This window comes from Cellulosimicrobium sp. EB106-03-01-XG111 (assembly GCF_058792115.1).
This window is the reverse complement of sequence record NZ_JBYTEQ010000003.1, coordinates 1-56,058: the sequence shown is the minus strand read 5'-3', so window position 1 is coordinate 56,058 and position 56,058 is coordinate 1. Positions and strand designations below refer to the sequence as shown.

Here is a 56,058-nt window from a genome sequence, read left to right as displayed (position 1 = left end):
AGCGCAGGTCGTCGTGCAGCGCGAACGGCTGCGGGCGGCGCCACCACACGGCGCGCAGCGTGGTGGTGTCCACCGCGCTCACGCCCTCGGCGCTCGTGTCGACCCAGTCGGCGCGCCACCCCGCGGCGTCCTGCGTCGAGGTGAGCGCCACGTCGCGGGGCGCGTGCCCCGTGTCGAGGAGCGCGTGGGGCGCGCCGAGCGCGTCCAGGTGGCGGACGACCTCCGTGGTGTGGAGGTCGTCCGCGTGCGACACGATGCCGATCATCGCGGTCTCCCGGTCCGGTCCGTGAGCGAGGTCGCCCGGGTCACTGCCCGGCCTGGAGCTCGGCGAGCGTGGCCTCGACGGCCTCGAGGGTCGCGCGCGCCTCGGCGACGGCCTCGACGAGCGCGCCGACGACGTCGACCGCCCCGCCCGGCCCCTCCTCGTCCACGAGCGACTCCGCGCCCTGGACGAAGGGTCGCGCCCCGGCGAGCGCGCCCGCCTGCACGAGCCGCCCGATCGCGGGGTTGACCACGGGGTCGACGAGGTCGCCGGGGTCGAAGATGCCCTCCTGGAGCGTGTCGCCCGGCCCGGTGCCGACGTCGCCCGCGAGCCCGGTGCCGACGGGGTTGTCCGCGGCGAAGCGGGTGTCGCCCTGGAAGACCGAGTCGAGGGCGCGCGGCGTGCCGCCCTGGTCCCGGAGGAACGAGGTCCCGATCTGGTCGGCGACCGTGTGCGAGTCGGCCTGCCGGATCGTCAGCACGTCGACGGCGCGGGCGGTGTCGGCGCCCAGGAGCGTGCCGACCTGGTCGGCGGCCTTGACGGTCGCGATGACGTCCTGCGCGAGGGACGTGAAGCCGTCGTCGGCGGTCGCGGTGCGCGCCCCGTGGGGCAGGGCCTGGAGCGTCGGCGAGACGGCGCGGATGCCCGCGATCGCCGTGCCGAAGTTCGACCCGGTCCCGGCCGCGTTGCAGCCGCCGTTCGTGTGCACGCCGACGAGCTCGCCCGCGGGCCCGAGGATCCCGGACCCGGAGTTGCCGCCGAGCGTGTCGATGTCGTCGTAGCGGACCTGGTTCGTCGTGACGACCGTCGCCGGGCCGGCCTCGACACGCTTGGGCATCCCGGCGGGGTGCCCGATGATCGCGAGCATGTCGCCCACCGCCGGGTTGGCCGCGGCGACGGCCGTGAACCCGTAGGTGTTCCCCGGGTTGCCGCCCACGCGCACGACGGCCATGTCGAGGCCGCCGAGCCGGTACTCGACGAGCGCGACGATCGGGAAGTTCTGCTCGGTGCGCAGGACACCGGACGGGTCCACCTGGAACAGCACGTTGATATGCATGCTCGTCGCGATCTGCTGCGGCGTGATGACCTGCATCGACCCGTTCTGCCGGGGCAGGACCCAGCCGTCCGCGCTCTGGTCGAACAGGTGGCCGCACGTGAGGACCAGGTCGGGCGCGATGAGGGTGCCGCTCCCCCAGCGCACGCCGTCGACGTTGCCGGGGTTGGTGAAGACGCCGCCGAGGCCCGCGTTCCACTGGACCTGCACGGCCTGCTTCTGGTGGGCGTCCACGTACGCGCGCGTGACGCCGAGCGTGCCGTCGTACTGCTCGACGGGCTGGGAGTCGTCGGTCGCGCCGCAGATGGACTCGAGCATCTCCGCGTACGTGGGCTCGTCGCCCGCGATGGACTCGAGCGTCAGCGGGATGCGTTCGGGCAGCGGCGGGTACAGCGCGTCGACGGTGTCGGGCGTCTGCGGCACCTCGCGCCGGCTCGGCTTCCGCGGTGCCGACTTCTTGCTTCCGGGCATGGGTTCCCCCTCGGTTCGGTCCCCCTGCACCTGGAGGGAGGAGCCCGCGTCCCGGCACGTACAGCCGACACGCCGGACGATCGAATGCGGGAAAGTGTGGCGCACGTCACGTCATGGTGGGACTCTGAGAACCGCCCGTCTCGACGCACCTCAGGGGGAACCGTGCACGCAGCGACCACGACGACGTCCCGGACCGGTGCGGCGAGAGCGGTGGCCTGGCTGTCCACCCTCGCCCTCCTCGTCGTCCTGCTCGTGCTCGGCTCTCCGCCCGCGCACGCGAAGCCGGACCCGGACGGGGTCGGCGCCGGGCCACGGGGCCCTTTCACGGAGATCTCGATCACCGGGTTCGGCGCGGGACAGGCTGTCGCGGGCTTCACCGCGCCCGCCGGGTTCGACCCGCTCGCCGGCTATCCCGCGGACGTACCCGCCGGGTCGACCGCCAACGACGCGGATTTCGCCGGGGCGATCCAGGTCACGGACGCCGTGTCCGGCCAGACGACGTTCACCTACTGCATCGACCTGCTCACCGACACGCGGACCGGGGTCAACTACGAGATCGGCACCTGGGACGAGGCGAACGTGCCCAACCTCGGGTACGTCGGCTACATCCTCCACAACTACTACCCCGTCACCGGTGAGCCCGCGGCCGCCCCCTCGGCGAACGCCCGCGCCGCCGCGGTCCAGGCCGCGATCTGGTTCTTCTCCGACGAGTACGTGCTCTCGACGACCGACCCCGTGCGGCAGTACACCGCGCAGATCGTCGCGGACGCCATCGCGAACGGGCCCTCGCCCGAGCCCACGCCCCCGCTGCTCGAGGTGACGCCCGAGAACCTCGCCGCACCGACGACGGGCGACATCGTCGGGCCCTTCACCGTCGAGGCCGACGGGCCCGCGACGATCCAGTCGTTCGGCGCCGAGGTGTTCACCGACCCCGAGGGCACGAACCTCCTCGCCGACGGGGACACGGTCGAGCCGGGAGCGACCCTCTGGGCGCGCCTCGCCGGGGACACCCCGCCCCACGGCTTCGTGCTCGACAGACAGGTCTCGGTCCTCGAGAGCACGGTCTACCTCTACGACGGCTCGAACGCGGACCGCACCGAGGCGCAGAAGCTCGTCCTCGCGCAGCCGGCCCAGCTGACACAGCGGGCCGGGGCGCTGCTCGAACCGTTCGCCGCGGGCAGCCTCGAGGTCACCAAGGTCGTGACCGGTGACGGCGCCGGGCTGCAGTCCGACGTGGTGCTCGACATCGTGTGCACCGCGCCGGAGGGTGGGGAGACGGTCGAGCGGACGGTCACGATCCCCGCCGGAGCCGCCGCGGGCGAGCACACGGAGGTCGTGAGCGGGCTGCCCGCCGAGTGGACCTGCGTGGTCACCGAGACCGACGACGGTGACAACGGCAGCGTCGTCGTCACGGGGACCGACATCGCCCCCGAGTCCGTCGTCATCAGCAACGGCGACACCGCCACGGTCACCGTGACGAACACGTACGACGTCGCCACGGGCGGCCTGCTCGTGCGCAAGGCCGTCGACGGTCCCGCCGCAGGCGCTCAGGGACCGATCACCCTCGCCCTGACGTGCGACGACCCGGACGGCGCGTTCGACCAGGAGGTCGAGCTCCCGGGCGGGCTGACGGGCGGGGACAACGTGGCCCTCGAGCTCGACGGCATCCCCGCCGGCACGACCTGCACGGTCACCGAGACCGTCGACGGCAGCACCGCGACCACGCTCCTCACCCAGACCGTCGTGACGCCCGAGAGCGTGACGGTCGCGGAGGACGAGACGGCGGAGCTCGTCGTGACGAACACCTACGACCAGGCACCCACCCCGACGCCGACCCCGACGCCCGGACCGACTGCCGGCCCGACGTCCGCCCCCGGGTCCGCGGGGCTCGCCACGACCGGTGCTGACACGGCGTCCGCCCTGGTGCTCGCGCTCCTGCTCGTGCTCGGCGGGCTCGCGACGGTCGCGCTGGTGCGCCGCCGCGCCTGAGCCTGACACCTCCCGGTGCGCGAGCACGGGACCGGCGACCGGATCGCCTCCGATCCGGTCGCCGGTCCCGTCCTCGCCGGTCGACGTCCCGGTCAGCGGGGCGCGGCGACGTCCAGCACCCAGGTCACGCCGAACCGGTCGGTGAGCATGCCGTACGCGGGCGCCCAGTCGGACGACGCGAGCGGCGCGACGACGGTCGAGCCGTCGACGAGCGCGTCCCAGTACCGGCGGACCTCCTCGACGTCGTCGCCGCGCACGGACACGAAGAACGGCGCCTCGCCCGGGCTCCAGGGTCGGTCGGCGGGGACGTCGTAGGCCATGACGCGGAACCCGCTCGGGGCGCTGACCTGGCCCCAGACGACGAGGTCGCCCGCCGCCGGGTCGGCAGCCTGGCCGAGGTCGCCGTACGTCGTGACGACGAGCTCTCCCCCGAACACCGACCGGTAGAGCTCGAGCGCGGCGCGGGCGTCGCCGCGGAAGTTGAGGTGCGGGGTGGTCTGGACGGACATGAGGTCTCCTCGGGAGGCTCGTGACCCGCGACGGTCGCCGCGGGCCGCGCGCCGGGCCGACGACCCGGGCGCACCCCACGACTCTCGCGCTCCATCAGGACGATTCGTGTCCGCATTCTGCGGGAGCATGGAGCCATGACCGAGACGTCGCGCCGCACCCTCCTGCTGCTCGCGCTGCTCCAGTCGCGCCCGGACCGGACCGGACCCGAGCTGGCCGCACGTCTCGGCGTCGACGCCCGCACGGTCCGGCGCGACGTCGACCGCCTGCGCGAGCTCGGCTACCAGGTCGTGGCGACGCGCGGGCGCGTGGGCGGCTACCGCCTCGACGCGGGCGCCGAGCTCCCGCCGCTCCTGTTCGACGACGAGCAGGTCGTCGCCCTGGCCGTCGCGCTGCGGACGGTCACCGCGAGCGGCGTCGGCGACGACCTCGCGGAGGCGTCCGTCCGGGCGCTGACGACGGTCCGGCAGGTGCTGCCCGCCCGGCTGCGGCACCGCGTCGACGCGGTCGACGTCACGACCGTCGCCCCGACACCTGGGCGCCCGGCCGTCCGGGTCGACCTCGACGTCCTGCTCGCCGTGAGCGCGGCGGCGCGCCGCCGGGAGGTGCTGCGCTTCGACTACGCGATCGTGGCGCTCGACGCGCCACCGGAGGCGAACCCCGACGCGAACCCGGACGCGAGCCCCGGCGCGACATCCGGGACGGCGCAGCCCGACGACCCGCGCACCGGCGTCCGGCCGCCGCGCCGCGCCGAGGTGCACCACGTCGTCGTGCACGACGGGCGCTGGTACGCCGTCGCGTGGGACCTCGACCGCGACGACTGGCGCACCTTCCGGCTCGACCGGATGACGCCGCGCACTCCGACCGGACCACGGTTCGTCGCGCGCGAGGTGCCCGGCGGCGACGTCGGCGCGTTCGTCGCGGCGCGCTTCACGGGCGCCGTCGCGGGCCCCGTGCCGCCCGCAGGCAGCACGGCGACAGGCGGCACGACGACAGGCAGCACGACGACAGGCCGCACGACGACAGGCAGCACGGCGACGGGTAGCACGGCGCACCGGGCCTCGGGCACGGCGGCGACGTCCAGCAACCCGGGGGCCCGGGAGACCCCGGCCACGCGGTGGCCGTGCGAGGGCTGGGCCGAGCTCGCCGCCCCGGCGCGCGCGGTCGCGCCGTTCGTCGAGGACGGCACGGTCGAGGCCGCGGGCGCCGAGCGCTGCCGGGTGACGCTCGGGTCGTGGTCGTGGGTGGCGCTCGCGGCCCGGGTCGCGGCCTTCGACGCCGACGTGCTCTCCGCGGGCCCGGGCGAGCTCGTCGCCGCGTGCGACGCCGTCGCCGGGCGCCTCGGCGCGGTCGCCGGGATCTGACGACGGTCAGTCGGGCACCGCGCCGCCCGTGAGGTTGACGATCGTCCCCGTCATCGCCGCGGCGCGGTCGGACGCGAGGAAGGCGGCAGCCTCGGCCACCTCCTGGACCGTCGGGAGGCGTCCCCGCAGCGTCCCCGCAGCCAGGGGGCCGTCGTCGAGCAGCTCCTGGACCGTCTGCCCAGCGGCGGCCGCGGCGGGCGCGAACAGCTCGCGCGTGTACGAGCCGTGCGCGGGCCCGTCGACGACGGCGTGGGGCCGCAGCCCGACGACCCGCACGCCGGCCGGCGCGAGCTCCGCCGCGAGGAGCCGGGTGAGCGCCTCCTTGCCCGCCGCGCTCACGCCGTGCCCGAGGATCCCCGGCACGACGAGCCGCGCGCCCGGCTCGGACAGGGTGAGGAGCACGCCGGGTCGGTCACGCGCGAGGTACGGGGCCACGGCCCGGCTCGTCAGGAACAGGCCGCGCAGGAACCCCTCGACCGGGCGCCAGAACTCTTCGTACGAGAGGTCCGCGAGCGCGGTGCCCTGGTCGTGCGGGACGCTCACCGCGTCGAGCACGACGTCGATCCCGCCCGCGGTCGATGCGACGGCCGCGGCATGGGCCTCGACCGCCCGCTCGTCGAGCACGTCGAGCCGCGCGGTCTCGGCGCGGCCGCCCGCCTCAGCGATGTCGCGCGCGACGACGTCGAGGTGGTCCTGCGTGCGGCCCGCGAGGAAGACGCGCGCCCCTTCCCGCGCGAAGGTCCGGGCCGCGGCCCCGCCGATCGCGCCTCCGCCGCCGTAGACCACGGCGACCCTGTCCTGCAGCAGTCCGGTCATGTCGCCCTCCCGGTGCGTCCCGTCGAACGGGTCTCGGTCGCGCCGGCGCGACCCGCGACCGGCGCTCGTCATGCAACCTCAGAGTTGCACGTTGCCGAGGCCAGTGCAACCCCCTGGTTGCATTTGTTTGACAGGGCGTGCGGACGGCCCCCGCCGTAGCGTGGAGCGACCCGCCCCCGGCAGATCGGACCCGCCATGACCGCACCGGCACGCCACGACGTGCTCGTCCTCGGCGGCGGCAACGCCGGGATCTCGCTCGCCGGGCGCCTGCGCCGCGACGGCTGCCCCGACGTGGCCGTCGTCGACCCGCGGACCACGCACCAGTACCGGCCGCTGCTCTCCTACGTCGCGTCGGGCATGGCGACCCTCGACGACCTCACGCGGCCGCAGGAGGACGTCGTGCCCGACGGCGTGCGCGTCTACCCCGACCGTGTCGTCGGCGTCGACCCGGAGCGCTCGCTCGTGCACCTCGCGGGCGGGCGCGCCCTCGGCTACGGGGACCTCGCGGTGTGCCCGGGGTCGGAGGTCGACTGGGACGCGGTGCCCGGCGCCGAGCAGGCGATGGGCACGCCGTACGCCGCGACGAGCTACCTGCCCGACCTCGCGGCGAAGACGTGGGAGCTCCTGTCGTCGCTCACGTCCGGCACGGTGGTGTTCGCGATCTCGGCGCGGCACGTGCCGTGCTTCCCCGTGGGGCTCAAGCCGCTGTTCGTCGCGGCCGACCACTGGCGCCGTGCCGGCGTCCTCGACGCGATCCGGGTGGAGCTCGCGGTCGAGTCGCCGCGCCTCGTGGACGACCCGCGCGCGGAGCCTGCGCTGCGCGCCGCCGCCCGGCGCTACGGCGTGCGCGTGCGCACCGCGACCTCGCTCGTGTCCGTCGACGCGACCCACCGCGCGGCCCGCCTCCGCGGGCCGCACGGGACCGACGAGGTCTCCTACGACGCGCTCTACGTCGCGCCGCCGCACCGCGCCCCGGCGTGGGTCGCCGCGAGCGGGCTCGCGACCTCGGAGAGCGACGGGTTCGTCGCGGTCGACCCCGAGACCCTCCAGCACGTCGCGCACCCGCGCGTCTGGGGGCTCGGCGACGCCGCGGCGGTCGACGCGATGCCGTCGGGCGGCGCCCTGCGCCGGCAGGTGCCCGTCGTGGCGCGCAACATCCAGGCCCGACGGCGCGGCACCCCGATGCAGCGCTACGACGGCTACTCGGTCGCGCCCGTCACGACGTCGCGCGACCGCCTGCTCCTCGCGGAGTTCGACCGGGACCGCCGGCCCGACCCCGGGTTCGGCGTCGTCGACCTCGCACGCCCGCGCCGCAGCCTGCTGCTGTTCGACCGCTACCTGCAGCCCACGATCTACTGGCGGCGGCTGCTCCAGGGCAAGGTGTCCTGACCCACGGCGCGCCGCAGCACGAAGAAGAACGGGCGGCCCATGCCGCGCGCCTCCATGCAGCCCACGACCGTGTCGTCGTCGACGGCGCGCAGCGCGTCCTCGACGGGGAGCGCGTCGTAGGTCATCGCCGCGGTCACCACGCCCCGGTGCACGACGGCGCGCACCCGAGCCCGCGGACCGCGCGTCCGGGTGAGCGGCAGCAGCGCCCGCACGACCCGGGCGACCGGCGGTCGGCGCAGCGCCGGGGCCGCCCGCAGCACGAGCGGGAGGGGCACGAGCGCGGGGTTGACGTCCACGAGGCCGCGACCCGCGCCGTCGAGCAGGAGGGGGTGCGCGTCGCCGCCGGGCTCGAACTGCTTGCCCGCCCAGCCCAGGGCCTCGAGCGCGCCGTCGAGCACGTGCCCCGTCGGCAGCCCGGAGCCCCACCAGAACCCTGGGAGCGTCTCGCCGTCGACCGGCGCGAGCGTGTCGAAGAACGCGAGCGCAGCGTCCGTCGTCGTGCCGTTCGCGAGGTCGTCGAGCGTGCCGGACGGCGAGCGCCCCGGCCGCACGGTGTCGGGATCGGTCATGCGTCGCTCCTCGGTCGTCCGGGCGGTGCCGTCGTCCCGATCCTCCCGCGCGGCGCGGGACGACGCCCGTCCCGCCGACACCGGCGCTGACACACTGGTGCTCGTGCAGCACAGCGACCACGAGACGTTCCAGGACCCCGCAGCGCAGGCGCTCGCCCGGAGCGTCGCGGCGCTCCGCCGCGCGGCCGAGCACGCGGACCGCTGGTGGTACCTCGCGAGCGGGCGCGAGCTCGACGGACGCGCCTACGCGTGGGCGTGCGTGCCGCTCGCGGGCGAGGTGGTCGCCGTCCGACAGGTCGTGGGGCTGGAGGACGGGTCCTGGCGCCGGTACGCGTACGACGAGGTCGTCGAGGACGACGCGGGGTTCCTCACCGACCAGCCGTTCGACGACGCCGACCTCGCCGGGACGGGCGACGTCCGCCCGCTCGACGCGGCGGAGTTCGCCGCCCTCTGGGCGCGCGCGGGGACCGCCGAGGCCTGAGCCCGCCCCGCACCCGCCGTCAGGACGACGACGCCGGCGCGCCGTCCACGGTCTCGTGCCGCTTCTGGCGCGCGAACCGGGCGGGGAGGTCGGGGCCGTCCCAGACCTGGATCGCGCGCCAGATCGACGCCGCGATGGGCACGGCGAGCACGGCGCCCGTGAGGCCCGCGAGCACGGTGCCCGCGGTGAGGGCGATGAGGATCACGAGCGGGTGCAGGCGCAGCGTGCGGCCCATGACGACGGGCTGGAGCAGGTCGCCCTCGAGCTGGTTCACCGCGATGACGATCGCGACCACGACGAGCGCCTCGACCGGCCCGACGGCGACGAGCGCGACGAGCGCGCACAGGACGCCCGCGAGCGTGGCCCCGACGAGCGGGATGAACGCGAGCAGGAACACGAGCACGGACAGCGGGAGGACGAGCGGCACCCCGACGATCGCGAGGCCGATGCCGATCGCGACGGCGTCGACCGCGGCGACGATCGCCGTCCCGCGCACGTAGCCGCCGAGCGTGCGGACCGTCGTCTCGCCGATGCGCTGCCCGCGCGCGTACCGCGCGCCCTCGAACGGGCGCAGCAGGAACTCCCAGATCGCCGGGCCGTCCTTGAGGAAGAAGAACAGCACGACGATCATCACGAAGAACCCGGCGACGAAGTCGACCGTCTGGGAGGCGCCCGCGAGCGCCCCGGCGCCGACCGCGTCGGACTGGAGCAGGCCGACGAGCGAGTCGCGCACCGACGCGATCTGCTCCTCGGTGATGTCGAACGGCAGGTTCTGCACGTACGTCTGGAGCTCGTCGAAACCCTCGACCGCCTGGTCGCGCAGCTCCGGCCACTGCTTGACGACGGCCGCCGCGACGAGCCACACCACGACGCCGAGCACGACGACGAGCGCGAGCAGCGCGACGACCGTCGCGAGGAAGGACGGCACGCCCTTGCGCCGCAGCAGGCCGACGAGCGGCGAGATCGCCGCGGCGAGCACGAGCGCGATGAGGACCGGGATGACGATGAGGGTCAGGCGCGTGACCGCGAACACCGCGACGGCGACGAGCGCGACCAGGGCGAGCACCTGCACCGAGCGCGTGCCCGCGCGCCCGAGGCCGTCCGACCAGAGCGCGGACGCTCCCGCCGGGCGCGCAGGCGCGGCGGCGTCGTCCCGGTCCGTAGCGGCGTTTGACTCCCCGGCAGGGGCGCGCTCCGCGGGGGGAGCATCCTCCGTGCGCACGTCCGCCCGCTTGCCCGACCGCCGTCTGCCCAGACCCATCCCGCTCCCTCTCTCGCCGCACGTGTGACGGCCAGGGTGCCACGATCGGGCGTCACCCGCCGGGTGCCGCGGCCCGGCAGCCCGTAGGGTGCGAGGCATGGCGTCCCGCATCAGCGAGCTGGTCCTCGACTGCGCCGACCCGGAGCTGCTCGCGCGGTTCTGGTGCGACGTCCTCGGCTACGTCGAGCTCGACCGCGAGGAGGACGGCTCGATCGAGATCGGCCCGCCGGGCGTCGGGTTCGGCGGCCCCCAGCCGACCCTGATCCTCAGCCCGAGCACCGACCCGCGCGCGGGCAAGCTCCCGCTGCACCTCGACGTCAACCCGACCGACCGCGACCAGGGCGCCGAGCTCGAACGACTCCTCGGCCTCGGCGCGCGGCCCGCGGACGTCGGCCAGACGGGCGACGAGCCGTGGCACGTCCTCGCCGATCCCGAGGGGAACGAGTTCTGCCTGCTCCGCCGCCGGCTCGACCCCTGAGCAGTCAGGCGTCCTGCGGGCCGGGCGACCGGACCGCGAGGTCCTGCGTGCCCACGACCCCGAGCAGCCGGATCCTGTCCGCCGCCTGCGTCCCCGGCGCTGCCGTGAGCACGAGGAGCACCTGGAGCTGGTCCTCCGTGACGAGCGCCTGGCAGTCGACCTCGATCTCCCCCACCACCGGGTGCACGAGCGTCTTGTGGTCCACGAACCGGCGCGCGACCTCCTGCCGGTCCCAGAGCGCCACGAACTCCGGGCTCGTGCGCGACAGGACGCGCACCAGCTCGCCCGCGCGCGACGACGCGCCCAGCACCGCGACGGCCGACCGCAGGCTCGCGACGAGCGCGCGACCCTGCCGGTCCCGGTCGTCGGCCGGGTAGATAGCCCGCGCCGTCGTCGGGTGGGCGAACCACCGGTAGATCTCGCTGCGGTCCCACCCTGTGTACGCGGACGCGTCGCCGTAGAGCGCGCGCGCCAGGTCGTTCTGCGCGAGCGTCTGCGCGAGCGGGTCGAGGATCAGGGCCGGGGTGTCGCCCAGGCGGTCGAGCACGCGCTGCAACGCCGGGGCCACGTGCCCGGGATCGGTCGCCCGGTCGGGGACCCCGTGCCCGGCGACCCGGTAGAGGTAGTCGCGCTCGTCGTCGGACAGGCGCAGCGCCCGCGCGATCGACGCGAGCATCTGGGTGCTCGGCTGCGGCCCGCGCTGCTGCTCCAGGCGCGTGTAGTAGTCCGTCGACATCAGCGCGAGCTGCGCCACCTCCTCGCGGCGCAGGCCCGGTGCCCGACGGCGCAGCCCGGCCGGGAGGCCCACGTCGCCCGGCTGCAGGGTCTCCCGGCGACGGCGGAGGAAGTCGGCGAGCGCGGCGCGGTCCATGCGCCCATCGTCCGGGGTGCGCGCCGCCCGTGCCAGGGATCGCCGGTCCCCCGTCCACCGAACTCTGCCGCGGCGCGCGCCGGGCGCCCAGGATCGAGGCATGGACATCACGAACAGCACCGTCTTCATCCCGGGCGCGACGAGCGGCATCGGGCTCGCGCTCGCCGTCGCGCTGCACGAGCAGGGCAGCACCGTCGTCGTCGGCGGGCGCCGCGCCGAGCTCCTGGAGCGGATCGCCGCCGAGCACCCCGGCCTCGACACCGTGCGCATCGACACGACCGACCCCGAGAGCATCGCCACCGCGGCGAAGGAGGTGCTCGACCGTCACCCCGACCTCGACACCCTCGTCACCATGGCCGGCATCATGCGCACCGAGGACTGGCACCACCCCGGGGGCTTCCTCGACACCGCCGAGGAGACGATCACGACCAACGTGCTCGGGCCGATCCGGCTCGTCGGCGCGTTCGTCGAGCACCTGCAGACCCGGCCGCGCGCGACGATCGTCACCGTGTCGTCCGGGCTGGCGTTCGCGCCGCTCGCGGCCACGCCGACGTACGACGCGTCGAAGGCCGCGATCCACATGCTCAGCGAGGCGCTGCGGCTCCAGCTCGCCGACACGAGCGTCGACGTCGTCGAGCTCGTCCCGCCGTCGGTGGCGACGGATCTCATGCCGGGTCAGCGCGAGAGCGCGATCGCCATGCCGCTCGACGAGTTCGTCACCGAGGTCGTCGACCTGCTGCGCACGCAGCCCGCGGCGCACGAGATCCTCGTCGAGCGCGTGAAGCTCCTCCGGTTCGGCGAGGCGCGCGGCGACTACGAGGACGTCGTGCGGACCCTCAACGCGTCCGACCCGCACGGTCGCTGAGCCGACCGGGCCGCCGGCCCGCCCGACGACGACCCGCGGGTCGCGCACGCAGGCCCGGCGGCAGCGTGGTCAGGCTGGTTCCGGCGCCGGTGCGAGGGTCGCGGCCAGGACCTGCCACGCGCCGTCCGCACGCACCCACAGGCGCGTGTAGACCAGCCGTGCGGACAGCGCGGTCTCGTCCTGGACCGCGTCCACGGCGGCGACCAGCCGGGTCGTCCCGCTCGGGCCGTCCTCCTGGACGACGAGCGACTCCTCCTCCAGCCGGGTGATCCGCAGCGCACCCGAGCGGTGGCTCGCGAGGTCGTCCTCCTTGGAGAAGACCGACCCGTCCGGTCCCGCCCCGACGCACCGCGGGTGCAGCAGGGCGTCGAGCGCGGCGACGTCGCCCGCACGCTGGGCGGCCTGGAGAGCGTGCTCGGCAGCAAGGAGGCTCATCGCGCGAGTCTATGCGCGCGGTCTCCCGGGCGGACGGCGGACGCGGCGCCGGCGACCGTCCGGAGCCGGCGACCGGTCAGAACAGCGGCCACGGGACGGCGGGCATGTCGCCCTCCGGCCCGGGGAACCGTGCCGTGCGCAGCAGCCGGTCGCAGCGCTCCGCGAGGGCGGTCACCTCGTCGGGCGCGAGGAGCCCGCGCAGAGCGCGGCCGAGGCCGCCGTCGGTGCCGAGTCCCGCGCGCACGCGCTCGACGCCCGCGAGCTCGTCGTCGGCGAGCGGCTCGCCGAGCCAGCCCCACAGCACCGTGCGGAGCTTGGGCTCGACGTGGAACGTCACGCCGTGGTCGACGCCGAGGCGCCGCCCGTCGGCCAGCGGCAGCACGTGCCCGCCCTTGCGGTCGGCGTTGTTCACGACGGCGTCGAGCACGGCCATGCGCCGCAGCGCCGGCGAGTCCTCGTGCACGACGCTGACCGGGCGGTCCTCCTCGTCGACGCCCTCCAGCACGGTCCGCACGCCCTCGCGCGGGACCTCGTCCGTCGGCACGACGTCGACGGGCGACTGCGTCGCGTCGACGTCCTGCCAGAGCTGCACCATGCCCGGACCGAGCGGCCCGTCGCGCAGCCACGTGCGCGGCACGACCCCCCAGCCGAACGCCTCCGACACGAGGTACGCGGCGACCTCGCGACCCGCGAGCGTGCCGTCCGGGAAGTCCCACAGCGGCTTCTCCCCCGCCACCGGCTTGTACACGACCGAGAGGTCGCCCAGCCGGGCGAGGAACGTCGCGTTCGACGCGGCGCGGATGCGCCCGACGACGGCGAGCGGTGCCTCGGTCAGGGCGGCGTCGGGCGGGGTGCCGGCAGGGTCGAGACCGGACGGCGCGACGGCGTCGTCGTGCGGGGTCGTCACGCCTCGTCGGGCAGCGCGCACTCGTGCCCGTCGGGGTCGACCGGCCGGCCGCACAGCGGGCACAGGGGGCGCCCCGCGCTCACGACGGCGCGGGTGCGCTGCGCGAACGCGCGCGCCGTCCCCACGGGCATCTTGACGAGGAGCGACTCCGCGGGCTCCGGCTCGTCCGCCTCGGGGTCGAGGTCGTCGTCGTCCACGAGCGGGAACGCCTCGACGATGACCTGCGCCGTGCGAGGGTCCCACGCGAGGCGCATCGCGCCCGTGCGGAACTCCTCCTCGACCGGGAGGTCCAGGGGGTCGTCGTCGACGAGCTCGGCCGGGACGTCGGCGGGGACGCTGTACCGGTTGTCGGGCTCCTCCATGAGCTCGTCCAGCAGGCGCTGGATCGTGTCCGCCAGGACGGCGGACTGCTCCTTCTCGAGCGCGACGCTCGTCGTCCGGGTGCCTTCGCGCGCCTGCAGGTAGAACGTGCGGGAGCCGGGCGACCCGACGGTCCCCACGACGACGCGGTCCGGCCAGTCGTACTCGTGGACGAGAGTGGGCATGCCCTCACTCTACGAGCGCACGGCCCGTCCGCACGGGACGGCCACGGGTCGGACGCCGGACGCTCCGGCTACCGCGCGGCGTCGGCCTGGCCGGGCCCGGCCCCACCGCCGACGGGCGCGTCCCCCACGGGCGCGGCGCTGCGCAGCCAGGAGAGGTCGCCCGCGTCGGTGTTCACCGCCACGACCTCCGGGCGGCGCGGCCCGTACCGGACGACGGAGATCGACGCCGGGCCGACGACGATGCGCTGGAAGAGGTCCAGGTGCACCCCCAGCGCGTCGGCGAGCACGGACTTGATGACGTCGCCGTGCGAGACCGCCACCCACACCGCGTCCGCGCCGTGGCGGGCGGCGACCTCCGCGTCGTGCCGCCGGACCGCCTCGACGCCCCGGGCCTGCATCGCCGCCAGCGACTCGCCGCCCGGGAAGACGGCCGCCGACGGCTGCGTCTGCACGACCGACCACAGCGGCTCCTGGGCGAGGTCCTTGAGCGCACGACCCTGCCACTGCCCGTAGTCACACTCGGTGATCCCGTGCTCGGTCACGGAGTCCGGCGCACCCGCCTGGTGGTCGAGCAGGGCGCTCGCGGTCTGCCGGCACCGCTCCAGCGGGCTGGTGACGACGCGCGCCAGCGGCACTCCCGCGACGCGCTCGGCCGCCCGGGCCGCCTGGTCACGCCCGACGGCGTCGAGCGCGACGCCGTCCGCCCGCCCGGCGAGGATGCCGCTCGCGTTCGCGGTGGTGCGGCCATGACGGACGAGCAGGACGGTCGGCATGCCCCGAGCGTAGGTGACCGCCGGCTCTCAGCTCGCCGCGGCGGCGTCCGAGGAGGCCGTGTCCTGGGTCGGGATGACCCGCGGGACGAGCCGGTCGGGCAGGGGCGCCAGGCCCGGTCCGCCCGCGCGGATCCAGCAGTGCAGGGCGTCGGTGAGCTCGTCGCCCGCGAGCTGCTCGAACCAGGTGGGGCCGGCGGCACGGGCGGCGGGCACCGGCCTGACCACCACGACGTCCCCGCGCTCGCACTCGTCGAGGCAGTCCACGACGGTCAGGCGCGCGTCCCCGGTCTCGGCGATCCGGCGCAGCCGGTCGAGCTGCCCACCCGGACGGGTGTCGGTCGCGGCCAGCGTCTCCCCCGCGCACAGCCCGCACGCCGTGATGCCGGGCACCGTGCGCGCCGGGCGGGGACGACGTCCCCGCTCGTCGGTCGGGATCGTCGCCGTCACGCGTCGATGCCCTGGTGGCGGGCCTGGTGCCGCACCTGGTGGCGGACCGCCGTCGGTCCGTGCTCGCCGCGATATCCCCGGGACGCCATGCCTGTCCTTCTTCCTGTCGTGCCGACGGGACCGGCGCCCGCGAGCGATACCCCGCAAGGGTATATCGGTCGAGGGAGGGCCCCACCCGCCGGGCGGGGCCCTCCTTCGGTCAGCCCACCCGGATGAAGGTGGGGTTGGACTGCCAGATCTCCCCGTACCGGACGGTCTTGCCCGGCGAGGGTGCCTCGATCTGCTGGTTGTCCCCGACGTAGATCCCGATGTGCCCCGGGCTCCAGATCAGATCACCGGGCTGCGCCTGGTCTCGGGAGATCACCGTCCCCGCGTACCGCTGCTGCGACGAGGTCCGGGGCAGGTCGATGCCGACCTGGGCGTAGACGTAGGACGTGAAGCCGGAGCAGTCGAACCCGTCCGGCGTCGTACCGCCCCAGAGGTACGGCACGCCGAGGTAGCGGGCCGCGATGCTGACCACGGCCGAGCCCGACGCCGACGCCGGGACCGCGACGGGAGCGGGCGCCTCCTCGGTGCCCTCCTCCGCCGACGTGCTCGTCCGTTCCCCGCTCCGGGCCGGACGCTCCTGACGGTCCGCCTCCGGCTCCGGCTCCGGCTCGGGTTCCGGCTCGGGGGCGGGGGTGACGGTGACCGGTGCCTGCTCGATCGCGAACGACGCGTCGGCCGAGACGGTGACCGCCGGTGCGGCGCTGAGCGCCTGGCGGGCCTGCTCGGTCAGCGCGCTGAGATCGACCCCGGACACCGCCTGGGGCTCCGCGCTCGGCGCGGCGCTGGCCGGCGCCGCGAACCCCGAGACCAGCAGCCCCGACCCGGCAGCCAGGAGGACACCCTTGCGGGCAGCGCCGGCAGTCCCCTCTTGAGCCGTACGGGCTATCGAGGTCAGCGGCGTGATCGGTCGACGGGACGTACGGTGACGTCCCGGGTTTCTTGCGTTCATGATGGTCTCCTTCGTGCCTACGGGGTGAGCTGTCGGGTTCGGGTCGGAGAGTGACCCGGCCGGACCGGTGGCTGCGGCCCGGCTTCACCCCCAGAGCACCGCGGTGCTCGCCTGAGTGGTTCCCCCGCCCCTGTCGTGGTCGTCGATGGTGTGCTCCCGGAGCTGACAGGGCTCGGCACCCTCCGGGATCCCTCGCGGACGGTTCCGCGAGGAGCATGGGGTTGCGGGCGACCTCTCACCCGCGGTCCGCGCCGAGCACCGGGTCCCAGCTCGCGCCGAGGTCCCGGCTGGTGAACAGACCGGTGTCCGTGGCGACGAGGACCCACGGCTGGTTGCCGGGGCTGTCGTCGGGCACGTAGGTCATGGCCTGGACACCGTCGGGCGCGGTGCCGTGGCTGTCCCACGCCTCGGTTCCGGGTGTACCGGTCCAGAAGGTCCCCCGGGCGTCGATGCCGATCAGCCGGCCGCCTCGCTCGTCGTCGACGAGCACCAGGGCGGGGGCGTCCCGGTCCGGGGAGAAGCTCCGGCCACCGTCGCGGCTGAGCTGCAGGCCCGTGGGCGTGGTCGCGACGACCGTGTCCGGGTCCGCGTCCAGGAGGTGCACGTCGCGGGCCTCGACGGTCGCCCCCCGCGACCAGGTCTCGCCCGAGTCGTCGCTGACGAGCACGCTCGAGGTCGCCGAGTCCAGCCCGACGACGCGGACGGTGCCGTCGCCGGCGCTCGCCGTGCTCAACGCGTGGAAGTCGACCTCCCCGGTGAGGGAGACCTGGTCCCAGGTCACGGCGCCGTCGCTGCTCCGGATCAGCCCGAGGTCGGGCACCTCGAGCTCCGGCTGCTCCCCGGGCGCAGGGTGGCCCGAGGCGTAGACGGTGCCGTCGACGGCGAGGGTCATGGCCATCGTGTCCTGGCGGCCCGCGCCGACCCGCTCGATCGAGCCCGGATCGCTCGCGGACGGGTCACCGAGGGTCCAGACCCCGGTGTGGGTGGCGATGAGGACGGAGTGGTCGTCGCGCACGACCTGGACGTCGTGCACGTGCCCGAAGTCGGGCAGGTTCTGGCTCGCGAGCGTCGTCGCGGCAGGGGTCGGTGGTGGAGTCGGGGTGCAGGCAGCCAGCAGCAGCACGGATCCCGCTGCGGCCCATCCGGTCACCCGCCTCGTGAGGGCAGGGTCGAGCACGGTGTCGGGTCCTTCGGCCTGGGCCCGCGGGGCGCGCGCACGTCAGACGCGTGCGACGGCGCGCGCCCCGCGGGGCGGGATCACATCGAGGCGAGCAGGTCTTCCATGGTGGAGATCTCGGCCTGCTGGGTCTCGACGATCTCCTGCGCCATCGCGACCGCGTCCTCGTTCTCGCCCTCGGCGACCTCGGTCTGCGCCATCTCGACCGCACCCTCGTGGTGGACGATCATCTGCTCGAGGAAGAGCTTCCCCGCCTCCGCGCCCTGCGCGGCGTCCAGGGCCTCCATGTCCTCCTCGCTCATCATCCCGTCCATCGACCCGTGGCCCATGGCCTCGTGGTCCATGCCGCCGGACTCCTCCATGGGAGAGCCCCACTCCTCCAGCCACGTGGTCAGCTGCTCGATCTCGGGCCCCTGGGCGTCCTTGATCTGGTTCGCCAGGTCCGTGATCGCAGGGTCGACGCCGTCCTTGGCCAGGATGACGTCGGACATCTCGATCGCCTGCTCGTGGTGGGGAATCATCATCTGGGCGAACATCACGTCCTGGTCGTTGAACGTGGCGCCCTCCGCCGCGCCGTCCTGCTCCTCGGCACCGGTCGTGGCGGACGACGCCGCCCCGCTCCCGGGCTCGTCGTCGTTCGAGCACGCCGCGAGGCTCGCGACGGTCACCAGCGCGATCGCCGGAACCAGCACTCTCGTGAACTTCATGGGGACAGACCTCTCGTCTCGGTACTCAGGAACCACACGCGCCCCGGTGCGGGGCGTATCGGTCGACGCAGGGCGCGCCGACGGCGTGCGGTTCCTACGTCCGAGAGATGCCGAGAAGGTGCAGCGACGGCGCGCGGCCGACGAAGGGCTGAGCGCGCCCCGGTTCGACGAGGCGGGACCAGACGGGGGTGAGGCGTGCCAGGAGGCCGCGCCCGGGGCGCACGAGCGCGAGCAGCACGACCAGCACCATGAGGCACATGGCCGACGCCATCTCGTGCCCGCCGCAGTCCAGGCAGCCACCCTGCTGGTGGTGCCCGGGGCCGTCGTCGGCCGCCGGTGCACCCGCGGGGTGGCCCGTCTCCGCGATGACCGCCGCAGGCCCGACGTGGGCCGTCGACGACCCGCTCATCGCGTGCATCGTCACGACGCCGAGAAGCAGAGCAGCGATCAGCAGGGCACCCGAAAGACCTCGCCGGCGCCCGGCGAGCAGCGAACGGAGTGCGGCCATGAGGTGCATGTCGCCGCCACCCTAGCAAGCGACCACCGGGTCCGGTCACGGCACGACGAGGAGAAAGACCGGCAGGTGCCGGTCCCTGTTCGTGTGTCGGGCTGAGAGGACAGGGCCGCCGCAGCATTAACCGACACTGCGGACGCAGGTCCTGGTGAACCGACGCGCGTCGAGTTGGCGCCAGCTCCGCCATCTCTGTCGAGTCAGTATGGCGAAGAGTGCATCAGCTTGAGCACGTCGACCATCACGTCCTGGAGCGTCGGCTCTGGCGATTGTGCTCGGTGCAGAGACTGGGGTCGCTGACCGAGCTCAAGAGCAATTACGGGAGCGGCCTACGCTACTTCTGCGCGATCGAGGACCCTTATAGCGAACGCATCGGTCCGCTAAGCCATCAACGAGCAGGTGACCGCAGACCTCGCCGTCACCGCATTACACCCTACCGTCGCAAATCGCGCCGCGAACGACGTCTAGGCGGCCTGCTCGGACTGCGGAATGCACCTTCGAGCCTTCCGCGATAACGCCCGTGCGAGCACAAACATGACTGCCCATCCAGAGACGACCATGATCCAACGGAAGACAATCCGACGCCAACCATTTAACCCAATATTAAACCACAAAGTGCACATACAGAACAAACGACGCGATTAAGACACCTGAGCCGCGAGTACTACGAACTAGCGGGGGCCGAAACCGGACTGAAACCCATACCACGTAGCGCGTAGATCAAATTAGCACGCGTAAGGTAAGGCGCACATGATCCCCCATACGACCGCGACAAACCTCCAGCCACAGCATCACGGAGTTCCGAGAGAGACAGATCGGCGCCTGGACGCAAACCAAATACACAATCACTCAGAATGATCGGTTCCGGCGAACTCCAAACAGCAACTCTCTCTGGATGGAACCTGCCAACGCGTGGCAGCAGGACGAACGGGCCGGTAGATGCAAGTCTTGTTGGCCCGGAAATCAACGAAGAACGGCCCGCTTTCTCCCCCAAATTGGTAGTGTGAACATACGGCACCTCCCCAGATCCCCAGCTCCGAGCGACATGCACCGGCACTCTGCCTCGGACTACCGTCACCACGGACCCGGCATCAGGAGCCATCCCCTTAACGTCCCCGGCCGCCACCCGAGAAGACAACTCCGGGATATCACGCCCTCGCCTTGCGCGGACGAGCGCAATGCGAGCCACCACGGAAGGGAACTTCCGCGGTTCCAGCACGTCAAGTACCTCGATAGTCGGCGCTCCGGACTGGACCCGCCACCACTGATCCCGTTCGCTATGCAGCGCGTTTACCGGGAGGAGCGCAATAACTGACCCGCACTGGGCAAGCGATGCTAGTGCCATATCCAAGAACGCTAAACTGGGAGAGACCCTACGGAGCTTGCCATTCTGATCCTTGAGGAGTGCGCCAGCGCCCCCACGATAGCTAAAGGGAGGATTCAAAAGGACGGCGTCGAAAAACTCGCTCTGAAACACACCACTTGCGCTGCGTGAGCGCTGGCTGAGGGCATCCATCTGGCCCACATGCCACGACGCGTGGTATTTCTGCAAGCGCCTCACGTGTCGCAAATCGACGTCCGTCGCGTAGATGCTTGCGCGCGGATTCCAGGCCTCAGCTGCCTCCAGCAGAGCACCTTCGCCCGCGCAGAAATCCGCAATCCTCTTCGACGAGCCAGGTAGCAGGCGGGCCATTTCCTCGGCAAGCCACGGCGGAGTGTAATGCTGGTCTATCATGTACGCACCGTCGAATACTCACCCTGCGAGAGGAACAGATCCGACTCGCAAAATGCAGCGGTGTCGTACAGACACACTCTACCCTTCCCCACGCTTCGCTTCGCCTTGCGGACAGGGTGATCGTAGACCAATTCCGCCAGCGCAGGGCGGGACAGGGCAAAGAGAACCGCTCCGACGCCGTGAGGCTTTGTGCCGATCGGGGCAACGCGGCCATAATCCCACTCCCCGTCCCGAAACGCACGGTATATCTGGTGGAAAGCATCGAACGGACAGTTCGCCTTGGCCACCATCAAACGGCTGTGCATAAATTCGCGACGTAGCGACTCCGAGTTTCCATCAATCGACTCGAATGGATGGTGCAGGGCAAATCCAGGAACACCAACTATGGGAACCACGCTGTCAAAGGACACCTCAAGGGTGTCCAAGAGAAAAGCTAGGCGAGCCCCCTCAAACCCGAGGAGAGCAACCACGTTGCCACCTTGAGAGTCCGGCCCAGTGAATCGCGCGAACCCAGGCAAGGGCGCAATTCCCGAGATTCTCTCCGACAGATCATAGACCATCCCCTGTGCCGGGCTGGAGTCTTTCCTGTAATCCGTGGGCTCGGTATAGACAATGGCATGCCGCTTGCGAAGCTGGATAGCTTCGCGCAACATCACGGCCCAAACAGAGTGCGCCAAGCCCGTGACATCGATGTAGACGCGCTCCGGCAGGCCGTCGAGAAACTCCCTGATCTGCCGCACCGAACGCAGTGAGAGCAGAATGGCCTCTGCGGCACCGTGAGGCCTAACAGCGACAACATCTGCACTGGCGTCGCTAAGAGCGATGAAAGAAACGCCATTCGCGCTGGCACGCCGCGCCCATGCATCGTCAATAATCGCGCGGTCCTCGTCGGCGGAGCCGTAAAGGTATGCAGAGCCAGCCTCGGGCACGAAAGATGAATCGTCGAGCTCGAAGGTAAGGAGGGGCTCTTCAATTAACGCCATAGAAGCCCTCAAACAATGTCAACTGTTCAGGCAGTTCGCTCGCCCCATTAATCCGACGATCGCTTTGCTCCAGGACGGACTCGATACCACGTCCCGGGCTCTCCACAAGCCAGCGCAGAGTTCTTGGGGAAATCGACATGCGCCTCTTGCGTCGATGACTATAGACAAAGAATGGAGCGAAAATTGGGTGAAGCTGGTAGTCCCACTCCCGCGTTTCACCGGAGTAGCTCGCATTCTTGTTTCCCGGAAACCTGGTGAGAGCCAGATGCATGATGCCGGCGTCAAGAATTCTGGACGCCCATTCGTCGTCTCGACCGTCCAGCCTGAATTGATTGACCTCTGGAGCGTGACCCTCAGGGTGGCTGGCCATTACACCAAATACCCGGCCTAGCGACAGAACTAGCTTTGTAATTTGCGCACCGTCGGCAGACGCGCCCGGCAAGTTCTTGACCGCCTTCAATCCCACTTGTTGAGCGGCCACTGTCTGAACAACCGCGTCGATAGGACCGCTAAGATCCCCAGACTTGTCGATCTGAGCTTGCAGCGCCTCACCGACGAGTTGCAACAAGAACCTGATGTTGCCGTCCGCTAAGGCGGCAAATGTCTCGAACCCAGAATAGAGCTTCTTCATTCCTGGAAGCCCCCGTCGCAGCGTAAAGAGCATAGCGTAAGCGTAGTTATTCAGACGGGATCGCCATTGGTCCTCGTGTTGGGACATCTCAGCTACCACCTCAGCAAGTGGCGTGTCTCGACTTTCGGCCCAGTAACCTGCGAACACCTGGCGCGTCAAGTTTAGGTTGTTGAACTGATCGAGCGACTCACCACCCAGTTGCTTCGCTAGGCGCTGCGATCTTGTTTCACCACCAAGGACGCGAATCTCCTCCTCCATTGAGACACCCGGGAGTAAATCGCGGATATCAACGGCTTCGAGTTCCGAGATCCGAGATATGCGTTGCCGACACACATCCTCCGCAAAGCGGGAGAAGTCCCTGTCCTTCAGCCGCTTGGTAATGTCGATGGTTGCGTAATCTGCCGGCTCCACCAGAGATTCCCTGGAGTTTATCGTTGTTCGTTCCCGATGGCCAGTCTCCTTCACGCCGATCTTGAACGTGAATGCGGAGTCACCTGTGTGCTTGACTAGCGTATTGAGACAGCGCTGTTGGTAATCTAGGAGATTCTCGTACTCGTCGACAAGGAAGTAGTATGTCTTTCCCTGGAGCGCAGCAGTTCTTTCGAGTGCTCGAACTAGCTCCTGAATAGGACGGCCTTGAATCGAAAGCGGTGGTAACTCGCCGTCGTCAATATTATTGACCGCGTTCTCGAACTTTAGCAACTCGGTTCGCAGAGCACCGGTGAAGTCGGCGATGGATACAGCTGGCGCTATTGAAAGTGCAGCACATGTCGCGGAAAAGTCAGGCGTGAGGTCATCGATCTGCACCGTAAGGTGTTCTGGCGCCCACTCTAGAAATTCGGCAATTGCTGTTAACAGCCGTAAGTTCGCATAGTGCCCAAAGATCCGAGTCCACTGCGAGATGCCGACCGAACCGCCCCGGAACGCCGAAACGACGTTGGTGTCAATGCGCCAATATAGGCCAATGTGCTGCCACGCTTCCAGCTTGGGCCCTTCAAGCACTTCTTGACCCCGGAACGAAAGTCCTCTCAAGACGGTCGTCTTTCCGGTGCCTCGACCGCCTACCAGGAAGCAGGGACGCGCGGTGCGCAGCTCCGGCCAGTAGTTGGGCTCAGTAAATAGGGCATATAGGTCGTCATGAAAGTACTCGGCACGCACCCCGCCGAAAACTTCATGCAGTCGCTTTGCCAACGTTTCTGTGGCCACTAGCGTCGCCTCCTCAGTGGTACCCAATCTCGCGCGGGATACCAGAACAGGGGTAGGGAAGCGTCTGGCACCGAGTGCTCGAACGCTACTCCGAGACCCAGGTCGTGAAATCCGAACGGCGCTGCAGGACAATGCCTCACTTCACTTCGCGCAGTGACATCTTCGACAAAGCGGGCCATCCCGGGAGCGAGTCTTGGGTCAACATAGATCGATTCCGGGTGAACAAGCGAGGCTTGCGGAGGGAGCACATGCGCGGCCGCGATCTGAACGTACGGAGCATGTCGCCTGATCCGCTCAAGTGCGTAACTCGTGCAGATCGAAGGACAATAGTGAACTCGGCCGCTGAAACCGTGCTCCGTTAGGCTGTCAAAGGAGGTGCTAACCCCGTTTACTAGCCGCGCTCTTCGCCAGGTCTCGAGAAATTGTTGGCCCGATCCGGCGAAGTCGTCCACAAAAATTAGGTCCACGCTGCGATCCGCCGCCGCCAGCTCCAGCGCTGCCCCTGGATCAGCGATCTGCACCTCTTCAATTTCCAAAAGCTGTCTGGTCCACCGTACGTACATTTGGCCCGAGTCGCTAGGGTTTGGCTCTTCGCCGGTCGGAAAAGTGAGGACGACATTCCGTCGGTACTCTTCCCATGCGCTCTTGTGGTCACGGTATTCAGTGCCTGGGGTGAGGACTCTGCCTGCAAGGCCCGTTAGGGTTGACGTGAGTAGCTTGTGAGTCAGGCTCTGGTTAAAGTACGTAAAGGCCTCCAGTAGAGCCAATGCGCGCTCTTGTTCAGACTCTCGAAAGTTGTGCAACCATCTCTCGGGTCTAATCTCGGAAGGCTGGGCTGGCCAAATATGCATGGCTGAGAAGTGCTTACGTGCCTGAACTACGTGTTCACGATTCACGCGCACCCCTACCCCACTCTGCTACGGACACGTCGATAGCAGAGTATACGACAGGCTCAACAGATCACGGTCAGCGGCTGCTACGGGGCGATCGGTTCAGTTGCGGAAGCCCATAGGATCCAGGTGATGAGGTGGTTCGCGTGCAAGATGCTGTTGCAGTCACCAGTTGTCCTTCGGATCGACTGCGCACAGACGCGCCGCACTCCCTCAGGTCTGGTGGGCTTGAGTTCCGTTCGAGCAGAACTGCTCGATCAACTCACACCCGCCCACCGGGCCCTCGTTCAAGCGTGAAACGGTCGGGCTGACAGGATTTGAACCTGCGACCCCCTGACCCCCAGTCAGGTGCGCTACCAAGCTGCGCCACAGCCCGTGGCTGGATCACCGAGCCAGATCCGACCGGATCGGACCCCGTGAAGCCTCGGATACTCTACCCCATCCGTGACGCCTCCAGCGCACCGTTTGCCCCGGTCGGGGCTGTGCGGTCGGTCTCGCCGGAGGTCGCCGCGGCGTCCCGCTCCCCCGTCGGCAGGTGCGCGCGCCACGCGCTCGCGACGATCACCAGGCAGACCGCGGCGATGACCAGCCCGCCGAGGAACATGTGCGCGTACGTCCACCGCACGGACAGCGCGGCGAGCGCCACGGGCACGCAGAACCCGATGTACGTGAGCGAGTAGTAGACGGCGGTCAGGCCGGCGAGGTCGTCGGGCGTCGCGATGCGCTGGACCTCGCTGAGCCCGGCGACGAGCGCGAGCCCGTAGCCGGCTCCGAGCACCATGGCGGCGACGAGCGCCGTCGGGAGGTCGAGCCGCGCCGAGGCGTAGGCCCCGAAGCCCATGCCGACGACGACGATGGACATGGCGACGACGGATGCCCGTGCGCTGTGCCGGGTGTCGATGAGGCGGCCGAGCACCTGGATGCCGACCCCGCAGCCGAGGCCGAGCACGGTCATGAGCCCGGAGAACGCGATGGGCGCGCTGCCCGCGCTGGCGGACACGAGGCCCGGCAGGACGGCGTAGGCGCTGCCGGCGCACCCGAACACCCACGGCGCCACGGGCACGACGACGCGCAGGAACCGCCGGTGCGCGACCGCCGGCACGCGCAGGTCGTCGCGCAGCCGGCCCCGGGCCCCGCCGTCGGGCACGACGCGCGTCTCCGGGACGCCGAGCAGCCAGACGCCGGTCGCGACGGCGAGCGCCGCGTGCAGCAGGTAGGCGGTGTGCGTGGGCCAGGGTGCCCACTGGGCGAGCACCGCGGCGACGCCGGCGCCGACGAGGAAGCCCAGCGTGAGGGCGAGGCCGGCGCGGCGGGCGCCGGAGCCGCCGTCGGGCACGCCGGACGCACGGGCGTCCGCGTCGCTGAGCTCCTTGACCCAGGTGGTGCCGACGGCCATGACGAGGCCCAGCGCAACGCCGCACAGGACGCGCCCCGTCGCGAGCAGCGCGGCGGACGACTCCCCCGCCGCGAGCACGAGCGACCCCGCCAGTGCGATCGGCGCGGCGGGCAGGAGCAGCGGGCGGCGCCCGTACCGGTCGGAGAGCGGCCCGCCGAGCAGGAGCGCGGGGACGATCCCGAGCACGTACGCGGCGAGCAGCGCGTCGACGGTCACCGCGGAGAAGTGCCCGACCTCCCGGTACATGACCAGCAGGGGCGTGAACTCGTTGCCGCCCCACGCGACGGCGAACATCACCGCCGCGACGGCGAGCCACGCCCGCGGCCCGACGGCGGCGCTCGCCCCCGGCGCGGCAGCCTCGCTCGTGGGGTCCGAGGCAGCCGCGCTCACAGGCCGACCCTCGCGTCCTCGAGGTGACGCTGGACGCGGCGCTTGTAGGTGCGGGTGTCGCGCACCTCGAGCGCGTCGACGAGCGCACGGTGCCCGGCGACGAACGTCGTCGCACGGCCCGGGTCCCACCGGACGCTGTGCGCGACCATCCGTTGCTGACGCTCGCGCAGGCTCACGAAGAACGTGGTGAGCAGCGCGTTGCCCCCGGCCGCGACGATCTCCTGGTGGAACCGCGCGTCGAGGGTCGCGTACTCGGCGACGTCCCCGTCGGCGACGGCGGCCTCCTGGGCGGTGACGAGGTCGCGCAGGAGCGCGACGAGGGTGGCGAGCTCGGTGTCGGGCAGGCGGACGACGGACTGGGCGGCGTGCGTCTCGACGAGCAGGCGCGCGTCGAGGACGTCGTCGGCCTCGCCGGGCGCGACCGGCACGACGAGCGCGCCGCGCTTCGGGTAGAGCCGGAGCAGGCCCTCGGCCTCCAGGCGCAGGAACGCCTCCCGGACCGGCGTGCGGCTCACGCCGAGCTGTTCGGCGATCTCGCCCTCGCTCGTCATGGACCCGCCGGGCAGCCTCCCGTCGAGGACGAGGGACTTCACGTGCCGGTACGCCTGTTCCGTGGCAGAAGCGCTGGTGGTGCGTGGCATAGATACATGATGCATCTATCGTGTGGACGACATCGACCGCAACCGCTCTCCGGGGCCGTGCGGTTCGACACACCGAGCGCCGAGCCCTCAAGTGATAGTTGACGCCGCCCGTTACTTACAGTTTCGCCGAAACTGTAAGTAAGGTGACGTCATGGAAGCAGTTCAGGCGCTCGCTGTCCCAGCGGTGGCTCACGTGAGCCACTACTGGACAGCAGAGAACGACGGCCTTTCGACGCGTGCGCAGGTGGCGGCTGGCTCGGGACCCTACGAGTCCACCATCCCGACCGCCATCGCCGACTACTCCCCCGTACTGACGCCGCAGCAGTCCGCCGACGCCGAGGAAGCGGCCGCCGCTCTCGCACGCTTCGACTCGTACGCCAGCGCAACGCTCGGGCCGGACAACCCCACCCTGGGTCCGATGTCCTCAATCCTGCTGCGCACCGAGTCCGCTTCCTCGTCGCAGATCGAGAACCTCACGGTCGGCGCCAAGCAGCTCGCGCTCGCCGAGATCGACCAGACGACGAGCACCAACGCACGCACCGTCGTCGCGAACGTCCGGGCCATGCAAGCCGCGATCGACCTCGCCGACCGGCTCGACGAGGCCTCGATCCTCACGATGCACCGCGAGCTCCTCGCCGGGCAGCCCGGATGGGAGGAGCACGCGGGGCGTTACCGAGGCACTCTGGTCTGGGTCGGCTCGTCGAGCATCAGCCCGAGGGGCGCGACCCACGTCGGGCCCCAGCCCGAGCTCGTCCCTGGAGCGATGGCGGACCTCATGGCCTTCGTCCGCCGGGAGGACCTTCCCGTCCTCGTCCAGACCGCCGTCGCGCACGCGCAGCTCGAGACGATCCACCCGTTCACGGACGGCAACGGCCGCACCGGCCGGGCCCTCGTGCACGCCATGCTGCGCTCGAAGGGCCTCACGCGGAACACCATCGCCCCGGTCTCCGCGGGCCTCCTCGTCGACACCGAGGCCTACTTCGACGCGCTCACCGCGTTCCGCGCCGGTGACGCCTGGCCGATCGTCGAGCAGCTCTCCCGCGCGAGCCGGTTCGCCGCGACGGCCGGAGCGCGGCTCGTCGACGACCTCGCGGGCCAGGTCGCCACAGCGCGGGAACAGCTTTCCGGGCTGCGGCCCCAGGCCTCCGCCTGGAGCGTCGTGCCGCACCTCGTGGCCCATCCGGTGATCAACGCGGCGTTCCTCCGCGACCACCTCGGGTTCAGTGACGTCACCGCCCAGCGAGCGCTGAGCCAGCTCGCCGATGCGGGTGTCCTCCGCGAGCGCAGCGGCCTCCGGCGCAACCGCGTCTGGCAGCACGAGGGGATCCTCGCCGTCCTGGACCTGTTCGCCCAGCGGATCCGGCGCAGCTGACGACGCCTGGAGGTCCCGTCGGGTGCCGACTACGTCCTCTCGTCCGGTACGACCCCCTCCGACAGCCCCGCGTCGTCCCGCAGCGCCGTGTCGAGCCGTCGGACCAGCTCGCCGACCCGGCCCCCGCCGCCCGGCGCGGGCGGGTAGCGGCGCAGCACGGCGACGACCTCGGGCGTCGCGAGCGCCCGCGCGGAGTCGAGCCACGCGCTCGCGACGCTCTCGCCGGACCCGTCCCCGCCCGCGGCGAGCGCGGCGGCGTGCGCCGCGTGGGCGGCGGAGCCCAGGACGTGCTTGACCTGGTGGGCGTCGGCGATGGGGTGCAGGTACGCGGCACCGGCCGCCGCCATCGCGGCGCGGGCGGCCTCGGCGGCCGCGGGGTCGCCCGCCTCCTTCGCCGCGCGCAGGGCCGCCCAGGCGGTGTCGCGCAGCGCCTTGCCGCGCGCGCCGCCGTCGGCGAACGCCCGGGCCGCGTCGACCGCCTCGCGAGGGCGCACGTCGTCGGGCCGGACCGCCTCGACGAGCTGCAGCGCCGGCGCTGCGCACCGGGCCGCGTACCCGGTGACCGCGCGCAGGTCCTCGATGCTCAGCTCCACCGCGGCCGCCGTCGTCGTCACCGCTCGCTCCTCGCTCTCGTGCGCTTCCCGTCCACGCACCGACGCGCGGGACCCTCCGAGCACCGTACCGAGGCGGCGCCGTCGACGTCCCCGCTCACGACCTGGCCCGCGGTGCGACGACCCGGCTCAGACGACCGGCCCCGCGCCGCGCGCGACCTGGAGCACCCGGGCGACGCCGGGCTCGTCGGGGTCGTCGGTGATGTCGCGCCCGTCGAGCCAGCACCCGACGACGTGCGCGAGCTCGCCGGGGTGGCTGAAGTTCATGGCGTGCGGGGCGCCCTCGATCGCGGCGACGGTCACGTGCGGGGGCGCGAGCGCCCCGACCTCCCGCACGCGCCACGGCGGCGGCATGAGCGGGTCGCGCGTGCCGAGGACGGCGAGCGTCGGCACGGGGACGCGCAGGACGCGTTCGAGCGAGGGGAACCGGGCGAGCTCGGCGAAGAGCTGGAGCGCGTTGACCGGCCCGAAGCGCACGTAGTCGGGCACGGCGACGCGTGCCATGCGCGGGCTCTCGCGCACGGCGTCGCGCGCGAGCTGGGTGAGGGCGCGCCCGAACGGCTGGTTGTGCACGCCCCCGGCGGGCGAGGCGAGCACGACGCCGGCGACGCGGTCGGGGGCGGCGTGCGCGACCTCGAGGCTGACGGGACCGCCCATGGAGTTGCCCAGCAGGACGACGCGGTCGAGCCCGAGCGCGTCGAGCGTCGCCAGGAGCGCCCAGGCGAGGGCGGGGATGCCGAGCGGGTGGCCCCACTCCTCGCTGCGCCCGTACCCGGGCAGGTCCGGCACGACGGCGGTCGCGCGGTGGGCGAGGCGCTCGGCCGTCGGGAGGAGGTAGGTGCCGGAGATGGCGAAGCCGTGCACGTGCACGATCGGGACGGCGCCCGCGACCTCGGGGCCGGAGCGCACGAAGACCTCGCGGCCCTCGACGGTGACGTGGCGCGACGTCCACCCCTGTGCGGCCATACCGCGATCCTCCCAGGGCCCCGCGGCGGCCCCGGGGGCACGGACGGCGGTGCACCCGCGACGGGTGAGGCGCCGGCACGACCCGGACGGCGAGCATGGACGCCGGACGGGGGTCGACGTGGAGCAGAGCACGGGTCGCACCGCGGGCCGGCCGACGGCGGCCGACCGGCGCCTCGCGCTGCTCCTCGCGGCCGCGATGTTCGTGCTCGTGGTCGACACGTCGTTCATGAACGTGTCGATCTCGGCCGTCGTGCGGGACCTGGGCACGACGGTGAGCGGCGTCCAGACGGCGATCGCGCTCGAGGCGCTCGTGTCGGCGTCGTTCATCCTCGTGGGCAGCAAGGTCGGCGACCTCGTGGGCCGGCGGCGCGCGTACGTCGTCGGGCTGCTCGCGTACGGGGCGGGCGCGGTAGCGATGACGCTCGCGCAGAGCCTCGTGGCGGTCGTGATCTTCTGGTCGGTGATCGGGGGGCTCGGGGCCGCGCTGCTGCTGCCGGCGATGCAGTCGCTCGTGCACGGCAACTTCGAGGGCTCCGCGCGCAAGGCGGTCTACGCGCTCGTGGGTGCGGCGGCGTCAATCGCGGCGGCGGTCGGGCCGCTGCTCGGCGGCGTCATCACGACGACGCTGTCGTGGCGCGTGGCGTTCGGGCTCGAGGCCGTGGTGATCGTCGTCGTCCTCGCGGGCGTGCGCCTCGTGCGCGACGTCCCGTACACGGGCGACCGCGCGGTGGACGTCGTCGGGACGGTCCTGTCCGTCGTCGGGATGGGCGGCGTGGTGCTGGGCGTGCTCGTGTGGCAGGAGGGCGGCGAGGCCGTCGGGGCGCTCGTCCTCGTCGGCGCGCTGGGCCTCGTGGGCCTCGCGTGGTGGCTCGTGCGCCGCGCGCGGGCCGGGCGGACGACGCTCGTCGACCCCGGGCTGTTCCGCTCGCCCGCGTTCCGGATCGGGGTGTCGCAGCAGCTCCTGCAGCAGGTCGCGCTCGGCGGGGCGATGATCGCGCTGCCGATCTTCCTGCAGATGGCGCTCGGGTACGACGCGCTGCTCGCGGGCCTCTCGCTCGCCCCGCTGTCGCTGACGATGTTCGCCGCCGCGCTCGTGGCGGGCAAGCGCCCTGGCCGACGTCGCCCGGCGACCCGGGTGCTCGCGGGCTTCCTCCTGCTCGTCGTGGGCATGGTCGCGCTCGTCGCGGTGGTGCCGAGGGCGTCGTCGGGCTGGTGGCTCGCGCTGCCGCTCGTCGTGGCGGGCGCCGGGCTGGGGCTCCTCGTCTCCCAGCTCAACGCGTACACGCTGTCCCCCGTGCCCGAGGAGCGCGCGAGCGAGGCCGCGGGCGTGAGCTCGGCCGCGGGGTCGTTCGGCCTCTCGCTCGGCCTCGCCGTCGCGGGCGCGGTCATGCTCGCGTCGCTCGCGGCGGGGTTCACGGCGCGGGCCGAGGCGAGCGACGTGCTGCCCCCGGACGACAAGGAGCAGGTCGCCCGGGTGCTCGAGGACGACGCCGAGATCATGAGCGACGCCCAGCTCGTCGAGCTCCTCGCGGACGAGCCGCCCGCGGTGCGGGCCGAGGTCGTGGCCATCAACGACGACGTGCGCGCGCGGGCGCTGCAGGTCGCGCTCCTCGTGCCGCTCGTCGCGGGGCTCCTCGGCGTCGTCGCGGCGCTGCGCATGCGCCGCCTGCCGGACCCCGAGACACGCGAGGGCGAGCCGCCGGTCCTCGGCTGACCCGCGTCGTCGGGATCGTGACCGGACCGAGACCCGGTTCGTTGCTCGTGCTAACCGTCGTGAAACGCCGGGGAAACAGCGGCTTGTGAGCATCGCTGACGGCAGGGGGCCCCACCACACGACCGCCGGTCGCGCCGTACCTCCGCGCGCCCGGAGGAAGGACCGCTCGCCCATGACCCGTCCCGTCCCCCGCAGACGGCTCCGCGCCCGCGCCGCCCTCGTCGGCGGTCTCGCGGTCGCCGCGGCGGCCCTCGCCGCCCCCGCGCACGCCGCACCGTCCGTCGCCCAGCTCTCCCTCACGGCGCCCGCGTCGGTCGAGGTCGGCGCGGAGATCACCGTCACGGTCGCCGCGACCGGCGCCGTCGACCTCTACGCCTACGACCTCGCCGTCGCCTACGACCCCGACCTCGTCGAGCTCGTGGACGGCTCCGTCGTCACCCCGGACGGCGGCTTCGCCGACGCGACGGACGACGCCGCCGGGACGGTCGCCGTCACGCACACGCGGCTCGGCACCTCCCCCGGTCTCGAGGGCGACGTCACCCTCGCGACCCTGACGTTCACCGCCGTGTCCGACGGCGCGGCGGCCTTCGCCGTCCCGACCGCCACGCTCGTGGGCGCCGACGCCGAGACGGCCACGCTCACCGACGCCGCGAGCGCCACGACGACGGTCACCGCGGTCGACGTCCCGCCCACGCAGGAGCCGACGGGCGGGGTCACCACGCCGCCGGTCGAGGACGGCGGCACCACACCTCCCGGGGACGACGGCGCGTCCGACTCGTCGTCGTCCCCGTCGGGGTCCACCTCGGGCGGCGCGCTCGCGTCGACCGGGGCGAGCGTCGCCTGGTTCGTCGGGGCCGCGCTCCTCGCGGTCGCCGTCGGCACGGGCATCCTGCTCGCGCGGCGTCGGGCGGCCACGCGATGACCGGCCCGCTGCCCCGCCCCGACCACCCGCTCGCGCACCTCGCGCCCGTCCCCTCGAAGGAGCCGTCCGTGACCACGACCCACCGGCGCGCCGCCACCGGCGGGCTCGCCGCCCTGACGATCGGCGGCCTCGTCCTCGGCGTCACGACGGCACCTGCCGCGACCGGCGCGCCCGCCGCGGAGACCGCGCCGCTCCTCGCCCCCTACTGGACCGAGCTCGACCTCACGGGCGACCGGCAGGTCACGACCGACGACCTCGCGGTCGTCGCCGCGGCGCTCGGCGGGACGTCGGCCGACGCGGCGTGGGACGACGTCGCGCCCGCCGACACGGACGGCGACGGCACGATCACGGTGACCGACCTCGCCGCCGTCTCGCAGCGCATGGTCTACGACGACGGCCCGTTCGAGCTCGTCGAGGCGTCCGTGCTCGACATGCAGGCCGCGATGAACGCGGGCACGACGACGTCGGTCGCGATCACCCAGGAGTACCTCGACCGGATCGAGGCGTACGACACGACGCTCGTCGACACGAGCGCGGGCGGGCGGCCGCTGCACTCGATCATCAGCACGAGCGACGTCGCGCTGGACGCCGCCGCGCGCGCTGACGCCGTCCGCGCGACCGACGGCATGACGAGCCTGCTGCTCGGCGTGCCCGTCGCGGTGAAGGACAACTACGACACGACGGACATGCCCACCACGGGCGGCTGCGGCTGCTGGGACGACAACCGGACGACGACCGACGCGACGATGGTCGAGGGCCTGCGCGCCGACGGCGCGGTGATCCTCGCGAAGGCCAGCCTGGACGAGTTCGCGTTCGGGTTCGCGTCGGAGTTCTCGTCCTTCCAGGACGCCGGCACGAGCACGCTCGTCGCGAGCCCGTACGTGACGAGCCGCACGGCCGGCGGGTCCAGCGGCGGCACGGGGGCGGCCGTCGCGGCGAACCTCGCCGGGCTCGGCCTCGGCACGGACACGGGCGGGTCGATCCGCGTCCCGTCGTCGTACAACCAGCTCGTCGGCGTGCGCCCGACGGTCGGTCTCGCGAGCCGCGACGGCATCATCCCGCTCGCGCTGAGCCAGGACACGGGCGGCCCGATGGCGCGGAGCGTCCTCGACGCGGCGGTCGCGCTCGACGCCGTCGCCGGGGTCGACGCCGCCGACCCGGTGACGTCGCGCCAGGAGGGCGAGGTCCCGGCGTCGTACACGCAGTACCTGGACGAGGGCGCGCTCGACGGTGCCCGCATCGGCTACGTGCCGTCGATGCTCGGCTCCAACGCGGCGACGCAGCGCCTGTGGGCCCAGACCCGCGCGACGCTCGAGTCGCTCGGCGCGACGGTCGTCGAGGTCACGCCGCCTACCACGTGGTCGCCGGTCCTGCCGAACGGCTTCGCGAGCGTCCTCTCCGAGGGGTCGGGCTCGACGAACGAGTTCAAGCACGACCTCGACGCGTACGTCGCGACCCACCTCGCCCCGCAGGTCGAGGCCCGCACGCTCCAGGGGATCGTCGACTCGGGCCGCTACGTGCCGTCCCGCCGCAGCACGTACGTCTCGCGCGACGCGGTCACCGAGGAGACGTACCAGGCGTGGGCGGGCCCCGAGGGGTCGCACACGAAGGTCCTCGCCGAGGGCAAGGTGCTCGTCACCGCGATGCTCGACGACGCCGACCTCGACGCGCTCGTCTACCCGAGCGCCAACCCGTACGGGACGATCGGCACCAACCTGCGGCTCAGCCCGAACACCGGGCTGCCCGCCGTGACCGTCCCGGTCGGCCAGGCGGTCGCGACCGACGGCACCGTCACCGGCGGCGGCGTCAACCTCGAGCTGCTCGGCCGCGACTTCGACGAGGGTCCGCTGCTCGGCCTCGCGTACGCGCTCGAGCAGGCCACGCAGGCCCGCACCTCCCCCGCGCTCTACGGCCCGCTCGGCTGAGCGGTCCACCACCGCCGACGGTGGCCGTCCCCTCCCCGGGGGCGGCCGCCGTCGTGCGTCAGGAGAGGTCGCCCACCCCGGCGACGACGCGTCAGCGTCGCGGTGTCCGCCGACGCTCGTCGTCGCCACCGAGGGCGGCGCCGAGCGCCGCGAGCACGAGCAGGTCCACGACGAGCCCGGCGACGCCGACCCACTGCAGCGCGCGGAACACGAGGAGCTGCGTGAGCAGGAGCGAGACCAGCACGCCGCGCCGGACCCAGACCGCGCCGGCGCGGCGGTCCTCGGGCTGTCCGCGGCGGGACGCCACCATGCCGACGACGACGCACGCGACCGTCGCCGTGACGCCCGCGACGATGCCGACCCCGACCCAGGCGGGCACGTCGACGTCGCCGACGAGCACGCGCAGCCCCGCGAGCAGCGAGCCGAGAGCCGTCCCGAGCACGAGCACGACCACCACGACGGCGGCCCAGCGGCGCTGGAGCGTCTGCGCGAACCAGACCGACGAGCGCCGCACGAGGGCGCGCACCGGGTCGGGCACGTCGACGTCGTCGCGCGGCACGGCCTCGACGAGCGCCGCGACCTCGTCGGCCGTCGGTTCGCCCCGGCCCAGGGCGACGAGCGCGCGGGCCTCGTCGCGCGCGTCGTCGGTGAACCCGCCGGCGACGCCCGCGACGGCGCGGTCGGTCGCGACCGCGAGGTACTCGGCCGGGTGGTGGCGCCGCCACCCGTGCAGCGCCTCGACGACGAGGACGAGCACGACGACCGTCGCGTAGATGAGCGCCGCCGTCGGCTCGTAGAAATAGTCGTTGTCCGCGGTGACGAACTTGCCGATCTCGTCGACGAACAGCCCGAACCCGATGCCGCCCACGAACGCGCCGAGCGAGCGCGGCGCCGGGCCCACGAAGGACAGCAGCAGCACGAGGGCGAGCGCCATGCCGAGACCGCCCCACAGCACGTGCGCGACGTGCAGGTCTCCCCCGCCGACCTGCGGGTACCCCGACGCCGCGAGGAAGAACCGCGTCACGAGCACCGTCGCGACGGCGACCACGAGGAACGTGACGACGTGCCGCACGGCCGCGGTGTCCCGGGCCGCGCCGAGGCGCAGGGCGCGGCCCCGCCGGGACGTCCCGGCCGAGCCGCGCCCCGTGCCCGTGCTCACCGCTTGCGCTTCTCCCGCACGCGGACGCTGATCTCGATGGGCGAGCCCTCGAACCCGAACGTCTCGCGCAGGCGGCGCTCGATGAACCGGCGGTAGCCCGCCTCGAGGAACCCGGTCGCGAAGACGACGAACCGCGGCGGGCGCGTGGAGGCCTGCGTCGCGAAGAGGATGCGAGGCTGCTTGCCGCCGCGCAGCGGGTGCGGGTGGGCGGCCACGAGCTCGCCGAGGAACGCGTTGAGGCGGCCCGTCGGGATGCGCGTGTCCCAGGAGTCGAGCGCGCGCTCCATCGCCGGGGCGAGACGGTCGGTGTGCCAGCCGGTGCGGGCCGACACGTTGACGCGCGGCGCCCACTGCACCTGCACGAGGTCCTTCTCGATCTCGCGCTCGAGGTACGGGCGACGGTCGTCGTCCATGAGGTCCCACTTGTTGTACGCGATGACGAGCGCACGGCCCGCGTCCACGACCTGGGAGATGACGCGCGTGTCCTGCTCGGTGAGCGGCACCGACGCGTCCACGAGCACGACGGCGAGCTCCGCCTTCTCGATCGCGGCCTGCGTGCGCAGCGACGCGTAGAAGTCGGCGCCCTTCGTCTGGTGCACCCGGCGACGGATGCCGGCGGTGTCGACGAGGACGTACGGGACGTCCTTGATGGTCACGAGCTCGTCGACCGGGTCGCGCGTCGTGCCCGCGATCTCGTCGACGACGACGCGGTCAGCGCCCGCGAGCTTGTTGAGCAGCGAGGACTTGCCGACGTTCGGACGCCCGACGAGCGCGACGCGGCGCGGCCCGGTCGGGCGCACCTCGCCGTGCTCGGACTCGGTCGGGAGCGCCGCCATCGCGGCGTCCAGCAGGTCGCCCGTCCCGCGGCCGTGCAGCGCGGACACGGGGTGCGGCTCGCCGAGGCCGAGGCTCCAGAGGTAGGCGGCGTCCGCCTCGCCCGACTGCCCGTCGACCTTGTTGGCGCACAGCACGACGGGCTTGCCCGACTCGCGCAGGAGGCGCACGACGCGCTCGTCCGTCGCGGTGGCGCCGACCGTCGCGTCGACGACGAAGAGCACCGCGTCGGCGAGGGAGATCGCGACCTCGGCCTGCTCGGCGACCTTGGACTCGATGCCCGCGACGTCGACCTCCCAGCCACCGGTGTCGACGAGCGTGAACCGGCGCCCGGCCCAGTCGGCCGGGTAGCTCACGCGGTCGCGCGTGACGCCCGGCTTGTCCTCGACGACGGCCTCGCGGCGGCCGAGGATGCGGTTGACGAGGGTCGACTTGCCGACGTTCGGGCGCCCGACCACGGCGAGCACGGGCAGGGGCGACTCGGGCTCCGCGCCGTCGAGCGCGTCCTCGTCGGCGTCGAGCAGCGCGAGGTCGGCGTCCTCGAGCTCGTAGTCGTCGAGCCCGGCGCGCAGCGCGCGCTCGCGCGCCTCGTCGTCCGCGGAGTCCGCGTGCGCCAGGGGCTCCTCGGCCTGCCCGACGGCGTCGGTCGGTCCGGGCGTGCCGGGCTGGGCGGGGTCGGGTGTGGTCATGGGGTCCATTCTCCCAGGCCGCGGGCCAGGCTCCGAACCGGGCCACGGGCGCGTCGCGCGGGCGGCCTCTGGGCACGCCCGGTGTCAGCCCGCGGGGCCGTCCCGGCGGGCGGCGAGCCGCGCGACGACGGCCCGCACGACGTCGTCGGGCACGGGCTCCGCGAGCGGGAACCGCAGCGTGCCCTTGCCGTCCTGGTAGCGCGCGATGCGCCGCGCGAGCGCGTCGTCGACCTCGGGCACGGGGTAGAGCGAGACGTGGTGCGCCCAGCCCGCGAGGTAGACGACGTACCGGCCGTCGCGCGTGAAGGTCGGGATGCCGTAGCTGATGCGCTCGCCCAGGCCGGGCACCGTGTCGTGCACCACGGCGCGCAGGTGCGCGACGACGTCGCGCGCGTCCGGGGCGAGCGTCGCGAGGTACTCGTCGACGGTCGTGGGCTTGCCGGGCGGCTCGGCCATGCGTGCTCCCTCCCCCGCGGGCGGCGCCTGCCCGGTCCCGCGACGGGGCGCCGGCGCCTGAGCGCGAACCTACCGCGCGGCGGACGTGCCCGCGAGGCGCACGAGGACGACCCCGGCGACGACGAGCACGCCACCTGCGGCCTGCACGAGTCCCGGCACCTCGCCGAGCAGGAGCCACGCGATGACCACGGTGAACAGCACCTCCGACAGCCCGACGAACGACGCGAGGCGCTCGCCCATGCGGACGGTCGCGGCGACCCCGGACACGTACGCGAACGCCGTCGCGACGAGCACGACGACCGCGAGCGGGACGTACCAGGGCGCGGTCGAGCCGAGGAGCGTGACGTCGACCAGCGGGGCGGCGAACGGCAGCACGCCCACGACCGCCGTCGCGCCGAGCGCGAGCGCCCCGACGCCGAGCCCGCTCGCGGCGAGCGCGACGGGAGGCAGCCGCGTCGGGCGCGCGGCCAGCACGAAGTAGGCGCCCAGCCCGCCCGCCGCGCCGAGCGCGAACAGGACGCCGACGAGGTCGGGCCGGGCGCCGCCCGGGTCGACGACGAGCACGAGGCCGAGGACCGCGACGGCGCAGCCCGCGAGCGTGAGCCGTGGCGGCACGTGGCGCGTGCGGGCCCAGGCGAGGCCGACGAGCAGGACGGGCGCGAGGTACTCGATGAGGAGCGCGATCCCGACGGGCATGCGCGCGACCGCCGCGAAGTAGCACAGCTGGGTCCCCGCGACGGCGACGAGGCCGAACCCGAGGACGAGCCGCCACTCCTCGCGCAGGAGGCGGTGGCTGCCCCGCAGGGCGACGGCCGCGACCGGGGCGAGGACGAGCGCCGAGCACAGGGCGCGCGCGAAGACGGCGGCGCCGGGCGTCCAGCCCGCCTCGAGGAGCGGCTTGACGAACGGGCCGCTCGCGCCGAACGCGAGGGCCGACGCGAGCCCGACGAGCAGACCGGTGCCCGGGCGGTCGCCCACCACGTGCGCCACCGGGCGGTCCGTCCTCATGGCCTCGGCCGGTCCCCGCGCGGGTCGTCCAGCGGCAGCGCCACACCGGTCAGCGCGACGGTGTCGGCGACCAGCTCGGCGAGCGCGGTGCGGATGCGCTCGTTCGCGTCCTCGAGCGCCTGCTTGCCGCTCACCCCGGGCACGCGCTCGACGGCGAGGGGCGCGCCGAAGCGGACGACGAGCCGACGGCGCAGCCCGGGGACCCGGTTGACGCCCTCGCCCGCGCGCCGCGTGCCCAGCACGGCCACGGGCACCACGTGCGCGTGGCCGTTGAGCGCGAGCCACGCGGCCCCGGCGCGCGCCGACGTCGCGTCGCCGCGCCCCCGGGCGCCCTCGGGGAAGACGCCGACCGCCCCGCCGCGCCGGAGCACGCCGAGCCCGGCCGCGAGCGCCGGGCGTCCGCCGGTGCGGTCCACGGGGATCTGCCCGGCGGCACGCAGCACCCAGCCGACCGGCCCGGTGAACATCTCCTCCTTGACGAGGACGTGCAGCGGGCGGGGCGCCACCCCGAGCACGAGCGGCCCGTCGACGACGCCGGTGTGGTTCGCGGCGAGCACGACCGGGCCGTCCGCCGGGACGTGCTCCGCCCCGATGACCTCGGTCGCCCACACGACACGGGCGAGGAAGCGGCCCACCCAGCGCGACCAGGCCGGCCCGGCGGGCGACGGCACGCCGTCGCGCGGACCGCGCACCCGGCTCACGGGCCCTGGCGCGGACCGACCACCCGCCCGGTGACCTGCTCGACCACGGAGAGCACCGCGGCGATCGTCTGCTCGAGGTCGAGCTCCGACGAGTCGACGGTCACGACGCCGTCGGCCGCGACCTGGAACTGCGAGACCGTCGCGTCGTCGCGGTCGCGCCGCAGCACCTGGTCCTTCGTCGCCTCGACGGCGGCCGCGTCGGCCGTCCCGTGCACGTCGAGCGAGCGCCGCGCGAGGCGGGCCTCCTCGCTCGCGGTGAGGAGCACGCGCACGTCGGCGTCGGGGGCGACGACCGTCGTGATGTCCCGGCCCTCCGCGACGACGCCGCGCCCGCCCGCGAAGCCGTCGGGCGTGCGCTCGGCCTCGATGACCGCGCGCTGGAGGCGCCGCAGCTCGGCGCGCACCGCGAGGTTCGTCGCGACGGCGCTGACGGCCGTCGAGATCGCGGTCGAGCGGATCGCCTCCCCGACGTCCGTCCCGTCCACGTGGACCGTCGGCCCGGACGGGTCGAGGCCCATCACGAGCGGCATGACGCGCACGGCGTGCGCGACGGCGTCCTGGTCGGCGAGGTCCTCGCCGCGGTGGAGGCACCACCAGGTGGCGGCGCGGTACATCGCGCCCGTGTCGAGGTACGCGAGGCCGAGGCGGCGCGCGACGCCCTTGGACACGCTCGACTTGCCGGACCCCGAGGGTCCGTCGATCGCGACCGTCAGCGCGCCGTCTCCCGGCGTCCCCGGGCTCACTGGGCCAGGTCCTTGCGCAGCGCCGTCGCCCCGTGCAGGTACACGTGCTGCACCGCCGCGCGGTCCACGTCGAGCTCCGCGTGCGCCATGAGGCGCACCACGCGCGGCAGCGCGCCGGGCACCGCGATCTCCGTCGCGCACATGAGCGGCACGTCGCCGAGGCCCATCTCGCGCGCCGCGGCGGCCGGGAAGTCGGCCACCAGGTCGGGCGTGCACGTGAAGAGGATCGAGATGAGCGCGCCGGCGTCGACGGCGTTCGCGTCGAGCACCTCCTGGACGAGCTCGCGCGTGCGCTCGAACAGGTGCTCGCGCTCGTCGACGTCGAGCTGGGTCGCGCCCCGGATCGCCCGGACCGGCATGGCTGGTGCTCCTTCGTGCGGGACGGCCCGCCTCGCGGCGGTCCGTCGGGGTGGTGGTGCGGGACGCGCGGACCGGGCCTAGAGCCCGACGCCCGCCATGAGCGTGCCGAGCTCGGTGCGACCGAGCACGCGCGTCGTGCCGGGGCGCAGGTTGCCGAGCGCGATCGGGCCGATGCGCGTGCGCACGAGGCGCGTCACGGGGTAGCCGACCTCCTCGAACATGCGTCGCACGACGCGGTTGCGCCCCGAGTGCAGCACGACCTCGATCATCGTCTGGTCCGCGACCTGGTCGACGACGCGGTACGCGTCCGCCCGCACGACGCCGTCCTCGAGCTCGATCCCGTGCAGGAACTTGTTCGCGACGTTCCCCGCGACCTTGCCGCGCACCGTGACGAGGTAGGTCTTGGCGACCTCGTGCGAGGGGTGCGCCAGGTGGTTCGCGAGCTCGCCGTCGTTCGTGAGGAGCAGCAGGCCCTCGCTGTCCGCGTCGAGGCGGCCCACGTGGAACAGCCGCTCGGGCCGGTCGGCGACGAGCTCCGCGATGGACGGGCGCCCGTCCGGGTCGTGCATGGTCGACACGACGCCGCGCGGCTTGTTGAGGGCGAGGGTCACGCGCGAGGAGTCGAGCTGCAGGCGCATCCCGTCCACGTGCACGACGGCGCGGGCCGGGTCGACCCGCACCCCCAGCTCGGTCACCCGCACGCCGTCCACCTCGACGCGGCCCTGCGCGATGAGGTCCTCGCACGCGCGGCGCGACCCCAGCCCGGCCGACGCCAGCACCTTCTGCAGGCGCACGCCGTCCTCGACGTGCACGTCGCGCTGGGGCTCGGTGGGCTGCCCGCGCACGGGACGGCGCGGCCGGCCCGCCGCCTGGCCGGCGCGGGGCGCCGACGTGCCGCGACCCGCAGCGGGGCGACCCCGACCGGCAGCCGCACCGCGGCCCGCGCCGGTCGACCGACCTGCGCCCTGGCCACGACCGGCGCCCTGCTCCCGGCCGTCGCCCGCGCCGCGGCCCGCGGACGAGCCCTGCGCGGACGGGCCGCCACGCCGGGGCGCGCCGCCCGAGCGTGCGCCGTCGCCGCCCCGCGGGCCGCCGCGACGCGCGTCGCCGCTCCCGCCGCGACGCGCGTCGCCCGCCCCGTCGCGGGGCGTGCGCCCGCGCCCTGCGTCGCCGGAGCGGCGTCCGTCCTTCGAGCTCATGCGTGTCCTTCGTCCGTCGGTTCGTGCGTGACGTCGCGCGTCACGCCGGGTGTCGTGGCGGTCGGCGCCGGTGCGCCGTCCGCGTCGTCAGCCGCGGCGCCGGGAGCGTCCGTCGGCGCCGCGACGCCCGTCGGCCGCGCGGGAGCGCGCAGGTCGGCGAGCCCGTCGAGGCCCTCGAGGTCGTCCATGTCCGGCAGGTGCGGCGCGAGCGGGGGGAGCTCGTCGAGCGACGTGAAGCCCATCCGCTCGAGGAAGTACCCCGTGGTGCCGAAGAGGCCGGCGCCGGTGTGCGGGTCCTGGCCGACCTCGGCCACGAGCCCGCGCGCCACGAGCGTGCGCACCACGCCGTCCACGTTGACCCCTCGCACCGCCGACACCTGGCCGCGGCTGACCGGTTGACGGTACGCGATCACGGCCAGAGTCTCCAACGCCGCCTGCGTGAGCCGGGCCGTCTGACCGCCCTGCACGAACCGGCCCACGACCTCGGCGTGCGCGGGCGCCGAGTAGACGCGCCACCCGCCGCCCGCCGCGCGCAGCTCGAACCCGCGCGGGCGCCCGCCGTCGTCGCCCCGGTACTCGGCGGCGAGCTCGTGCAGCGCGTCGAGCACCTCGTCGACCGGGACCGCGAGCGCCGTCGCGAGCTCGACCGGCGGGATCGGCTCGTCGGCGACCATGAGCACGGCCTCGAGCGCGGACGGCAGGCCGCCCGGGAGGTCGTGCACGGCGGGCGGGCGGGCGTCGTCCGGGGTCGTGCCGTCGTCGGGCAGCGTCACGCGGGGACCTCCTGGTCGGTGGCGGCGAGGGCGTCCGCCAGGTCGGGCTCGTCGCCCTCGTCGAACTCGCTGCCGACGCCGACGAGCGGCGGCTCGGCCGCGTCGTCGTCGCCCGACCACCGCACGGTGAGCTCGCCGAGCGGCGTCACCTGGTCGAACGCGACGAGCGCCTGACGGAACAGCTCGAGCAGCGCGAGGAACCGCGCGACGACCACGGCGGTCTCCCCCGCGTCGGCCACGAGGGCGCGGAACGTCGTCGTGCCGTGGCTGCGCACGCGCTCGACGACGATCCCCGCCTGCTCGCGCACGCTCACGGCGGGGGCGTGCAGGTGGTCGAGCGAGACGCCGGGCGGGGGCTCCTTGGGCGCGAGCGCGCGGGCCGCGAGCACGGCAAGCTGGTCCGGACCCATGGTCCACACGAGCTCGGGCAGCAGTGCGGCGAGGTGCGGCTCGAGCTGCACGACGCGCGGGAACCGGCGCCCCGCGCTCTCGAACCGCTCGGCGAGCAGCCCCGACACGTCCTTGTAGGCGCGGTACTGCAGCAGCCGCGCGAAGAGCAGGTCCCGCGCCTCCAGCAGCGCCAGGTCCTCGTCGTCCTCGACGCTGCCCGTCGGCAGCAGCCGGGCCGCCTTGAGGTCGAGCAGCGTCGCGGCGACGACGAGGAACTCGCTCGCGGTGCCGAGGTCCCAGCCGGGGTGGTCCTCCCCCGCGGCCCGCGCGACGGCGGCGGCGCGCTCGGCCGTGCGGATGTACGCGATGAAGTCGTCCGTCACGCGCGCGAGCGCGACCTCGGTGATGTCGAGCTTGTGCTTCGTGATGAGCGACAGCAGCAGGTCGAAGGGCCCGCTGAAGTTGTCGAGCCGGACCTCGAACCCGGTCCGTGCGGGCGGCTCGGTCGGTGGCGGCGGCTCAGGCGGCGTCGCCACGGGCGACCAGCTCCCGGGCGAGCTGCCGGTACGCGACCGCGCCCGGGTGGTTCGGCGCGTAGACGGTGATGGGCTCCGCCGCGACGGACGCGTCAGGGAACTTCACGGTGCGCCCGATCACGGTGTGGAGCAGCTTGTCGCCGAACGCCTCGTGCACGCGCGCCACGACCTCGCGCGAGTGCAGCGTCCGCGAGTCGAACATCGTGGCGAGGATGCCGTCGACGTCGAGGCGCGGGTTGAGCCGGTCGCGCACCTTCTCGATCGTCTCGACGAGCAGGGCGACGCCGCGCAGCGCGAAGAACTCGCACTCGAGCGGGATGAGGACGCCGTGCGCTGCGGTGAGCGCGTTCACGGTCAGCAGGCCCAGAGACGGCTGGCAGTCGACGAGGATCACGTCGTAGTCGTCGACGACGGGGCGCAGCACGCGCGACAGGACGGACTCGCGCGCGACCTCGCCCACGAGCTGCACCTCGGCGGCCGAGAGGTCGATGTTCGCGGGCAGCAGGTCGAGGTTCTCGACGTCGGTGCTCACGAGCACGTCGTGGATGTCCGCGCCGCGCTCCATGAGCAGGTTGTAGACCGTGCGGTCGAGCTCGTGCGGGTTGACGCCGAGGCCGACGGACGCGGCGCCCTGCGGGTCGAAGTCGACGAGCAGAACCTTGCGCCCGTACTCGGCGAGCGCGGCGCCCAGGTTGATGGTCGTCGTCGTCTTGCCGACGCCGCCCTTCTGGTTGCACATCGCGATGATCCGGCCCGGGCCGTGCGCGGCGAGCGGGGCCGGGACGGGGAACTCCGGCAGGGTGCGGCCGACGACGTCGACGCGCGGCTCGGCGCCGGCGGTCCGGTCCGCGGGGCGGTCGACGGCGGGAGCCGCGTCCCCCTCGGCGGAGGTCGGCGGGGCGACCGGACGGACGGCGTCGCCGTGCGAGCCGTGCGCGCCGCGCGTCTCGGGCTGGGTCTCGGCCTGGCTGCTCACGTCCGCCACGGTATCGCAGGACCTCGCCGCGGCCGGTGCGCACGCGCCCGCGCGCCGCGTTCCGGGGACGGCGCACCACAGCCGTCCCGCAGCAGTGGCGCCGCCGTCCCGCGGCCGTGGTGCGGCCGCCCCGGGGTGTCCGTCAGCCCAGCGCGCGGGGGTGCGCGGCCGCGTAGACCTCGCGGAGCGTGTCGGGCGTCACGAGCGTGTAGATCTGGGTCGTGGTGACCGACGCGTGGCCCAGCAGCTCCTGCACGACGCGCACGTCCGCGCCGCCCGCGAGCAGGTGGGTCGCGAACGAGTGCCGCAGCGTGTGCGGCGAGATGCGCTCGGGGTGCTCGATCCCGGCGCGCTCGGCCGCGGTGCGCAGCACGGCCCACGCGCTCTGCCGGGACAGGCGCGCACCGCGCGTGTTGAGGAACACCGCGGGCGTCCCCCGCCCGTTCGCGGCGAGCGCGGCGCGCCCGCGCACGAGGTAGGCGTCGAGGGCGCGGCGCGCGAACGACCCGACGGGCACCACGCGCTCCTTGCCGCCCTTGCCCAGGAGGCGCACGGCGCCGCTGTCGAGGTCCAGGTCGTCGACGTCGAGGCTCACCGCCTCGGTGATGCGCGCACCGGTCGAGTACACGAGCTCCAGGAGCGCGCGGTCGCGCAGGGGGCCGGGTCCGTCCCCCGCCCCGGAGGCCTCGAGGATGCGCGCGACCTCGTCGGTCGAGATGGCCTTCGGCAGCCGCCGGCCCTGGGCGGGCGGGCGCACGTCGGCCGACGCGTCGGCGTCGGCGAGGCCCTCCGCCGCGCAGAACCGGTGCCAGCCGCGCACGGCCGCCACCGACCGGGCGGTCGAGGACGGCGACAGGGGCGCACCGCCGTCGGCCCCGGTGCGCAGCGCGGTGACGTAGTCCGCGACGTCGTCCGCCTCGACGTCGCGCACGGCGTGGTTGCCGCGCGACGCGAGGAACGCGACGTAGCGCGCGAGGTCGCGGCGGTAGGCCGCGACCGTGTTGGCGGACAGCCCGCGCTCGACGGCGAGGTGCGCCAGGTACTCGCGCGCGGCGCGGTCCAGCGCCTCGGGCACGTGGGCCTCGCCGGGGCTCATGGCGTCACTGCCCTGCCGGGACGACCGGGCTCACAGCGGGAGGAAGACGTCGACCGCCACCGCGACGAAGAGCAGGGTCAGGTACGTGATGGACGCGTGGAAGACCTTCATCTCCCCCACCTTGCCGCCCTTGCCGTCGGCCTTGTCGCGCGCCCGGCGCAGCATCGTCACGCACGACGACAGGAACCAGGCGCCCAGGGCCGTGGCGACGACGCCGTACACCCAGGTCATGCCGGCGAGCGGCCACAGCGCGAGCGACGAGGCGACCATCGCGACGCCGTAGAGGATCATCTCGCGCGCGACCCGGCTGTCGTCCGCGACGACGGGGAGCATCGGGACGCCCGCGTTCGCGTAGTCCCGCTTGAACTTCATCGACAGCGGCCAGTAGTGCGGCGGGGTCCAGAAGAAGATGACGAGGAACAGTGCGAGCGCCGCCCAGCTCAGCGAGCCCGTGACCGCCGACCAGCCGATGAGCACCGGCATGCAGCCCGCGATACCGCCCCACACGATGTTCTGCGGGGTGCGGCGCTTGAGGATCATCGTGTAGCCGACGACGTAGATCGCGATCGCCGCGAACGTCAGCCACGCCGAGACGACGTTGACCAGCAGCGCGAACCAGACCAGCGACACCACGCCGAGGACGGTCGCGAAGACGAGCGCCGCGCGCGGGGAGATCTCACCCGTGACGAGCGGGCGCCGCTTGGTGCGGTTCATGACCTCGTCGATGTCGCGGTCGAGGTAGCAGTTGTAGACGTTCGCGGACGCCGCGGCGAGCGTGCCGCCGACGAGCGTCGCGAGGATGAGGCCCAGCCCTGGCAGCCCGCCCTGCGCCAGGAACATCGTCGGCACCGTCGTGACGAGGAGGAGCTCGATGATGCGCGGCTTGGTGAGGGCGACGTAGGCGCCGACCCGCTCGCGCAGCGCGCGGGTCGCGCCGGCGACCTCGGCCGTCGGGGCGACGGAGGTCGCGGGGGCCGTCGGGGAGGACGGCTGCTGGGTCGACGCGGCGCTCGACGGGCTTCCGGTCCCGTCGATCGGTGCCTGGCTCGTGGTGTGCACGCGCTTCGGTGTTCCGTTCTGAGGTGGGGGGCGAGCTGGGACGGACCGCCGGTCGTCCTCGCTCATCGTACGTCCCCGCCTGCGCGGGGGCCGACCGGACGGGCCGGGCGATTGTGTGACATCCGACCGAAATCCAGCACGTGGGCACCGCCCGGCCGGGAACGGCGCGCGCGTATAGGCTGGTGCCTGCGACCGTCCCGCGTCGGACCGCCCGCCACGGACGTGGTCTCCGGGCGACGCGACGGGCACCGGGCCGCCCCGCCCCCTGAGGCGTGAGGCCGGGAAATGTTCAACGGTTGCTTCGAGATGTCGCGAGGATCCGGGGCGCGCGCTCCGGACGGGAATGAGGTTCGGTGAACGCGTTGTCCCCTGCTCACACGCCCCTGGACTGGACGGACCTGGACGACCGGGCCGTCAAGACGATCAAGGCGCTCGCCGCCGACGCCGTGGAGAAGGTGGGCAACGGCCACCCGGGCACCGCGATCTCGCTGGCCCCCGCCGCGTACCTGCTGTTCCAGAAGGTCATGCGCCACGACCCGTCCGACGACCACTGGGTCGGTCGTGACCGGTTCGTGCTCTCCGCGGGCCACTCGTCGCTGACGATCTACCTCCAGCTCTTCCTCGCCGGGTACGGCCTGGAGATGGAGGACATCGAGGCGCTGCGCACGTGGGGCTCCAAGACCCCCGGCCACCCCGAGTACAAGCACACCCGCGGCGTCGAGATCACGACCGGCCCGCTCGGCCAGGGCCTCGCGTCGTCGGTCGGCATGGCGTTCGCGGCGCGCCGCGAGCGCGGCCTGCTCGACCCGTCGACCACGCCGGGCGAGTCGCCGTTCGACCACCACGTCTACGTCATCGCCTCCGACGGCGACCTGCAGGAGGGCGTGACGAGCGAGGCCTCCTCGCTCGCGGGCCACCAGCAGCTCGGCAACCTCGTCGTGATCTGGGACGACAACAAGATCTCGATCGAGGACGACACGGACATCGCGTTCACCGAGGACGTCCTCGCTCGCTACGCGGCGTACGGCTGGCACACCCAGCGCGTCGACTGGACCAACGGGGGCACCGGCTACACGGAGGACGTCGACGCGCTGCACGCCGCGATCGAGGCCGCCAAGTCCGAGACGGGCAAGCCCTCGATCATCGCGTTGCGCACGATCATCGGGTACCCGTCGCCCACGAAGCAGAACACCGGCGGCATCCACGGCTCCGCCATGGGCGCCGACGAGATCAAGGGCCTCAAGGTCGAGCTCGGCCTCGACCCCGAGGCGAGCTTCGCGATCGACGACGAGGTGCTCGCGTACACGCGCGCCGTCGGCGAGCGCCAGGCCGACGCCCGCGCCGCCTGGGACCGCGCGTTCGAGGCCTGGAAGACGGCGAACCCGTCCGGCGCGGAGCTGCTCGACCGCCTCTCGCGCCGCGAGCTCCCGGCCGGCTGGGAGGACTCCCTCCCGACGTTCGAGGCAGGCAAGGCCGTCGCGACGCGCTCCGCGTCCGGCAAGGTCCTCACCGCGCTCAAGGACGTGCTGCCCGAGCTCTGGGGCGGCTCCGCCGACCTCGCGGGCTCGAACAACACGACGATGGACGGCGAGCCGTCGTTCGTGCCGGCCGAGCACGCGACGAAGAAGTTCCCGGGCCACGAGTACGGCCGCACGCTGCACTTCGGCATCCGTGAGCACGCGATGGGCGCGATCCTCAACGGCATCGTCCTGCACGGCGGCACGCGCGCCTACGGCGGCACGTTCCTCCAGTTCAGCGACTACATGCGTCCCGCCGTCCGGCTCGCCGCCCTCATGGAGATCCCGACGACGTTCGTGTGGACGCACGACTCGATCGGCCTCGGCGAGGACGGCCCGACGCACCAGCCCGTCGAGCACCTCGCGGCGCTGCGCGCGATCCCGGGCCTCGACGTCGTGCGGCCGGCCGACGCGAACGAGACCGCGTGGGCGTGGCGCACCGTGCTCGAGAACACCGAGCGGCCGGCGGGCCTCATCCTCACGCGCCAGAACGTGCCGACGTTCCCGCGCGGGACCGACGGCTACGCCGACGCGTCCGGCACGGCGCGCGGCGGCTACGTGCTGCTCGACACCGAGGGCACGCCCGACGTCATCCTCATCGGCACGGGTTCCGAGGTGCAGCTCGCCGTCGAGGCGCGCGAGATCCTCGCCGCCGAGGGCGTGCAGGCGCGCGTCGTGTCGCTGCCGAGCCGCGAGTGGTTCGACGGCCAGGACGACGCCTACCGCGAGTCGGTCCTGCCGTCCACGGTCCGTGCGCGCGTCTCGGTCGAGGCGGGCGTCGCGCAGGGCTGGCGCGAGCTCGTCGGCGACGCCGGCCGCTCCGTGAGCCTCGAGCACTACGGCGCGTCCGCGGACTACCAGGTGCTGTACCGCGAGTTCGGCATCACGTCCGAGGCCGTCGCGACGGCGGCGCGCGAGTCGATCGCCGCGGCGCGCGGCGACGACGCGCCGGGCGCCGAGCCCACCCCCTCGGAGGGCGGCACTGGCGACCTGCGCTGACCCTTCGTAGATTCCGAGGTGGGGGCGCGCACGCGGCCCCACCTCGGGACACCCCGGACGGCCGTCACGAGCGGCGACCCGGGAGCACGCCCGCAGCGAGAGCACCACGAGAGGAAGTCCGATGACGCAGCCCACCACCGTCCCCGGCCCCATCGAGCAGCTCACGGGAGCGGGCGTGTCGATCTGGCTCGACGACCTCTCGCGAGAACGGCTGCGCACCGGCAACCTCGCCGAGCTCGTGGCGACGCGCGGCGTCGTCGGCGTGACCACGAACCCCACGATCTTCGCGTCGGCGCTCGCGAAGGGCGACGCGTACGACGCCCAGCTCACCGACCTCGCGGCCGCGGGCACCGACGACGCGGCCGTGGAGGCCGCCGTCGAGCGCATCACGACGGACGACGTGCGCGCCGCCGCCGACCTCCTGCGCCCCGTCTACGACGCCACCGACGGCGTCGACGGGCGCGTCTCGATCGAGGTCGACCCGCGCCTCGCCCACGACGCCGACGCGACGGTCGTCACGGCGGAGCGTCTGTGGCGCACGATCGACCGCCCGAACGTCTACATCAAGATCCCCGCGACCGTCGCGGGCCTCGACGCGATCACGCGCACGCTCGCGCGGGGCATCAGCGTCAACGTGACCCTCATCTTCTCCCTCGCGCGCTACCGCGCCGTCATGGAGGCGTTCGCGATCGGGCTGGAGCAGGCGCGCGCCGACGGCGTCGACCTCGCGCCCGTGGGCTCGGTCGCCTCGTTCTTCGTCTCGCGCGTGGACACCGCTGTGGACGCCGCGCTCGAGAAGGTCGGGACGCCCGAGGCGCTCGACCTGCGCGGGCAGACGGCCGTGGCGAACGCGCGCCTCGCGTTCGAGGCCTACGAGGAGTTCCGCCAGACGGACCGCTGGCGCTCGCTCGCCGCGTCCGGCGCGCAGCCCCAGCGCCCGCTGTGGGCCTCGACGGGCGTGAAGAACCCCGAGTACCGCGACACGATGTACGTCGACGAGCTCGTGACGGACGGCGTCGTGAACACGATGCCCGAGGCGACGCTCCAGGCGTTCGCGGACCACGGCGTCGTGACGGGCGACACGATCACCGGCACGGCGTCCGCGTCGAGGCGCACGATCGAGACCGTCGAGTCGTTCGGCGTCTCCCTCGTCGAGGTCACCGACCGCCTCGAGGCGGAGGGCGTGCGCAAGTTCGAGGACAGCTGGACCGAGCTCCTCGCCACGACGCGCGACAACCTGCGCCGCCTCGCCTCCTCCTGACCCCGGCGCGCGGCGGTCGTCTCGCCCGCGCGTCCGACCTGCGGGAACGACGGCGCACCCCGTGGCGACGCCCCTATGATCCGCAGACGCCCCAGACCTTCTGCAGTCCTCCGACCCCTCCCCGAACGGAACGGTGCCACCAGGTGAGACCGGCCAAGATCACGCCAGAGCACAACCCTCTGCGCGACCCCCTCGACCTGCGCCTGCCCCGGATCGCGGGCCCGTGCGGGCTCGTCATCTTCGGCGTCACGGGCGACCTCGCCCGCAAGAAGCTCATGCCCGCGGTCTACGACCTCGCCAACCGCGGCCTGCTGCCGCCGGGCTTCGCGCTCACCGGCTTCGCGCGCCGCGACTGGGAGGACCAGGACTTCGCGCAGGTCGTGCACGACGCCGTCAAGGAGCACGCGCGCACGCCGTTCCGCGAGGCGACGTGGCGCCAGCTCTCCGAGGGCATCCGGTTCGTCCAGGGCTCGTTCGACGACGACGAGGCGTTCGAGCGCCTGCGCGAGACGGTCGAGACGCTCGACGCCGAGCGCGGCACGGGCGGCAACCACGCGTTCTACCTGTCGGTCCCGCCGAGCGCGTTCCCCGTCGTGTGCCGCCAGCTCGCCGAGTCCGGGCTGTCCCGCTCGGCGGAGGACGCGTGGCGCCGCGTGGTCATCGAGAAGCCGTTCGGCCACGACCTCGCGAGCGCTCGTGAGCTCGACGCCGTCGTGTCGGAGGTCTTCCCGCCCGACTCGGTCTTCCGCATCGACCACTACCTCGGCAAGGAGACGGTCCAGAACCTCCTCGCCCTGCGCTTCGCCAACCAGATGTTCGAGCCCATCTGGAACGCGAACTACGTCGACCACGTGCAGATCACGATGGCCGAGGACATCGGCATCGGGGGCCGCGCGGGCTACTACGACGGCATCGGCGCCGCGCGCGACGTCATCCAGAACCACCTCCTCCAGCTCCTCGCGCTCGTCGCGATGGAGGAGCCGGTGTCGTTCGACGCGCCCTCCCTGCGGGCCGAGAAGATCAAGGCGCTCTCCGCCGTGCGGCTGCCGCGCGAGCTGTCCCGGCACACGGCCCGCGGCCAGTACGCCGCCGGCTGGCAGGGCGGCGAGGAGGTCATCGGCTTCCTCGAGGAGGACGGCATCCCCGACTCCTCCACCACGGAGACGTACGCGGCGATCCGCGTCGACATCGACAACCGCCGCTGGGCGGGCGTCCCGTTCTACCTCCGCACGGGCAAGCGCCTCGGGCGTCGCGTGACCGAGGTCGCGGTCGTGTTCAAGAAGGCCCCGCACCTGCCGTTCGAGAGCTCGCAGGCGTCGGACCTCGGGAACAACGCGCTCGTGATCCGCGTCCAGCCGGACGAGGGCGTGACGATGCGCTTCGGCGCCAAGGTCCCGGGCACCGCCATGGAGGTCCGCGACGTGACGATGGACTTCGGCTACGGGCACGCGTTCACCGAGTCCTCGCCGGAGGCGTACGAGCGCCTCATCCTCGACGTCCTGCTCGGCGACCCGCCGCTGTTCCCCACGCGCGAGGAGGTCGAGCTCTCCTGGAAGATCCTCGACCCGATCACCGCGCACTGGGCCGCGAAGGGCAAGCCCGAGCAGTACCGGTCGGGCACGTGGGGCCCGGAGTCCGCCGACGCGATGCTCGCGCGCGACGGCCGCGCCTGGCGGCGCCCGTGAGCGCCCCCGCGCCCGCCGAGCGGGCCGCGCGCACCCGAGAGACCCCCCGACCCCGTCGTGCGCCGGTACGCGGCACGACCCTCCGACCGGCGAGGACCCCGCGATGATCATCGACCTGCCCGACACGACGACGAACGCGGTGAACAAGCGCCTCGTGCGCCTGCGCGACGAGGGCGGCGCGATCGCGCTCGGGCGCGTCCTCACGCTCGTCGTCATCGCGCGCGAGTCCGACGTCGAGACGTCGATCGAGGCGGCGAACGACGCGAGCCGCGAGCACCCGTGCCGCGTCATCGTCGTCGCCCCGTCCGGGCGCAGCGCGACGCCGCACCTCGACGCGCAGATCCGCGTCGGCGGCGACGCCGGTGCGTCCGAGGTCGTCGTGCTCCGCACCGCCGGGCCGCTGCTCGAGCACGCGGACACGCTCGTCATGCCGCTCCTGCTGCCCGACGCACCCATCGTCGTCTGGTGGCCGGGCCAGCCGCCCGCGTCGCCCGACGACGACCCGGTCGGCGCCATGGCGCAGCGGCGCATCACCGACTCGATCACGGCGAAGGACCCCGAGGCCACGCTCGCGCAGCTCGCGCAGACGTACGGGCCGGGCGACTCCGACCTCGCGTGGGCCCGCGTGACGCTGTGGCGCGGCCTCATCGCCGCGGCGCTCGACCAGCCGCCCTACGAGCCGGTGACGAGCGTCGTCGTCGAGGGCCAGGCGAAGCACACGTCGCTCGACCTGCTGGCCGCCTGGCTGGGCTCGCGCCTGCGCTGCCCGGCGCAGGTCGTGCGACGGCGCGGTGCCGAGGCGATCACGCGCGTGACGCTCGAGCGCAAGAGCGGGCCGATCGTCCTCGACCGCCCCGACGGCCGGACGGTGACGATCAGCCAGCCGGGCAAGCCCGACCGCCGTGTCGCGCTGCCCATCCGGACGCTCAGCGAGGCCCTCATCGAGGAGCTGCGCCGCCTCGACCCCGACGAGATCTACGGCGAGGTGCTCACCAAGGGGCTGCAGAAGGTGGGCGCGTGACCGCCGCCCGGCCGGACGCCCCGGCGCGCCTCGTCGTCGTGCACCCCGACGCCGCCGTGCTCGCCGAGGCCGTGGCGTCGCGCCTCGTGACGCGGCTGCTCGACGTGCAGTCGGTCCGCCGCCCCGTGCACGTCGTGCTGACGGGCGGGACCGTCGGGATCGCGAGCCTGGCGGCGCTCGCGCGCCACCCCGCGCGCGACGCCGTCGACTGGTCGGGCGTGCACGTCTGGTGGGGCGACGAGCGCTTCCTCGCGTCCGGCGACGGCGAGCGGAACGAGACGCAGGCGCGCGAGGCGCTCCTTGACCACCTGCCGCACCTCCCGCCCGAGAACGTGCACCCGATGCCGGCGGCCGACGCGGCGGCGACCCCCGAGGAGTCGGCGACCGCGTACGCGGCGACGCTCGCGGAGCACGCGCCGGACGGCCGGCAGGTCCCGGCCTTCGACGTCCTGCTGCTCGGCATGGGTCCCGACGGCCACGTCGCGTCGCTCTTCCCCGGCCACCCCGGGCTCGACGTCACGGGCACCCCGACGGCAGGCGTCCACGGCTCCCCCAAGCCGCCGCCCGAGCGGGTCACGCTGACGTTCGAGGCGATCGCCCGGGCCCGTCAGGTGTGGGTCGTAGCGGCGGGCGCCGAGAAGGCCCCGGCGGTGGCGTCGGCCCTGTCGGGCGCGTCGGCGCACGAGACCCCTGCCGCCGCGGTCGCGGGCACGGAGGCGACGCTGTGGCTCGTCGACGTCGCCGCGGCCGGTACGGGGACCCCGACGGCGTCGGACGCGAGCCGCGCATGACGACGGGCGGCGAGCGCACGACGGACCCCGCAGTCACGTGGGACGCCGTCGACACGTACTTCGCGCCCCTCGTGGCCGAGGACGACGTGCTCGCCGCCGCGTCGGCGCGCGCCCGGGACGCCGGGCTCCCGGAGATCCAGGTCTCCCCCGCGCAGGGCCGGCTGCTGCAGCTCCTCGCGCTCACGTCGGGCGCGCGACGCATCCTCGAGGTCGGCACCCTGGGCGGCTACTCGACGATCTGGCTCGCCCGCGCCCTGCCGTCCGACGGCACGCTCGTCACGTGCGAGATCGACCCGGCCCACGCCGCCGTCGCGCGCGAGTCGCTGGCCGCGGCCGGGCTGTCGGAGGTCGTCGACGTCGTCGTCGGACCGGCCGCGGACACGCTGCGAGGGCTCGTCGCGGGCGGCGCCGCACCGTTCGACCTCGTGTTCGTCGACGCGGACAAGCCGTCGAACCCGGTCTACCTCGACCTGGCACTGCAGCTCTCGCGCCCCGGCACGCTCGTCGTCGTGGACAACACCGTCCGCGGCGGGGCCGTCGCGGACGCGACGAGCACCGACCCGAACGTGCTCGGCGTGCGGGAGATGGCGGACCGCGTCGTCGCGGACCCGCGGCTCGACGCCACGGCCGTGCAGACCGTCGGGTCCAAGGGGTACGACGGCTTCGTGCTGGCGCGCGTGCGCGCCTGAGCCGCTCTCCGTACCGGCCCGACCGGGGTCAGCGGCCGCGACGGGCGCGCAGCGCGGCGAGCGCCTCGTCGAGGATCGCGACGCCGTCCTCGTCGCTGCGCCGCTCCTTCACGTACGCGAGGTGCGTCTTGTAGGGCTCGTTGCGCGACGGCGTCGGCGGGTGCTCCTGGTCCTGACCGGCCGGGAACCCGCACCGCGGGCAGTCCCAGGTCTCCGGGGCCTCGATGCCCGCCTCCGAGGAGAAGCTGGGTCGCGTCTCGTGGCCGTTGGCGCACCAGTACGACACCCAGAACCGCGGCGCGATCTCGCCGCGCTCGGACTCCCCGAGCGGTCCCGCCCCGACGCGCGACCCCCGGATCGCGTTACCACCTGCCACGTGCTCTCTCCCCCGTCCGTGCCGTCGTCGGCACTCGTTCCTGCCCGGACCGCGCGACCCTGCGCGGGTTGCCCCCTGCCGACTGCGGACTCTCCTGCCGTCCCGACGACGCCCTGGTGGGTGCGTGCGGTCAGACGACCTTCTGGAGGAGACCCAGGAGCACGATGACGACGGCCCAGACGAGGGCGAACGCCACGGTGATGCGGTTGAGGTTGCGCTCGGCGACGCCGGAGCTGCCCACGGAGCTCGAGATCCCGCCGCCGAACATGTCGGAGAGGCCGCCACCCTTCCCCTTGTGCATGAGCACGAGCAGGGTGAGGAAGGCGCTGGTCAGCACCAGCAGGATCTGGAGGATGATGCGCAGCACGTCCACGAGTACGTCCTTGAGGCTCAGGGCCGGCCCGACCGATGTCGGGACCGACCGCACGGTTGTCGTGCGCGGGCGTGACCCGCGGCACAGGGGACAAGAGTAGGCGACGCGGGGCCGCTGCGGCCAACCCCGTCCGCCGTCGTCCCGGGACGGCGGCCGGCGGCCCCGGGACGCGGTCCCGGGGCCGCCGGTGCGAGGTGCGGCGCGGAGGTCAGGCGCCGGTCGCGTGCGACTGGTAGCGCGCGATCTTCGCGAACTCCTCGGGGTCGAGGCTCGCGCCACCGACGAGCGCGCCGTCCACGTCGGGCTGCGCCATGATCGCGGCGACGTTCGACGACTTCACCGAGCCGCCGTACAGGATGCGCGTCGCGTTCGCGAGGTCCGCGTCGTAGAGGTCGCCGAGGGCGCCGCGGATCGCACCGCAGACCTCCTGGGCGTCCTCGGGCGTCGCGACCTCGCCCGTCCCGATGGCCCACACGGGCTCGTACGCGATGACGAGCGTCGCCAGCTGGGGGGCCGGGATGCCCGCGAGGGCGCCCTCGACCTGCGCGAGCGTGTAGGCGATCTGCTCGCCGGCCTTGCGCACGTCCAGGCCCTCGCCCACGCACAGGATCGGGGCGATGCCCTGGCCCACGGCGGCGACGATCTTCTCGTTCACCAGGGCGTCGGTCTCGCCGTGGTACTGGCGGCGCTCCGAGTGCCCGATGGCGACGTAGCTCACGCCGAGCTTGGCCAGCATCGACGCCGAGATCTCGCCCGTGTACGCGCCCTCGGCGTGCGCCGAGACGTCCTGCGCGCCGTACTTGAGCTCGAGCTTGTCCGCGTCGACGAGCGTCTGCACCGACCGGAGGTCGGTGAAGGGCGGCAGCACGGCGACCTCGACGGCCGCGTAGTCGTGCTTCGCGTCCTTGAGCGTCCACGCGAGCTTCTGCACGGTGTGGGTCGCCTGGTGGTGGTCCAGGTTCATCTTCCAGTTGCCCGCCATGAGCGGGGTGCGGGTGTTCGCCACGGGTCCTTCTTCTCTCTGTGGGGCCCGGGGGGGGGGGGGGGGGGGGGGGGGGGGGGGGGGGGGGGGGGGGGGGGGGGGGGGGGGGGGGGGGAGGGGGGGGGGG

General features: G+C 73.3%; 55 protein-coding genes, 1 tRNA gene, 1 pseudogene and 1 riboswitch (1 of these 58 only partly in view). Of the genes and pseudogenes, 16 read left to right on the top strand and 41 right to left on the bottom strand.

Translation table 11 applies throughout. The features are described from left to right. Positions 1 to 265: the beginning of an MvdC/MvdD family ATP grasp protein gene (locus tag AC3WT4_RS04250; protein WP_257418899.1), read on the bottom strand. The gene continues 737 nt to the left of window position 1, outside the view; the window shows 265 of its 1,002 coding nt (coding positions 1-265); the start codon lies at positions 263 to 265; its stop codon lies beyond the left edge, outside the window. Positions 266 to 305: 40 nt separating this feature from the next. Further along, positions 306 to 1,787, bottom strand: coding sequence for a trypsin-like serine peptidase (locus AC3WT4_RS04245; protein WP_492314800.1), 1,482 nt, complete (start codon positions 1,785 to 1,787; stop codon positions 306 to 308). Between the two features lie 162 nt (positions 1,788 to 1,949). Between AC3WT4_RS04245 and AC3WT4_RS04240 the strand changes: the two genes are divergently transcribed. Continuing rightward, a complete protein-coding gene (locus AC3WT4_RS04240; RefSeq protein WP_492314799.1) occupies positions 1,950 to 3,776 on the top strand; it encodes a DUF5979 domain-containing protein in 1,827 nt (608 codons plus the stop codon). 92 nt (positions 3,777 to 3,868) lie between these two features. On the opposite strand, the gene AC3WT4_RS04235 is transcribed toward AC3WT4_RS04240, so the two are convergent. After that, positions 3,869 to 4,285 (bottom strand): VOC family protein, encoded by a 417-nt coding sequence (locus AC3WT4_RS04235; protein ID WP_257418902.1) that lies wholly within the window; start codon positions 4,283 to 4,285, stop codon positions 3,869 to 3,871. Between the two features lie 135 nt (positions 4,286 to 4,420). Between AC3WT4_RS04235 and AC3WT4_RS04230 the strand changes: the two genes are divergently transcribed. After that, entirely contained in the window at positions 4,421 to 5,647 is a 1,227-nt protein-coding gene (locus AC3WT4_RS04230; protein ID WP_492314798.1) for a helix-turn-helix transcriptional regulator, read from the top strand. A 6-nt stretch (positions 5,648 to 5,653) separates the two neighbouring features. Here AC3WT4_RS04230 and AC3WT4_RS04225 read toward each other — a convergent pair whose 3' ends face one another. After that, positions 5,654 to 6,463, bottom strand: a complete 810-nt coding sequence (locus AC3WT4_RS04225; RefSeq protein WP_492314797.1) for an SDR family NAD(P)-dependent oxidoreductase — start codon at positions 6,461 to 6,463, stop codon at positions 5,654 to 5,656. A 195-nt stretch (positions 6,464 to 6,658) separates the two neighbouring features. Here AC3WT4_RS04225 and AC3WT4_RS04220 point away from each other — a divergent pair, with 195 nt between their 5' ends. Continuing rightward, complete coding sequence (locus AC3WT4_RS04220) at positions 6,659 to 7,852, top strand: NAD(P)/FAD-dependent oxidoreductase (protein ID WP_492314796.1); 1,194 nt, start codon at positions 6,659 to 6,661, stop codon at positions 7,850 to 7,852. Here the strand turns inward: AC3WT4_RS04220 and AC3WT4_RS04215 are convergent. Next, positions 7,816 to 8,421, bottom strand: a complete 606-nt coding sequence (locus AC3WT4_RS04215; RefSeq protein WP_108049745.1) for a DUF4334 domain-containing protein — start codon at positions 8,419 to 8,421, stop codon at positions 7,816 to 7,818. The genes AC3WT4_RS04220 and AC3WT4_RS04215 overlap by 37 nt on opposite strands. Positions 8,422 to 8,524: 103 nt before the next feature. Here AC3WT4_RS04215 and AC3WT4_RS04210 point away from each other — a divergent pair, with 103 nt between their 5' ends. After that, positions 8,525 to 8,902 carry a hypothetical protein gene (locus AC3WT4_RS04210; protein WP_146177714.1) on the top strand — a complete coding sequence of 126 codons (378 nt, stop codon included), beginning with the start codon at positions 8,525 to 8,527 and terminating at the stop codon, positions 8,900 to 8,902. A gap of 19 nt (positions 8,903 to 8,921) precedes the next feature. On the opposite strand, the gene AC3WT4_RS04205 is transcribed toward AC3WT4_RS04210, so the two are convergent. Next, positions 8,922 to 10,163 carry an AI-2E family transporter gene (locus AC3WT4_RS04205; protein WP_492314795.1) on the bottom strand — a complete coding sequence of 414 codons (1,242 nt, stop codon included), beginning with the start codon at positions 10,161 to 10,163 and terminating at the stop codon, positions 8,922 to 8,924. A gap of 97 nt (positions 10,164 to 10,260) precedes the next feature. Between AC3WT4_RS04205 and AC3WT4_RS04200 the strand changes: the two genes are divergently transcribed. Beyond that, positions 10,261 to 10,641 carry a VOC family protein gene (locus AC3WT4_RS04200; protein WP_492314794.1) on the top strand — a complete coding sequence of 127 codons (381 nt, stop codon included), beginning with the start codon at positions 10,261 to 10,263 and terminating at the stop codon, positions 10,639 to 10,641. 4 nt (positions 10,642 to 10,645) lie between these two features. On the opposite strand, the gene AC3WT4_RS04195 is transcribed toward AC3WT4_RS04200, so the two are convergent. Beyond that, positions 10,646 to 11,512 (bottom strand): helix-turn-helix transcriptional regulator, encoded by an 867-nt coding sequence (locus AC3WT4_RS04195; protein WP_492314793.1) that lies wholly within the window; start codon positions 11,510 to 11,512, stop codon positions 10,646 to 10,648. A gap of 100 nt (positions 11,513 to 11,612) precedes the next feature. On the opposite strand from AC3WT4_RS04195, the gene AC3WT4_RS04190 reads away from it, so the two are divergent. Further along, the gene (locus AC3WT4_RS04190; RefSeq protein WP_492314792.1) at positions 11,613 to 12,377 is read left to right on the top strand and encodes an SDR family oxidoreductase; all 765 of its coding nucleotides are present in this window, start codon (positions 11,613 to 11,615) and stop codon (positions 12,375 to 12,377) included. Between the two features lie 69 nt (positions 12,378 to 12,446). Here AC3WT4_RS04190 and AC3WT4_RS04185 read toward each other — a convergent pair whose 3' ends face one another. The 16 genes from AC3WT4_RS04185 to AC3WT4_RS04110 form a co-directional block, all read right to left on the bottom strand. Continuing rightward, a complete protein-coding gene (locus tag AC3WT4_RS04185; protein ID WP_257417978.1) occupies positions 12,447 to 12,812 on the bottom strand; it encodes a nuclear transport factor 2 family protein in 366 nt (121 codons plus the stop codon). A 76-nt stretch (positions 12,813 to 12,888) separates the two neighbouring features. Continuing rightward, on the bottom strand, positions 12,889 to 13,647 hold the full coding sequence (locus AC3WT4_RS04180; RefSeq protein WP_492314918.1) for an SCO1664 family protein: 759 nt from the start codon (positions 13,645 to 13,647) through the stop codon (positions 12,889 to 12,891). Between the two features lie 68 nt (positions 13,648 to 13,715). Next, positions 13,716 to 14,264, bottom strand: a complete 549-nt coding sequence (locus AC3WT4_RS04175) for a DUF3090 domain-containing protein (RefSeq protein WP_074806582.1) — start codon at positions 14,262 to 14,264, stop codon at positions 13,716 to 13,718. Positions 14,265 to 14,332: 68 nt separating this feature from the next. Next, positions 14,333 to 15,037: a histidine phosphatase family protein gene (locus tag AC3WT4_RS04170; RefSeq protein WP_492314791.1), complete on the bottom strand. Its 705-nt coding sequence runs from the start codon at positions 15,035 to 15,037 to the stop codon at positions 14,333 to 14,335. 27 nt (positions 15,038 to 15,064) lie between these two features. Next, a complete protein-coding gene (locus AC3WT4_RS04165) occupies positions 15,065 to 15,484 on the bottom strand; it encodes a hypothetical protein (protein ID WP_492314790.1) in 420 nt (139 codons plus the stop codon). Between the two features lie 199 nt (positions 15,485 to 15,683). Further along, complete coding sequence (locus tag AC3WT4_RS04160) at positions 15,684 to 16,286, bottom strand: C40 family peptidase (protein ID WP_492314789.1); 603 nt, start codon at positions 16,284 to 16,286, stop codon at positions 15,684 to 15,686. 194 nt (positions 16,287 to 16,480) lie between these two features. Then, a riboswitch (cyclic di-AMP (ydaO/yuaA leader) is annotated at positions 16,481 to 16,636 on the bottom strand. A gap of 80 nt (positions 16,637 to 16,716) precedes the next feature. Continuing rightward, on the bottom strand, positions 16,717 to 17,658 hold the full coding sequence (locus AC3WT4_RS04155) for a WD40/YVTN/BNR-like repeat-containing protein (RefSeq protein WP_492314788.1): 942 nt from the start codon (positions 17,656 to 17,658) through the stop codon (positions 16,717 to 16,719). A gap of 80 nt (positions 17,659 to 17,738) precedes the next feature. After that, positions 17,739 to 18,365, bottom strand: coding sequence for a DUF305 domain-containing protein (locus tag AC3WT4_RS04150; protein ID WP_400109258.1), 627 nt, complete (start codon positions 18,363 to 18,365; stop codon positions 17,739 to 17,741). Positions 18,366 to 18,459: 94 nt separating this feature from the next. After that, a complete protein-coding gene (locus tag AC3WT4_RS04145; RefSeq protein ID WP_492314787.1) occupies positions 18,460 to 18,873 on the bottom strand; it encodes a DUF6153 family protein in 414 nt (137 codons plus the stop codon). Positions 18,874 to 19,540: 667 nt separating this feature from the next. Continuing rightward, the gene (locus AC3WT4_RS04140) at positions 19,541 to 20,569 is read right to left on the bottom strand and encodes a methyltransferase (protein WP_492314917.1); all 1,029 of its coding nucleotides are present in this window, start codon (positions 20,567 to 20,569) and stop codon (positions 19,541 to 19,543) included. Between the two features lie 38 nt (positions 20,570 to 20,607). Beyond that, positions 20,608 to 21,594, bottom strand: a complete 987-nt coding sequence (locus AC3WT4_RS04135; protein WP_492314786.1) for a hypothetical protein — start codon at positions 21,592 to 21,594, stop codon at positions 20,608 to 20,610. Beyond that, on the bottom strand, positions 21,581 to 23,431 hold the full coding sequence (locus AC3WT4_RS04130) for an ORC-CDC6 family AAA ATPase (RefSeq protein WP_492314785.1): 1,851 nt from the start codon (positions 23,429 to 23,431) through the stop codon (positions 21,581 to 21,583). The genes AC3WT4_RS04135 and AC3WT4_RS04130 overlap by 14 nt, the downstream gene beginning before the upstream one ends. Then, entirely contained in the window at positions 23,431 to 24,282 is an 852-nt protein-coding gene (locus AC3WT4_RS04125; RefSeq protein WP_492314916.1) for a phosphoribosyltransferase-like protein, read from the bottom strand. The genes AC3WT4_RS04130 and AC3WT4_RS04125 overlap by 1 nt, the downstream gene beginning before the upstream one ends. Before the next feature lie 341 nt (positions 24,283 to 24,623). Beyond that, positions 24,624 to 24,697, bottom strand: a tRNA-Pro gene (locus tag AC3WT4_RS04120). 57 nt (positions 24,698 to 24,754) lie between these two features. Continuing rightward, a complete protein-coding gene (locus AC3WT4_RS04115) occupies positions 24,755 to 26,107 on the bottom strand; it encodes an MFS transporter (RefSeq protein WP_492314784.1) in 1,353 nt (450 codons plus the stop codon). Continuing rightward, positions 26,104 to 26,748: a GntR family transcriptional regulator gene (locus AC3WT4_RS04110; RefSeq protein WP_492314783.1), complete on the bottom strand. Its 645-nt coding sequence runs from the start codon at positions 26,746 to 26,748 to the stop codon at positions 26,104 to 26,106. Before AC3WT4_RS04110 ends, AC3WT4_RS04115 begins: the two co-directional genes overlap by 4 nt. A gap of 184 nt (positions 26,749 to 26,932) precedes the next feature. On the opposite strand from AC3WT4_RS04110, the gene AC3WT4_RS04105 reads away from it, so the two are divergent. Then, positions 26,933 to 28,120, top strand: coding sequence for a Fic family protein (locus AC3WT4_RS04105; RefSeq protein ID WP_492314915.1), 1,188 nt, complete (start codon positions 26,933 to 26,935; stop codon positions 28,118 to 28,120). Between the two features lie 29 nt (positions 28,121 to 28,149). Here AC3WT4_RS04105 and AC3WT4_RS04100 read toward each other — a convergent pair whose 3' ends face one another. Both AC3WT4_RS04100 and AC3WT4_RS04095 read right to left on the bottom strand, forming a co-directional pair. After that, positions 28,150 to 28,734: a putative immunity protein gene (locus AC3WT4_RS04100; protein ID WP_492314782.1), complete on the bottom strand. Its 585-nt coding sequence runs from the start codon at positions 28,732 to 28,734 to the stop codon at positions 28,150 to 28,152. A 126-nt stretch (positions 28,735 to 28,860) separates the two neighbouring features. Further along, positions 28,861 to 29,697, bottom strand: coding sequence for an alpha/beta fold hydrolase (locus tag AC3WT4_RS04095; RefSeq protein WP_257418005.1), 837 nt, complete (start codon positions 29,695 to 29,697; stop codon positions 28,861 to 28,863). A gap of 196 nt (positions 29,698 to 29,893) precedes the next feature. Here AC3WT4_RS04095 and AC3WT4_RS04090 point away from each other — a divergent pair, with 196 nt between their 5' ends. The 3 genes from AC3WT4_RS04090 to AC3WT4_RS04080 all read left to right on the top strand — a co-directional run bounded on the left by AC3WT4_RS04090 (position 29,894) and on the right by AC3WT4_RS04080 (position 34,258). Continuing rightward, complete coding sequence (locus tag AC3WT4_RS04090) at positions 29,894 to 31,411, top strand: MFS transporter (RefSeq protein WP_492314914.1); 1,518 nt, start codon at positions 29,894 to 29,896, stop codon at positions 31,409 to 31,411. Between the two features lie 172 nt (positions 31,412 to 31,583). Continuing rightward, on the top strand, positions 31,584 to 32,333 hold the full coding sequence (locus tag AC3WT4_RS04085) for a cohesin domain-containing protein (RefSeq protein WP_492314781.1): 750 nt from the start codon (positions 31,584 to 31,586) through the stop codon (positions 32,331 to 32,333). A 68-nt stretch (positions 32,334 to 32,401) separates the two neighbouring features. Then, positions 32,402 to 34,258 (top strand): amidase family protein, encoded by a 1,857-nt coding sequence (locus AC3WT4_RS04080; protein WP_492314780.1) that lies wholly within the window; start codon positions 32,402 to 32,404, stop codon positions 34,256 to 34,258. Positions 34,259 to 34,349: 91 nt separating this feature from the next. Here AC3WT4_RS04080 and AC3WT4_RS04075 read toward each other — a convergent pair whose 3' ends face one another. The 13 genes and pseudogenes from AC3WT4_RS04075 to AC3WT4_RS04015 form a co-directional block, all read right to left on the bottom strand. Continuing rightward, positions 34,350 to 35,417 (bottom strand): hypothetical protein, encoded by a 1,068-nt coding sequence (locus tag AC3WT4_RS04075; protein WP_492314779.1) that lies wholly within the window; start codon positions 35,415 to 35,417, stop codon positions 34,350 to 34,352. Then, a complete protein-coding gene (gene der / locus AC3WT4_RS04070; RefSeq protein WP_257418012.1) occupies positions 35,414 to 36,940 on the bottom strand; it encodes a ribosome biogenesis GTPase Der in 1,527 nt (508 codons plus the stop codon). Before der ends, AC3WT4_RS04075 begins: the two co-directional genes overlap by 4 nt. 84 nt (positions 36,941 to 37,024) lie before the next feature. Continuing rightward, on the bottom strand, positions 37,025 to 37,396 hold the full coding sequence (locus AC3WT4_RS04065; protein ID WP_074806634.1) for an iron chaperone: 372 nt from the start codon (positions 37,394 to 37,396) through the stop codon (positions 37,025 to 37,027). Positions 37,397 to 37,465: 69 nt separating this feature from the next. Then, positions 37,466 to 38,404 (bottom strand): EamA family transporter, encoded by a 939-nt coding sequence (locus tag AC3WT4_RS04060; RefSeq protein ID WP_074806638.1) that lies wholly within the window; start codon positions 38,402 to 38,404, stop codon positions 37,466 to 37,468. Then, on the bottom strand, positions 38,401 to 39,105 hold the full coding sequence (locus AC3WT4_RS04055; RefSeq protein ID WP_400109212.1) for a lysophospholipid acyltransferase family protein: 705 nt from the start codon (positions 39,103 to 39,105) through the stop codon (positions 38,401 to 38,403). The genes AC3WT4_RS04060 and AC3WT4_RS04055 overlap by 4 nt, the downstream gene beginning before the upstream one ends. Then, positions 39,102 to 39,848 (bottom strand): (d)CMP kinase, encoded by a 747-nt coding sequence (gene cmk, locus AC3WT4_RS04050; protein WP_492314778.1) that lies wholly within the window; start codon positions 39,846 to 39,848, stop codon positions 39,102 to 39,104. The genes AC3WT4_RS04055 and cmk overlap by 4 nt, the downstream gene beginning before the upstream one ends. Beyond that, on the bottom strand, positions 39,845 to 40,207 hold the full coding sequence (aroH, locus tag AC3WT4_RS04045; RefSeq protein ID WP_108049535.1) for a chorismate mutase: 363 nt from the start codon (positions 40,205 to 40,207) through the stop codon (positions 39,845 to 39,847). The genes cmk and aroH overlap by 4 nt, the downstream gene beginning before the upstream one ends. Before the next feature lie 78 nt (positions 40,208 to 40,285). Further along, positions 40,286 to 41,407: a pseudouridine synthase gene (locus tag AC3WT4_RS04040; protein ID WP_083385051.1), complete on the bottom strand. Its 1,122-nt coding sequence runs from the start codon at positions 41,405 to 41,407 to the stop codon at positions 40,286 to 40,288. A 164-nt stretch (positions 41,408 to 41,571) separates the two neighbouring features. Next, positions 41,572 to 42,180 (bottom strand): annotated as a pseudogene (gene scpB / locus AC3WT4_RS04035) (SMC-Scp complex subunit ScpB); the annotation flags it as partial. Next, positions 42,177 to 43,106 carry a segregation and condensation protein A gene (locus AC3WT4_RS04030; RefSeq protein WP_108046836.1) on the bottom strand — a complete coding sequence of 310 codons (930 nt, stop codon included), beginning with the start codon at positions 43,104 to 43,106 and terminating at the stop codon, positions 42,177 to 42,179. The pseudogene scpB and the gene AC3WT4_RS04030, both read right to left, overlap by 4 nt. Continuing rightward, a complete protein-coding gene (locus tag AC3WT4_RS04025) occupies positions 43,090 to 43,905 on the bottom strand; it encodes a ParA family protein (RefSeq protein WP_255437145.1) in 816 nt (271 codons plus the stop codon). The genes AC3WT4_RS04030 and AC3WT4_RS04025 overlap by 17 nt, the downstream gene beginning before the upstream one ends. A 319-nt stretch (positions 43,906 to 44,224) precedes the next feature. Beyond that, entirely contained in the window at positions 44,225 to 45,178 is a 954-nt protein-coding gene (gene xerD, locus AC3WT4_RS04020; RefSeq protein ID WP_074806651.1) for a site-specific tyrosine recombinase XerD, read from the bottom strand. Positions 45,179 to 45,208: 30 nt separating this feature from the next. Continuing rightward, a complete protein-coding gene (locus AC3WT4_RS04015; RefSeq protein ID WP_074806654.1) occupies positions 45,209 to 46,237 on the bottom strand; it encodes a heme o synthase in 1,029 nt (342 codons plus the stop codon). Positions 46,238 to 46,590: 353 nt separating this feature from the next. Between AC3WT4_RS04015 and tkt the strand changes: the two genes are divergently transcribed. The 6 genes from tkt to AC3WT4_RS03985 all read left to right on the top strand — a co-directional run bounded on the left by tkt (position 46,591) and on the right by AC3WT4_RS03985 (position 54,200). Continuing rightward, a complete protein-coding gene (tkt, locus tag AC3WT4_RS04010; protein ID WP_108046840.1) occupies positions 46,591 to 48,753 on the top strand; it encodes a transketolase in 2,163 nt (720 codons plus the stop codon). A gap of 121 nt (positions 48,754 to 48,874) precedes the next feature. After that, entirely contained in the window at positions 48,875 to 50,014 is a 1,140-nt protein-coding gene (gene tal, locus AC3WT4_RS04005) for a transaldolase (RefSeq protein ID WP_492314777.1), read from the top strand. Between the two features lie 143 nt (positions 50,015 to 50,157). Next, positions 50,158 to 51,699 carry a glucose-6-phosphate dehydrogenase gene (gene zwf / locus AC3WT4_RS04000; RefSeq protein ID WP_074806665.1) on the top strand — a complete coding sequence of 514 codons (1,542 nt, stop codon included), beginning with the start codon at positions 50,158 to 50,160 and terminating at the stop codon, positions 51,697 to 51,699. Between the two features lie 103 nt (positions 51,700 to 51,802). Beyond that, positions 51,803 to 52,720 (top strand): glucose-6-phosphate dehydrogenase assembly protein OpcA, encoded by a 918-nt coding sequence (opcA, locus tag AC3WT4_RS03995; protein ID WP_034655766.1) that lies wholly within the window; start codon positions 51,803 to 51,805, stop codon positions 52,718 to 52,720. Next, on the top strand, positions 52,717 to 53,511 hold the full coding sequence (pgl, locus tag AC3WT4_RS03990) for a 6-phosphogluconolactonase (protein WP_074806668.1): 795 nt from the start codon (positions 52,717 to 52,719) through the stop codon (positions 53,509 to 53,511). The genes opcA and pgl overlap by 4 nt, the downstream gene beginning before the upstream one ends. Further along, a complete protein-coding gene (locus AC3WT4_RS03985; RefSeq protein ID WP_074807268.1) occupies positions 53,508 to 54,200 on the top strand; it encodes an O-methyltransferase in 693 nt (230 codons plus the stop codon). Before pgl ends, AC3WT4_RS03985 begins: the two co-directional genes overlap by 4 nt. A 28-nt stretch (positions 54,201 to 54,228) precedes the next feature. Here AC3WT4_RS03985 and AC3WT4_RS03980 read toward each other — a convergent pair whose 3' ends face one another. The 3 genes from AC3WT4_RS03980 to tpiA form a co-directional block, all read right to left on the bottom strand. Then, positions 54,229 to 54,576: an RNA polymerase-binding protein RbpA gene (locus AC3WT4_RS03980; RefSeq protein ID WP_021481809.1), complete on the bottom strand. Its 348-nt coding sequence runs from the start codon at positions 54,574 to 54,576 to the stop codon at positions 54,229 to 54,231. Between the two features lie 130 nt (positions 54,577 to 54,706). Continuing rightward, positions 54,707 to 54,949, bottom strand: a complete 243-nt coding sequence (gene secG / locus AC3WT4_RS03975; RefSeq protein ID WP_021481808.1) for a preprotein translocase subunit SecG — start codon at positions 54,947 to 54,949, stop codon at positions 54,707 to 54,709. A gap of 208 nt (positions 54,950 to 55,157) precedes the next feature. Continuing rightward, positions 55,158 to 55,955: a triose-phosphate isomerase gene (gene tpiA, locus AC3WT4_RS03970; protein WP_074806672.1), complete on the bottom strand. Its 798-nt coding sequence runs from the start codon at positions 55,953 to 55,955 to the stop codon at positions 55,158 to 55,160. Positions 55,956 to 56,058 lie beyond the last annotated feature (103 nt).

What these genes read in the sequence shown, in the direction of transcription:
- AC3WT4_RS04110 (WP_492314783.1), bottom strand. Translation starts at nt 26,748, where the DNA reads ATGCCACGCACCACCAGCGCTTCTGCCACGGAACAGGCGTACCGGCAC.
- AC3WT4_RS04185 (WP_257417978.1), bottom strand. Translation starts at nt 12,812, where the DNA reads ATGAGCCTCCTTGCTGCCGAGCACGCTCTCCAGGCCGCCCAGCGTGCG.
- AC3WT4_RS04205 (WP_492314795.1), bottom strand. Translation starts at nt 10,163, where the DNA reads ATGGGTCTGGGCAGACGGCGGTCGGGCAAGCGGGCGGACGTGCGCACG.
- AC3WT4_RS04040 (WP_083385051.1), bottom strand. Translation starts at nt 41,407, where the DNA reads ATGAGCTCGAAGGACGGACGCCGCTCCGGCGACGCAGGGCGCGGGCGC.
- AC3WT4_RS04125 (WP_492314916.1), bottom strand. Translation starts at nt 24,282, where the DNA reads ATGCATATTTGGCCAGCCCAGCCTTCCGAGATTAGACCCGAGAGATGG.
- AC3WT4_RS04060 (WP_074806638.1), bottom strand. Translation starts at nt 38,404, where the DNA reads ATGAGGACGGACCGCCCGGTGGCGCACGTGGTGGGCGACCGCCCGGGC.
- AC3WT4_RS04095 (WP_257418005.1), bottom strand. Translation starts at nt 29,697, where the DNA reads ATGGCCGCACAGGGGTGGACGTCGCGCCACGTCACCGTCGAGGGCCGC.
- AC3WT4_RS04200 (WP_492314794.1), top strand. Translation starts at nt 10,261, where the DNA reads ATGGCGTCCCGCATCAGCGAGCTGGTCCTCGACTGCGCCGACCCGGAG.
- AC3WT4_RS04190 (WP_492314792.1), top strand. Translation starts at nt 11,613, where the DNA reads ATGGACATCACGAACAGCACCGTCTTCATCCCGGGCGCGACGAGCGGC.
- tal (WP_492314777.1), top strand. Translation starts at nt 48,875, where the DNA reads ATGACGCAGCCCACCACCGTCCCCGGCCCCATCGAGCAGCTCACGGGA.
- AC3WT4_RS04195 (WP_492314793.1), bottom strand. Translation starts at nt 11,512, where the DNA reads ATGGACCGCGCCGCGCTCGCCGACTTCCTCCGCCGTCGCCGGGAGACC.
- AC3WT4_RS04235 (WP_257418902.1), bottom strand. Translation starts at nt 4,285, where the DNA reads ATGTCCGTCCAGACCACCCCGCACCTCAACTTCCGCGGCGACGCCCGC.
- AC3WT4_RS04135 (WP_492314786.1), bottom strand. Translation starts at nt 21,594, where the DNA reads ATGGCGTTAATTGAAGAGCCCCTCCTTACCTTCGAGCTCGACGATTCA.
- AC3WT4_RS04085 (WP_492314781.1), top strand. Translation starts at nt 31,584, where the DNA reads ATGACCCGTCCCGTCCCCCGCAGACGGCTCCGCGCCCGCGCCGCCCTC.
- AC3WT4_RS04215 (WP_108049745.1), bottom strand. Translation starts at nt 8,421, where the DNA reads ATGACCGATCCCGACACCGTGCGGCCGGGGCGCTCGCCGTCCGGCACG.
- aroH (WP_108049535.1), bottom strand. Translation starts at nt 40,207, where the DNA reads ATGCCGGTCCGGGCGATCCGGGGCGCGACCCAGCTCGACGTCGACGAG.
- AC3WT4_RS04175 (WP_074806582.1), bottom strand. Translation starts at nt 14,264, where the DNA reads ATGCCCACTCTCGTCCACGAGTACGACTGGCCGGACCGCGTCGTCGTG.
- AC3WT4_RS04230 (WP_492314798.1), top strand. Translation starts at nt 4,421, where the DNA reads ATGACCGAGACGTCGCGCCGCACCCTCCTGCTGCTCGCGCTGCTCCAG.
- AC3WT4_RS04170 (WP_492314791.1), bottom strand. Translation starts at nt 15,037, where the DNA reads ATGCCGACCGTCCTGCTCGTCCGTCATGGCCGCACCACCGCGAACGCG.
- AC3WT4_RS04140 (WP_492314917.1), bottom strand. Translation starts at nt 20,569, where the DNA reads ATGGCCCGCCTGCTACCTGGCTCGTCGAAGAGGATTGCGGATTTCTGC.
- AC3WT4_RS04150 (WP_400109258.1), bottom strand. Translation starts at nt 18,365, where the DNA reads ATGAAGTTCACGAGAGTGCTGGTTCCGGCGATCGCGCTGGTGACCGTC.
- AC3WT4_RS04220 (WP_492314796.1), top strand. Translation starts at nt 6,659, where the DNA reads ATGACCGCACCGGCACGCCACGACGTGCTCGTCCTCGGCGGCGGCAAC.
- der (WP_257418012.1), bottom strand. Translation starts at nt 36,940, where the DNA reads ATGACCACACCCGACCCCGCCCAGCCCGGCACGCCCGGACCGACCGAC.
- AC3WT4_RS04065 (WP_074806634.1), bottom strand. Translation starts at nt 37,396, where the DNA reads ATGGCCGAGCCGCCCGGCAAGCCCACGACCGTCGACGAGTACCTCGCG.
- AC3WT4_RS04245 (WP_492314800.1), bottom strand. Translation starts at nt 1,787, where the DNA reads ATGCCCGGAAGCAAGAAGTCGGCACCGCGGAAGCCGAGCCGGCGCGAG.
- xerD (WP_074806651.1), bottom strand. Translation starts at nt 45,178, where the DNA reads ATGAGCCCCGGCGAGGCCCACGTGCCCGAGGCGCTGGACCGCGCCGCG.
- AC3WT4_RS04145 (WP_492314787.1), bottom strand. Translation starts at nt 18,873, where the DNA reads ATGGCCGCACTCCGTTCGCTGCTCGCCGGGCGCCGGCGAGGTCTTTCG.
- AC3WT4_RS03985 (WP_074807268.1), top strand. Translation starts at nt 53,508, where the DNA reads ATGACGACGGGCGGCGAGCGCACGACGGACCCCGCAGTCACGTGGGAC.
- AC3WT4_RS04090 (WP_492314914.1), top strand. Translation starts at nt 29,894, where the DNA reads ATGTTCGTGCTCGTGGTCGACACGTCGTTCATGAACGTGTCGATCTCG.
- AC3WT4_RS04225 (WP_492314797.1), bottom strand. Translation starts at nt 6,463, where the DNA reads ATGACCGGACTGCTGCAGGACAGGGTCGCCGTGGTCTACGGCGGCGGA.
- opcA (WP_034655766.1), top strand. Translation starts at nt 51,803, where the DNA reads ATGATCATCGACCTGCCCGACACGACGACGAACGCGGTGAACAAGCGC.